The following is a 56,797-nucleotide window of genomic DNA, read 5'->3' on the forward strand; positions in this document are numbered from 1 at the left end:
CTCACCGCCCGGGCGATCGCCGCCGAGGCGGGTGTCGACGAGTACCTGGCCGAGGCCACGCCGGAGGACAAACTGGCTCTGATCCAGCGGGAGCAGGCCGGCGGGAAGCTGGTCGCGATGACCGGAGACGGCACCAACGACGCCCCGGCGCTGGCCCAGGCGGACGTCGGTGTGGCCATGAACACCGGTACCTCGGCCGCCAAGGAGGCCGGGAACATGGTGGACCTGGACTCCGACCCGACCAAGCTCATCGAGATCGTCGAGATCGGCAAGCAGCTCCTGATCACCCGCGGAGCGCTGACCACCTTCTCCATCACCAACGACGTCGCGAAGTACTTCGCGATCATCCCGGCCATGTTCACCGCCGCCTACCCCGGCCTGGAAGCGCTGAACGTCATGGGCCTGCACAGTCCCCAGTCGGCGATCACCTCGGCGATCATCTTCAACGCCCTGATCATCATCGCCCTGATCCCGCTCGCCCTGCGCGGCGTCCGCTACACGCCCGCCTCCGCACACGACCTGCTGCGCCGCAACCTCGCCGTCTACGGCCTGGGCGGGCTCGTCCTGCCGTTCGTCGGCATCAAACTCATCGACCTGGTCATATCCACCCTTCCCGGCCTCGGATGATTCTCATCAGGACCCTGTCAGGCAGCCGTATGAGCGCTTGAGGCGGCCCCTCGCGACCGGTTGGATGGACGACGTGGACCCCGGCCGGCGCCGCAGAGCCCGGCCGGACTTCCGCCGCGGCCGCCCCGGTGCCATCGCCCAAAGAGACGAGCGTGGAGAGCGAGGATCCCGTGCCGAGAGTCGTGGTCGGTGTCAGCGGCACCCTGGGCAGCCTCGCGGCCTTGCACCGGGCCGCGACCGAAGCGGAGGCGCGTGACGCGGAATTGTGGGCCGTGCTGGCATGGCAGGCGCCGGGCGGCACGATGGGCAGCCGTCACCCGTGCGGGATCTCGGGTCTGGCGCACTACCGCGCCGCGGCGGTGGAGCGGCTGCGCGGCGTCCTCGACACCGCGTTCCGCGCCGACAGGCCCGGCGTCACGCTCGCGGGACTCACGGTGCGGGCCACCGCGGGGGCGGCACTCGTGGACACCGCCCGTGACCCCGACGACCTCATCGTCGTGGGTTCGGGGTCGCGGTCCTGGCTGCGTCGCCTCGTCCGTCCGTCGGTGGCCCGGTACTGCCTCGCGCACGCGGCCTGCCCCGTCCTGACCGTTCCTCCGCTCGCCCTGCAGGCGGAGTTCGAGGCGGCACACCGCCGCAACGTCTGGCGCATGCCACTGGACCCGCGGGAACTCACCCGCTGAAGGCGTGGCAGGTTGCCGGCGGTCACCGGTTCCGGTCTCCGGGCGTGAACGGGCCGGTTGCGGGGGCCACGCACTTGTCGACGACGGTCTCCTTGCCGGCTGCCGAGCCCTCCAAGCAGAGCCGCCCGCCCTGCTCGCGCAGGTCGAGGAAGAACCGCGTGGTCGCACCGGACTGCCTCAGGTCGTGGATGCGCTCGTCGGCATAGCCGAGGTCGTTCAGGATCGTCCTGACCTTCGTGGGGGTGGGGTTCACCAGATCCCAGAGGGCCTCGGCGATGCGCTGCTCGTGGTGGTGGCTCGCGCACCAGTCACGGCCGTCCAGTTCTACCTCCGGTCCCGCCGTGGGCGAGATCGGCACGATCGCGTCGTCCGGCACCTTCACGCCGGGCGGCGTCGGCGGGCTGCTCGGCTGCGCCACGGGCGGGGTGCCCGGAGCGGGGCACGACTGCTCGATGTACTCCTGTACCTCCGCGAGGGTCGGATCGGGCTGCCGGCTTCCCGCAGCCTCCGCGCGCACGGTCTGCTCCCCACTGGTCGTCGTCTTCACGGTGCCGCACGCGCCCAGTGCCAGCACACCGAAGGCCGTGATGGCCAGGGTGAGCCGCGGCCGGCGTGAGAAGCGGGCGAACATGCCGGTCGAGGCAGGGATTCGTCTCATGTGCACAGCCTCTGATCAAGCCGCCCCCCTGTGCGTGAGTACGCGTACTCACGTGGGCAGGGGCAGGCACTCAACCCCGATGGGACGAGGCCGGGCTTCAGCAAGCCGCGCAAGGAACAACGTCTGTGGGTCTACGCGCTCGGCAGCACCCGTGATTCGGCGGGACCGATGACGTAGGTGCGGCTTCTTTCGGTCAAGGCTCCTGCAGATCATGGGATTTGACGTGTCGTCCTGTTAGCTTCGGCCGGAGCTGGAGGAGTCGGGGGGACTCATGGGACAGGAACGGGGCCCGGCTGCGTACGTGCACTCCCGTGCGGCGAGCGTGGCGAGCGTGGCGTGCGGAACGGGTGGCACGGACGGGACGCTCCGGTGAGCCCGCCCACCCCGAGTCCGAGCCCGACCGGCACGGCGTCGCCGAGCCCCACCCCGAGCCCGCAGCCCACCACGACACCGACACCCGGCACGACGCATCTGCCGTCTCCGGGGCAGCCGCCGGGCACGCCCGGCCCGCAGCCGACGCCGTCGCCGTCGCCGAGTCCGAACGCGCCGCCGGCCCCGCCGGACTCCGGTCCGCCGCCCCAGCTGCCTCCCGCGCCCGCACCTCAGGTGGCCGACCCGTGGACGGGCCCCGGCGGCTTCGACGTCCAGCCGCTCCACCTGTACCAGGTGTCGACGGCCCTCGCCGTCGAGCAGCAGTCGTTCCACAAAGCGCTCGTCCAGTTCCTCGACGTGCACGCCGGATACTCCAAGGTCGGCGGATCCGGCACCGTCACAGCCGAGTTCGCCACCCAGTACGCCGCGGTCGTCGCCCTGCTCATGGAGGTGCACGGCAAGGCCGTGGTCGCCATCGGCGGCGCGGCGGTCGGATTCACCACCACGGCCAACAACTTCCGGCAGGCGGACGCGGCCACCCACCCGCTCAATCCGTTCTTCACGCCACAGCAGCCACCGCAGGTCATCACCGCCCCTCCGGCGTACCCGGCCCCGCCGCCGTTCGGTGTGCGCGACGGCAACGCCGTCGACGACTTCGCCGACGTCTTCGACGACGGCGACATCCCGGGCTCCCTGATGCGCACCGTGATCGAGGATGCGCTGCGCACCGGTCGCGCGCTGGAGATCCTTCCGCTCCCGAACTACCTCAGGGTCAACGAACTCTCACAGGCCTGGTTGCCGTACCAGACGAGCATCGGCACCATCCAGGGACAGCTCACCACCACCATCGACGCCATTACGGACAATGCCAACAGTGACTGGCACGGCGCCATGCTGGAGTTCGTGTCGTCGGTCTGGGGCACGAAGGCCTGGGGCAAGAACACGGCCGGCTACGAGTGGGGGCACAAACCGCCGACCGGCGCGGGCTCCAGCCTTCCGGTCTTCGGTGTCCTCAGCACCACGTCCCAGACCCTGGCCCAGGCCGTCCGCTCTTACGCGGAGGCCGCTCAGAAGGTCCGCACCGAGCTGCGCGAGATCCTGTACCGGGCCATCAAGGACGCGTTGGCCCTGCTCGAACTGACCGACCTCAAGGATTTCATCGGGAACTTCTTCGAGCGCCTGAAGAAGCTGTGGAAGGGCCTGGGAGCCGCAGTGCTCCTCAGCATCGACACGGACGCCGTCAACAGGGCCGTCGACGCCTACGAGACCACGCTGCGGGCCCAGACGGACAAGGTGAAGGGCCTGCTCGAACCGCTGCGCGAGGCCTCGCGCGCGGTGCCCACCTTCCAGGCGCAGTCAGCGAGGGCGGAGGCGTTCGGGGCGCGCTCGCTGTTCGAGTTCGACCGGTCGATCGTGCCGCTCAACGAGCAGTCGCGGGACCCGAGCAACCGGTTCGGCATCGACCTCGCCTCGATGGAATGGGAGACCAACCCCTTCCAGCCGCCGCCCCCCGAGCCGCTGAAGCCGGGAAAGGACGCGCACACGATCGACCGGCACGTCGGCCTCACCCCCGACCAGCTGCGGATGCGCGTACGCGACCAGGGTGTCGACGCCTCGGCCTTCCCGGACCTGCCGGCCGCCCAGAAGCACGTCCAGGCCGCGCTCAACGACCCCGACAACATCGAGACGATCAAGCAATGGATGGACAAGCAGAAGCAGCGGGTGGCCAACGGGACCTTCAAACCCGGATCCTCGCCAACGCTCGATGACTTCACCGTCACGGACGCGAACGGCAACGACGTCGTGACGGGATCCTCCATCTCGCAGTCCGACTTCGCCGCTCAGGGTTTCCACGCCCAGCCGACCCAGGTCCACAGCGTGAGGCTGATCCTCGCCTACTCGCCGGAGTCCGGGACCTTCTATGTCCGCACCGCCTTCCCGTGCCCGCCGTAACATGCGCCTCATGAGCCCGCAACACCACGAATTCCTCACCCAAGGGGCGGTGGGACTCCTCCTGCGCATCGCCGTCGCGTCGCGCAGCCCGGGGGCCGCACCGCTGGAGGACGAACTCCATCGCCTGTCCCGGTACCTGCTGGATTCCAGGGCGACGTCCATGGCGATGCCGCCCGCGGTGCTGGCCTCCCTGCTCGACCTGCTGGCCGACGAGGTCGGCACCGAGGCGTTCGGTACCAGGCCCGCCGAGTACCGCCAGGCACTGGCGCGGGCGGCCGGCGACGATCCGCCGGCGGACTTCCTGCGCTCGCTGGCCGCGCTCATCCGTGATCGCCAGTTCCTCTCCTATCCCGACCTGACGGAGCTGCCGCTGTCCGACTGGGAGGCCGGCCACCGCTTCTCGCTGCCATCAGCCGTCATCGGGCGGATGGTCTCTGGGGAGTACGACAGTGTGGACGAGGCCTTGGAGGAGATCCTGGCCAGCGAGCATCCAGACTGTCAGGAATTCGCCGATCTTGCAGGAGAGTTGCAGCGCCTCCTGTACATGTTCAGTACGCCTGCCGAGCTGGATGCCGCCTTCGCCACCGTCAAACCCCACATGACCCATGCACGCGTCCGCCTCCTCCTCGACGCCGTCCACGCCCACTTCGCCGAACAGCACTGACCCGCCACCCCATCGCCCCGGAAGGAGCCGCCGCCATGCCCATCGAGCCGAACCTCGCCGTGACGGACGAGGACCTGAGACGTCTCGCGGACGACCTGGACGCCATGCGGACGCACATCGACGGGCAGGTGCGCCGGATGGACGCGATCGTCGACCGGGCCGAGGCGCGATGGCGCAGCGAGGCGGCGACGGCGTACCGGAAGCTGCACCGCGAGGCCGGGGCCGACGCCGTACGGATCCGGGAGATCCTGGGGGTGCTGGCGACAGCGGTCAGGATGAGCCGGGACGGGTTCACGCGCCAGGAGCTGGACGTCCTGCGGCAGTTCCGGGCCGAGATCAAGAGGATCGACGTCGATGCCGAGGTGCGCGGACTGTCCGGCGAGGGACCGGCCGGCGCGGGCCCCGCCGGCGGAGCGTCGCCGACCAGCAGGATCAACGACATATGAAACGACATTTGAAACGACAGATGAAACGTGCATCCGAACGCGCGTCCGAACGTCCTTAAGGCAGGGGGAAACGTGAACGACGACGGCTCGATCACCGTCGACCTGGTCGCGCTGCGCGAGATCGCCGGCGACCTCGAGGACATCGTGAAGAAGCTCAACGAGCGCCTGAACGCACTGTACGACCGTACGGTGCCGGTCGTCCTCGCCTGGCAGGGCGAGGCCCGTGAGGCCTTCGTGGACGAACTCGACCGCTGGGACCGGCAGATGGAGGACCTGCAGGCCGCGCAGAAGTGGCTGCACGCCGTCGTCACCACCGGGCACGCCAACTACTCCGCCGCTCAGCGGGCCACCCTGCGCGGCTGGGGCGGTGCCTGACGTGACGACACCTCCCGCACCCTCCGCATCACCCGTCCCCGCCCGCGCCGACCGCGCCGCGACCTTCCCGGACCGGGTGACCGCCCAGTGGGCCACCCAGCAGGTGATCGCGCTGAACGAGCAGGTCATCCACCGCTGGCTCGCCCAGTCCACCCGGCAGCGGCTCGTGATCGAGGCCGCCTGGCCCTCACGGCCCGATCCGGTGGGCACGCTGCTCACCACCGGGATGGCGCTGGCCGGCCAGGAGCCGATCCCGGTGCGCGCCGCCCGGGTCGTGCTCCGCCGGACCGGATCCGGCGAGCCTGAGGCCCACCCCTTCACCGTGCACTCCTCCCTGCCCGTCGACCTGTAGAGGCCTCCGTGTCCCTGAACCCCGCCGAGCACGACCGCAAGTACGGCGAGCTCGACCAGGTCGTCCGCGCCCACCTGGGCCTCGGTCCGCACGCCCCCGAGGCGGTGGCCGGCTATCTGCGGCAGACCTGGCGCACCCGGCCCTGGGCGATCGCCGTTGCGGCCGAGCAGCTGCGCGTCTACGCCGACAACCCGCCGGGGCGGCTGCGGTTGCGGCTCGGCGAGTACTACCGGCTGCCCGACGTGGGGCTGCCGCCCGAAGAGATCCGGGACTGGCTCACGGGCCTCGCCGACCGGCTCGACGAGAGCCTGGCGAAGGGGCGGGCGCCGGCGCCTGCCGCGCCCACGACGCCATGGGAGTGGCGGGCCCGTTTCCCCGAGCTGGCGCAACTGCTCGGTGGCTGGTTCTCGCAGGACATGCCGGACGAGTTCGGCGATCACGAGGCCGCGCTCGCCGACTACCTGGAGGGCACCGACACGGGGCTGGTCGCCCAGCTGACGGGGGAGCTGCACGACCTCCTCGCCCTCGGCCTCGACGAGGACGTCCTGGCCCTGGCGCTGCTGACGCTCGGCGCGGAGGTCGAGCCCCCCGTACCGTTCACCCCCGGCGCCTGGCTCGCCACGCTCGCCGTACGACTGCGCCGCTGACCCGCCGCCCACGCTCCGGTCCCGGCGGGCAGTTCGGTTCAGCGCAGCAGCGCGGCGACGGCGGCCGTCGGTTTGGTCGCGTCGGGTTCGTCGCCGGTGATCAGATCCGCAGCTGGTCGCCGAGATCCGGCGCGGCTACGCGGGCGAGGACCCCGAGGTCAGGGGCTCCTGGCGGATCTCGCCCCTCTTCGCCGGAAACCTCGAAGGGCTCGCCCCGGCGATCATCGGCACCGCCCAGTACGACCCGCTGCGCGACGAGGGCCGGGCCTACGCCGAAGCGCTGGAGAAGGCCGGCGTGGACGTCTTCCACCGGAACTACACCCCGGCTACTCACCGCTCTGGGAGTCACGGATCACGGCGGGACCTGATCAGCTCAGCCGGCGAGGGTTGAGAAGCGGGCCTTCAAGTTGCAGCTCGGCTTTGCCCCTGCTCCGGGCAGGTCGCCGGCCACGACTGCGGTGGCCCCGCCGGCGCCGTGTGGCCGCACAGCGTGGTCCTGACATCGAGCGCCACGAGGCTGTTCACTCCCGTCAGTGGGCGAGGTACGTCAAGGGGGAATTGTTCATCGCCAGCTATTCTGCTCAATCGTTGAAATCGGGGCTCCTGACATGGGGAGATCCGGCAAAGAAAAACCGATTTGAGAGGGAGGCCAACCTTTGGTGGGGTGGCTATGAATAGCATGGAGGCTGCGACATGTGTGGGACGAGGCGGTCCGCGGGTGTGGTCCGTCGTACTGGCTACGGCTTTGGTCCTCATGGGGGTTTCGGCCTGCACACCGGCTCCCGAGCCGCTGCTCGGCGTGGAGCGTACGGCGACGGGTGCTGTTCGCCTCCTCATCGCACCCTGCCCGGCGTACGACGTCCACGAGGTTTCCGTTCTTCGCGATGAAGAGGGAGGGGACCTGGAAAGGTGGGCGGCGAGCAGCAACCTGAGCCCGGGATCGCCAGGGGAGGTGGAGCTTTTCCAGGCTCCTGCGGGCTGGGAAGTCTACCGATCAACGTTGAAGGACCTCAGCCGCCCCGGCAGATACGTCGCCGATGTCGACGGGGCCGTCAAGGAGACCAGCCTGGACGGTCGGGTCGCCCTCACCGTCAAGCAACTGCAGGACCTCAAAGCGGGCGAGGTGATCACGGGAATTCATGGCGACAGGGTGCTGGACCGGGACGAGTTCATGAAGCCGGACCGGAAGCGTTGTGCACCGTAGGGACGTTCCCTGGCTGATGCCTCTCCTGTGGCAGTCGTAGATCCGTGGAAGAGGAGGGCGGTGGCTCGTTCGCCTGGGCGGGTGGCTTGGGTGGGGGGGAATAGCGTGACGGCAGCAACCGGCAGGAGGCCAGGCGGTTCGGAGATGTGGTCGGTCGTAGCGGTTACCGCTTTGGTGCTTGCGGGAGCCTTGGCTTGCACGCCGGCTCCCGGTCCGCTGCTCGGCGTGGAACGCACAGAGACGGGTGTAGTTCGTTTGCTCATAGCACCCTGCCCGGACTACGACGTCCACGAGGTCTCTGTGCTCCGCGACGAAGAGGAGGGGGAACTGGAACGATGGGCGGCGAGTAGCAACCTGAGTCCGGGATCCCCGGGGGAGGTGGAGCTGTTCCGTGCTCCTGCAGGTTGGGAGGTCTACCGATCGACGCTGAAGGATCTCAACCGCCCAGGTACATACGTTGCCGACATTGACGGGGCCGTCAAGGGATCCAGCCTTGATAGCGAAGTCACCTTCACGATCAAGCAACTGCAGGATCTCAAGGCCGGCAAGGTGATCACGGGCATCGACGGCGGTAAGGTCATGGAGCGGGATGAGTTTCTGAAGCCGGACTCGAAGAGGTGCAGCTGAGAGGGCGTATGCCGCAGTCCCTCGGACCGGCGGTTACGGGACGAGCTTGCCGTAGGACTTGTAGTGGTCGGAGTCGCCCCGCGAATGGACGATCCCGACGTTGGCCCCGGCGGTACGGCAGCTTCCAGGAGCCCAGGCGGATCTTTGATGGGGCGGATATGAATGACATGGCAGCGCCGCTCTGCATCGGGCGACGGCGCCGGCGAATACTGTCCTTCGCGTCGGGGGCCGTCCTGATACCTGCCGGGGTTTCAGCGTGCACACGCGCCCCCGAGCCGCTGCTCGCGGTGGAGGGCACCCCCACGGGCACGGTGCGCCTGCTCATGGCGCCGTGCCCGAACCTCGACGTCTACCAGGTTTCCGTTTTCCGCGATGAAGAGGGAGGTGAACTGGAAATGTGGGCGGCGACCAGCAAGCTGAGTCCGGGTTCGCCTGGGCAGGTGGAACTGCTTAGCGCTCCTGCAGGCTGGCAGATCTATGAGTCCACGCTGAAAGATCTCAGTCGTCCCGGCAAATATATCGCCGACATGAGTGGAGCCGTTGAGGGATCCAGTCTCGACGGCCGAGTCACCTTCACTGCTGAGGAACTGCAAGAGCTCAAGTCGGGCCAGGTGATCACCGGAATCCACGGTGGCAAGAAGGTGGACCGGGACAAGTTCATGAAGGTGGATCAGAAACGCTGCGACTCGTGAGACTTGGTGTCCGGCAGTTCGGACTCACCGGGCCTCCAGCAGCGCACGACTGGCGTGGCGGTCGGTTGCTCGCCGGATCCCAAGGGCTGCTTGCCGTGGAGAGGGCAGAACGGGGGACGGCGCGCGTGTGACGGAGGGCACACTTGGGGGCCGGTCGCTATGTTGCTCCGTCGCTCGGATCCGGTGATTGCCGTGGCGGTCCGAGGATGGCGTCAAATCCGGATGCGCGAGCCAGGGCCCCAGGGCTGACGCACCGCTGCGTGGGCAGCTGCCGTCGGTGTGTGCCGGCCGACGACCTGCCTCCGTGGATCCGGTCACAGTGACGGTGGTCCTGGACGGCGGCCGAAGGTCGTTGCGTAGGCTGGCGTCGTCGTCGTGGCGGGGGAGCGGGTGAGGTTGCTCAGCCCCTCCGAAGTCGGCTGACATGCGTCAGAAAAGTCAGCAATCGGTCGGCATCAGTCCTCGAAAATCTGGGGAAAGCTGACCGGGATTACGACTCGTTGTAGGGTAGGGAAACCGCACTTGACCTGCAAAAACGCAGGCAGGGAGCATAGATCCAGGAGTACCTCGATGATGCGCACCATGTTCAAGTCGAAGATCCACCGGGCCACCGTCACCCAGGCCGACCTGCACTACGTCGGTTCCGTGACCGTCGACGCCGAGCTGATGGAGGCGGCGGACCTGCTGCCCGGGGAGCTCGTGCACATCGTCGACATCACCAACGGTGCCCGGCTGGAGACGTACGTCATCGAGGGCGAGCGCGGTTCCGGGGTGATCGGGATCAACGGGGCCGCCGCCCACCTCGTGCACCCCGGTGACCTGGTCATCCTCATCTCCTACGCGCAGGTCGACGACGCTGAGGCGCGGGCCCTGAAGCCGTGTGTGGTGCACGTCGACGCGGACAACCGGATCATCGAGCTGGGCGCGGACATGGCCGCTCCCGTGCCGGGTACGGACCAGCTCCGCAGCCCGCACGCGGTGGGGGCCTGACCCGCGGCACCGCGCGGTACGACACGGAGCAGCACGGATCGACACGGATCGGATGGACTGACGCCGGCGTGTGGCCGGCGGTGACGACGGAGGGGTACGGGTGGCGATCGACATCAGGGACCGGCGGGAGGCCGGGCGGCTCGAGGCGTGGGACGGCGAGCAGCTCGCCGGGGTGATCGCCTACTTCGTCCTGGAGAAGGAGGCCCCCGGAGCGCTCGTCGCCGTGCACACCGTGGTCGAGCCCGGCCACGAGGGACGCGGCATCGCCGGGGACCTCGTGCGGACGTTCTACGGGATCGCCGCGGCCGAGGGCGTTCCGGTGGTGCCGCTCTGCCCGTACGCCGCCGCCTGGGCGGCCAAGCACCCCGAGGTCGCCCCGGCTCCGGCGCCGGAGCTGGTCGTGGCGGCCGAGGAGCAGCTGGCGGGCGGAACAGGGTGAACCGGAGCCTGACGCTGCTCCACACCTCGCTCCTGCACATCCCGGTCTTCGACGCCCTCCGCGACCGGGAGCACCCGGGGGCCGTGCTGCACCACGTGGTCCGGCCCGCCCTGCTCGCGCGAGCCCGGGCGGCGGGTCCGGAGGCCGTGGTGGACGAGCTGCGCGGGCTGCTCTGGGAGGCCGGCGCGTCCGGCGGGACCGTGCTGTGCACCTGCTCGACCGTCGGCGGGGCCGCGGAGGCCCTCGCGGGCGAGCTCGGGGTGGCCGTGCTGCGGGTGGACCGGCCGATGGCGGCCGAGGCCGTCCGGCTGGGGCCGCGGATCGTCGTCCTCGCGACGCTGGAGAGCACCGTCGGCCCCACCGTGGAGCTGATCCGGGAGGAGGCGCGCGCCGGCGGCCGGGAAGTGGCCGTCCGGACCGCCGTCGTGCCCGGCGCCTTCGACCGTTTCGAGGCCGGTGACCTGGACGGATCCCTCGCCCTGGTGACGGCGGCGGCCGATGCGTACACCCGGGCCGACACCGATGTGATCGTGCTGGCTCAGGTGTCCATGGCGGGCGCCGCCGCGCCGGCCGGCAGGTCCGTGCCGGTACTGGCCGGCCCCGCCCTGGGGCTGGCGGCCGCCCTCCGCATGGAGTGACCCGGCGGGCATACCGGGACGGGTCGGGGGAAGGTGGGGTGTATGGCACCGAAGCTGGACCAGACCGAACCTCCCCCCGAACCGGCACCGCCCTTCCCGGACCCCGAGCCGGTACCGCGGCCCGTGCCGCCGTCGCCACCGCCCTTCCCGGAGCCCGATCCGGTGCCCCCGCCCCCCGGGCCCGCGCCGATTCCGCAGCCCGGCCCCTGGAGCTGAGGGCGTCCGCACGGCCACCCGGGGCGGTCGCGCGTGCTGCGGCGCACCCCGGTGCGCCGGTCCTGCCGCCGGCCCCGCACCGGCACCCCGCACGTTGATCCACAACCAGCCGATCGGCAGTCAACTTCCGGTCGTGTGCGCCCGGTTGCGACCCTTGTCACGTCCGTGGCCCGACACTAGGTTGGGCCGTTACGGATGTCATCAAGGGGGGCTCCCATGGGTGAACGGGGCCGGCACCGCCGGTATCAGCCGAGCAACATCAACCGGGCCTCGCTGGCCGTCACCGCGGGTGGCGCCGGGCTCGCGCTGCCCTTCGTCGGAGCCGGCACCGCGCACGCCGCGTCCATGGACACCTGGAACAAGGTCGCGTCCTGCGAGTCCACGGGCAACTGGCACATCAACACCGGCAACGGCTACTACGGCGGGCTCCAGTTCAGCCAGAGCACCTGGCGCGCCTTCGGCGGCACCGCGTACGCGGCGCGCGCCGATCTGGCCACCAAGGACCAGCAGATAGCCGTCGCCGAGAAGGTGCTCCGGGGGCAGGGTCCGCAGGCCTGGCCGGTCTGCTCGAAGAAGGCCGGGCTCACCCGCGCCGGGCAGGCGCCCCGCACGGGCCCCGACACGAAGACCCAGGCGAAGACCGGGACGAAGTCCGGGCCCGGTACGGGGGCGAAGCCGGCCGACCGGCCCGTCCTGAGGTCGCAGCCGATCCCGAAGCAGCAGACCGCCTCGCCCCGGCCGACACAGACCTCGGTGCTCCCCAACCCCTACGTGGTCGCGCCCGGCGACTCCCTCTCCGCCATCGCGCAGCAGCAGCACGTGGAGGGCGGCTGGCAGGCGCTCTACGAGACCAACCGGGCCACCGTGGGCGGCGACCCGGACATGATCTTCCCGGGGCAGCGCCTCACCCTGCGGGTCACCACCGCGCCGCCCGCTCAGCGCCCCGCCCCTCCGAAGGCCGCCCCTCCGAAGGCCGCGCCTCCGAAGGCAGCACCCCCGAAGGCGGCACCCCCGAAGAGCGCGCCGGCCAAGCCGGCGCCGCCGAAGTCCGAGGACACCGCCAGGCCGGTGCCGGTCAAGAAGGACAAGAAGCCGGACACCCCCCAGCGGGCCACCGGCTACACCGCTCCCGTCGACGCGTCCGTCGGCACCTCCTACGGGGTGCCCGGCTCCTCCTGGTCCAGCGGGTACCACACCGGGATCGACTTCCCGGTGCCCACCGGCACGTCAGTCAAGTCCGTCGGGCCGGGCGAGGTCGTGTCCGCGGGCTGGGCCGGCGCCTACGGGTACCAGGTCGTGATCCGCCACGCCGACGGGAAGTTTTCCCAGTACGCGCATCTGTCGGCGCTTTCCGTCCAGAGCGGCCAGCAGGTCGGAGGCGGACAGCGCATCGGGCGCTCCGGGTCCACCGGCAACAGCACCGGGCCCCATCTGCACTTCGAGGTACGGACGGGCCCCGGGTACGGCTCGGACGTCAATCCGCTCCGGTACCTCCGCGGCCACGGCGTCAGCATCTGAGTCCAGGGCGGCCGAGAGCCCCAGCGCGTCCGAGAGCACCAGCGCGTCCGGGAGCTCCGGGCCGCCCTGGATCACCAGGCCACCCCCGGCCTCCAGGCCGTCGCGGACCACCGGTACGGATGACACCCGCGCGTGCGGCGGCACGGCCATCAGCATCAGCAGGCCGGCCGCCGCCAGCGCACCGCTCAGCAGTGCGGCCGTCGTACCCAGCGCCCCGTACCGGAATCCCTCGTCGAAGAGCGTGATGCCCACCGCGGCCGCCACCACCGGGTTCACCACGGTCAGCGTGGCCAGCGGAGCGGTCAGCCCGGCACCCCGGTAGGCCGCCTGCGACAGCATCAGCCCCGCCGCGGCCAGCACCGCGATCGACGCCATGTCCCGCCACTGCGCCAGCAGCGCGGTCGGATCGAAGCCCTCCGCCACCGACTTGGTGAACACCGAGGCCATGCCGAACGAGGCTCCGGCCGCCACGGCCAGCAGCACGCTCCGGGTCACCCTGCGCCGTACCGCCCGCGCCGCCAGGAACAGCACCGCCGCCCCCGCGCCCGTCACGGCCAGCAGCACCAGCTGCTCCGGCCCGCTCAGCGTCTGCGACCGCTGTTCCCCGCCGGTCAGGGCGAGGAGCCCGGCCAGACCCACCGTGGCGATCAGGGCGCCCCGCCAGGCGGCCGAACCGGCACGGCGCCCCACGAACACCGCCGCCAGCGGCAGTGCGAACACGATCGTCAGTGCCCCGAGCGGCTGCACCAGACTCAACGGCCCGAACGCCAGGGCCACCACGTGGAGCACCGCACCCACGCCGTTCAGCGCGACCGCCACCCACCACCCGGGCTGGCGCAGCGGCGCGTACGCGCGGTCGGGGTGGGCCAGGGCAACCTGCTCCTGGACGATCGCGCCGGCCGCGTAAGCCAGCGCCGACACCAGGCTGAGCAGTAACGACAGCGCGAGGGCACTCATGTATTTCAGAATGCCGCGTGATGATCCCCTATTCCTCCACCTGTGGTAGAAGATCGCTCATACTCCGGTCGTAGTACAGGACTAGTCCGCTCGCTCTCCGTCGCCGTCCGCCCGTGATGCGTCACTCACCGTCATCGGGTTTGGTTCCCGGGCTGCCCGATCCGTACAGTTCCCCTTTTGGGGACGTCCACAGGACACGAGTGATCGAGGAACGGCAGCGGCCATGACGGTGACCGAGACCGAAGACAACCAGGCGTACGGCCCGGGCATCGACCCCGAGCGACTGGCGGTCTGCCTCAGCGTGCTCGACGAGCTCGACAAGATCGAGGTCGACCACCCCGACGCGATCACCGTACGCCGCGCCACCGCCGGCATCTACCGGACGGTCAAGCAGCGCCGCCGCCAGGAGCGCCGCGCCTCCAAGACCGCCAACGACAAGGCGGTCACCGAAGCCACCGCGACCGGCTCCGCGCAGCGCATCGACGACGAGACCGAGGGCATCCTGCCCTCCTCGGTCACCGAGGAAGGGCGGATCGCCGGAATACTCCAGCGCCCGCGCTCCTGCTACGTCTGCAAGACGCGGTACGTCGAGGTCGACTACTTCTACCACCAGCTCTGCCAGCCCTGCGCCACCGAGAACCGGGCCAGGCGCGAGGCCCGCGCCGACCTCACCGGCAAGCGCGCGCTGCTCACCGGCGGCCGGGCCAAGATCGGCATGTACATCGCGCTGCGGCTGCTGCGCGACGGCGCCCACACCACGATCACCACCCGCTTCCCCAAGGACGCCATCCGCCGCTTCAAGGCGATGGAGGACTCGGCGGACTGGATGCACCGCCTGGAGGTCGTCGGCATAGACCTGCGCGACCCGGCCCAGGCCGTGGCGCTCGCCGACCAGGTGGCCGAGGCCGGCCCGCTGGACATCCTCATCAACAACGCGACGCAGACCGTGCGCCGCCTGCCCACCGCCTACGCCGCGCTGGTCGAGGGGGAGAGCGCCCCGCTGCCGGCCGGTGAGCTCCCCGCCCACCACGTCATCGGCGCCTTCAACTCGGGCTCGGTCGACGGTCTGGCCGCGCTGCCGGTCGGCGTGAGCGGGCTGGAGGCGCAGAAGGTCGCCGACCTCGCCCTGGTCGCGGGCAACGCGAGCCTCGAACGGCACATCGCGGGCACCGCCATCGACGCGGGCGGCCTGCTGCCGGACGTCGTCGACACCAACACCTGGGTGCAGACCATCGACCAGATCTCCCCGGTGGAGCTGCTCGAGACCCAGCTCTGCAACTACACCTCGCCGTTCATCCTGATCAGCGCACTCCGCCCGGCGATGGCCGAGGCCGCGCGGCGCGCGTCCAGCGGGCGCGCGTACATCGTCAACGTCTCCGCGATGGAAGGCGTGTTCAGCCGTGGCTACAAGGGTGCGGGGCACCCGAACACCAACGCCGCCAAGGCCGCGATGAACATGGTGACGCGGACCAGCGGCCAGGAGATGTTCCAGACCGACGGCATCCTGATGACCTCGGTCGACACCGGCTGGATCACCGACGAGCGACCGCACTTCGACAAGCTGCGCCTGGCCGAGGAGGGCTTCCACGCCCCGCTCGACCTGGTCGACGGCGCGGCCCGGGTCTACGACCCCGTGGTACGCGGCGAGCAGGGCGAGGACCTGTACGGCGTCTTCCTCAAGGACTACTCGCCGGCCAACTGGTAGGTCCCGTGACGGCGGGCGCGGGCGCGGGCCGCGACCAGGTGGAGGACCTCGCGCCAGTCCTCCATCACGCCCGCGTCCAGGCCGACGACCTTCCCCGCGTCGTCGGCCTGCCGGAGGATCACGGCGGCCTCCGCCTCAGGGTCCGAGACGAACGCCCGTAGCTCGGCCGCGCTCATCGGCCCGCCCTGCGTCCGCATCGTCAGGGCGCTCTGCGGGGACAGCGCCCGCCCCGGCTCCACCGTCGCCAGGTACCGCTTCGCCGGAACGTGCAGTTCCACCAGTCGCGCCACGCGGGCCCCGAGCAGCGGCCGCACCGCCGCCGCCCCGGCCTCCGCATGACCGGCGTCATCACCCGGACGGAGCAGATGGCCGAGGTCGTGTACCAGGCCCGCCACCTGGAGCTCCTTGTCCGCCGGATGGGACCGCCGCAGCAGGGCGGCCGTCTGCAGCCCGTGGTCGTGCAGATCCACCGGATCGCCGCTCCGGTCGGGCGTGTCCCAGGCTCCCCGGCACGCGTGGAGCAGCTCCATCAGCTCCTCGACACCACGGATCCCGCAGGTCTCCGTCACCACGTATTCCCTCCGTCGTCCCGGCACGACCGATCACAACTGCTCCCCGAGCAGACCAGCTTCGGTCGACACGCCGACGTACGAGGTGCTGAACTCCTGGAGAAGACAAGCAGTCCAGAGCGGATTTTACTTTCCCGTTGAGCGGAACCCCGCTCAAATGTGTACGCTGAGGCACACGGACGGCCCCACCAGGGCCACGCTCCGTATCCAGAACGACGGCGCCACCGCGACCGGATTGCCCTCTTCTCCCTGCCCGGTGCGGTACGCCCGCCGGGTTTCGCGACACGAAGGAGTGCGCGGTGACACGAGATCTGAAGAAGAAGCACGAGCAGGGCCTGGCCGAGGGTCCGGAGCGGCGGCCCACCCGCTCCGATGAGCTGGGCAGCCTGGAGGTGTGGGCCCGGTCCGCACCGATCCGGCTGGCGGGGTACGAGGACGACCTGGCAGAGCCGCACATCCTGCCGGGCATCGACTGACCCGCCCGGCAGCACCACGACCGTCGCCCCCGGGCCGCCAGGCCCGGGGGCGACGCACGCCTCCGCACCCGCCCGCGCGCCGGTTTTCCCGGCCCGTACGATCACATCGGCCGGCTGCCCCGGTGGCTCACCCGGATGGCCGAGGCAGGTCCGGTCCCCGCCTCCCGGTCGTACGACTTGCCGATCCGGACGACTCCGCCACCGGAACCGCGAGACGGGTGGGCGGCAGGTACTCGCGCACCAGCCGGCGGTGCCACCACGCACCCGTCCCGCGCAGCTCCTGCCAGGTGGTGAACCGGTACCGGTACAGCCGGGCCCGGACGAACACCGGCGGAGCGTCCGGGAACGGGTTGTGCCGGAGGAGCCGCAGGGTGTCCCGGTCGCCCACCAGCAGCCGTTCCACGAACGGCCCGAACCAGTCACGCGCATAGCCCGGGGACAGCGCGGCGAACCACATCAGCCAGTCCAGCCGCAGGTGGTACGGCGCGAACTGGCGCGGCATCCTGCGCACGTCCCCCGGCTTCCCCTTGAAGCCGTACTCCCGCCAGTCCCCGTCCGCCCGCGGCACGTGCTCCGAGGTCCCCTCCACCACCACCTCGTCCCGGATCCGGCCCACCGTGCCGAACGCCCCGTACGTGTTCACCAGGTGCAGCGCGTCGAAGGACCGGTTCATCACCTGGCGCCGGGACAGCATGTTCCGCACCGGATGCCGGCTCAGGACGAGCACCAGCACGGTCGCCGCGCACACGAGCACCGCGAACCAGACCGGTGCAGAGCGGTACGCCGCGGCCGGCGGCGCACCGGTGAGCCCGGTGAAGTCCACCGCGGACACGGCGATCGTGATCGTGATCCAGTTCAGCCAGGCGAAATTGCCCGACACCACCAGCCACAGCTGGGTGGCGATGATCACCCCGGCCGCCACCGAGGCCACCGGCTGCGGTGTGAACAGAAGGACCGGGACCCCGAGTTGGGTCACGTGGTTCGCCGCGCACTCCACCTTGTGCAGCGGCCTCGGCAGGTGGTGGAAGAACCAGCTCAGCGGCCCCGGCATCGGCTGCGTCTCGTGGTGGTGGTAGAGGCAGGTCAGCTGCCGCCAGCAGGGATCCCCGCGCATCTTGATCAGGCCCGCGCCGAACTCCACCCGGAACACCAGCCAGCGCAGCAGGAACAGCACCAGCACCGGCGGGCCGACCTCCGCGTTCCCCAGGAACACCGCCAGGAAACCCGTCTCCAGCAGCAGCGACTCCCAGCCGAACGCGTACCAGGTCTGCCCGACGTTCACGATGGACAGGTAGAGCAGCCACAGCACCAGCCACATCGCCATCGCACAGCCCAGCGGCACCACATCGCCCGCCCCGGCCACGAGCGCGGCCGCCAGCAGCGCGCCGCCCCACGCACCGGCCGCGAAGAACCGGTCGGAATAGCGCCACTGGAACAGGCTGGGGGCCCGGCGGAACGGCACGTACCGCACGTAGTCCGGCACCGGCAGCATCCCGCGCGAGCCGATCAGCGCCCGGAACTGCAGCGCCGCCGCGACGAAGGCGACGAGGTAGAGCCCTGCCAGGGCCCGCTGGAAGACCAGCCGGCCCAGCCAGTACCCGGGCGCCGTGAACCAGTCCATCACCTCCAGTATCGGCCCGGCCCCGGCCGCCCGGCACCACCCGGCGGAACCCCAGGGGGGTGTCCGGCCGCTCCCGGGGGCCCGGCCGGGGGCCGCCGGGCACCCCCGGGTTTCGGCCGGTCGGGGGGAGTAGCGCGGGGTGGGAGCAACGGGCGGCGGATCCCGCTTGCGACACCCCCGGGCATACGTCAGACAGGAGGGAGTATCCGGGGAAAGGAAGATCCACGTGAGGCCGAACCACGTGCCGCACCAGCACCACGTGCCGCACCCCGTGCACGGACCGACACCTCGTCAGGCGCCGCGCCGCCACGCGGCGGCCGGCGCCGCCCTCCTCGCGCTGCTCGGCCTGCTCGCCGCGGGCTGCAGCGGCTCGGAGGAGAGCCCGGCCCCGCAGGCGGAGAGCCAGGAACTCTTCCTGCAGCCGGTCGGCGCGGCCGAACCCGACCCGTTCACCCAGTCCACCGCCACCGGCGAGTCCGCCCCGCTGCAGCCGCCGGTCCCCAACCCGACCGGCCAGGGCATCCGCACGATCGGCGGCGCCACACCCGGCCTCTACGGCGGCACCTCGCGGCTGGGCAGCTGCGACATCGAACAGCAGGTCAGGGCCATCACCGACGAGAAGTCCAAGGGCAAGGCCAAGGCCTTCGCCGAGGCCACCGGCATCGAAACGGACCGGATCCCGGAGTACCTGCGCGCCCTCACCCCCGTGGTGCTGCGCGCCGACACCCGGGTGACCAGCCACGGCTTCCGCGACGGCAAGGCGCATGCCTTCCAGTCGGTGCTGCAGGCCGGGACCGCCGTCCTGGTGGACGCGCACGGCATGCCGCGGGTCCGGTGCTCCTGCGGCAACCCGCTCGCCTCGCCGCGCGCCGCCAAGGGGGCACCGGCACCGCAGGGCCGGCCCTGGTCCGGTTACCACCCGAACCAGGTCATCGTCATCGAGCCGACCGCACACGCCCTCGACAAGCTGGTGATCGCCAACCTCGCCGACAACACCTGGATCGAGCGGCGCACCGGCGACGACGGCGCCCAGGACCGGGCCCCGCAGGTGATGCCCCCGTACAACCCGGCGGACGGCATTCCGGCCGGCGCCCCGGCACCCGCCCCGGCCGGCACCGCGGAAGCCGCCTGTACGCCGGGCGAGCCGGACTGCACCGCGTCCGTACCGATCCCGCCGGGCGGGCAGACCCGGCCGATCGACCCCGGGCCGCTCCCGCCGCCGAACGCCCGGCCCGCCCGCCCCCAGGAGCAGCAGCAGGGCGGTGACCCGTGGCAGCAGGGCTCGACCGGTGCCGGCAGCGCCGGAGCGGACCTCTACTACGACCCGAACGCGCCGGAGAGCCAGCAGGGCCAGGTACTGCCCGAGGACCAGCTGCTCCAGCCCGACCAGCAGCTCCTTCCGGAGGAGCAGCTCCTTCCGGAGGAGCAGCTCCAGCCGGACCAGCAGTTCGCGCCGGACGGACAGCTCCCGCAGGAACAGCCGGAGCAACCGGGCCGGCCGGATCAGCTGGATCAACTCGATCAACTGGATCAACTGGAGCAGCCGGGCCAGCTGCAGGAGCAGGGGCAGCAGGGGCAGCAGGATCCGTACGCGGTCCCGGACGAGGGCCTCACCGCGGATCAGCCGGGTCAGCAGGATCAGCCGGATCAGGCAGTCCAGGCAGACCAGGGACTGCAGCTGGAGAGCGCCTGAACCGCCCGTGTGTCATGGTGGACCGGTGCCGACCACCGTATCCGTGCCGGATGACTGGCCCGCACACCCGGACCGGTCCCTCGCGCTGAACCGGATGGGCAGCTTCGACTGGGACCTGGCCACCGGGTACATGCACATGGACGTGCCGGCACTCGACGTCTTCGACACGGCCGCCGCCGACTACGACGGCCGGCCGGAGTCGCTCGCCCCGCGCGTCCCGCCGGCCGAGTCGGTCCGGCTCGACGCGCTGGTGTCCAGCGCGCTCAAGAGCGGGGCCGAGAGCTACGGCGCGTACTTCCGGATCCGCTGCCGTGACGGAGAGCTGCGCTGGACCCACACCCAGGGCAGGGTGCTGCGCGACGGGGAGGGCCGCCCGTACCGGATCATCGGCATCGTCCGGGACGCCACCGAGGAGCTGAACCACTCCGCCGAACGCCTCGGCCTGGACGAGGAGCGCCGCCGCCAGACCTCCGTCGTCGAGGCCACCACGGCCGCCCTGGCCCACGCCCGCACCGTGCAGGACGTCATCGATGCGCTCAGCGACGCGCACGGCCTGGAGCGGCTCGGTTCCATGGGCATGGTCATGGGGCTGGTCGAGGCGGGACGGATCCACCTGGTCGCCGAGGGCCCGCAGGGCAGCTTTGTCCCCGGGACCCGGTTCACCCGCATCGACGAGGAATATCCGATGAGCGAGGTGGTCCGCTCCCTCCAGCCGAAGTTCATCCAGTCCCCGGCGGAGTTCGCCGACGGCTACCCCTACCTCTGGTCGAAGATCACCCACATGGACATCTCGGCGGCCGCCTACCTGCCGCTGATCGCCCAGGCCCGGCCCATCGGCGCCATCGGCCTGCTCTACCAGGACAAGGACGGCTTCACCCAGGAGGAGCGGAACCTGCTGGTCGCCCTGGGCAGCAGCATCGCGCAGAGCCTGCAGCGCGCCATGCTGCTGGAGCAGGAGCACGACATCGCGGAGGGGCTGCAGCAGGCCATGCTGCCGCGCCGGATCCCCGACGTGCCCGGCGCGCAGATCGAGGTCCGCTACCGCTCCGCCCGGATGGGCCGGGACATCGGCGGGGACTGGTACGACGTGATCCCGCTGCCCGGCGGGCGCGTCGGCGCCGTCATCGGCGACGTCCAGGGCCACGACACGCACGCCTCCGCCGTCATGGGCCAGCTGCGCATCGTGCTCCGCGCCTACGCCACCGAGGGGCACTCCCCGGCGACGGTGATGGCCCGCGCCTCGGCGTTCCTGCACGAGCTCGACACGGACCGCTTCGCGACCTGCACCTACGCCGAGGCCGACCTGGACACCGGCGTGCTGCAGCTGGTCCGGGCCGGGCACATCGACCCGCTGGTCCGCACCCGGGACGGGGACTGCCGGCGGCTCCCGGTGGAGGGCGGCATGCCGCTGGGCCTCTCCTCCGAGTTCGGCCGCCTGGAGTACCCGGTGACCACGGTCGAGCTGGATCCCGGGGAGACGCTCCTGCTGTGCACGGACGGCCTGGTCGAACAGCCCGGTGCCGACCTCGACGACGGCATCCGGCTGCTGACCGGCATGGTCCGGTCCCTGCCGGGGGACCTGAGGCGGCTGGCGGACCGGCTGTGCGAGCTCGTCGACGAGCGGGGCGGGGACGACGACATGGCGCTGTTGCTGCTGCGCCGCGAGGTCCCGGAGTCCGAGCAGGGCGGCGGCCGCCTGCAGCAGCACGTCGCGCAGAACGACCCGGAGGCCCTGGTCTCGGCCCGTCACATGATCGGCGCGGCGGTACGGGCCTGGGGTGCGCGGGAGCGCTCCGACGAGATCGAGCTGGTGGCCGACGAGCTGATCGTCAACGCGCTGATGCACACGGACGGTCCGGCCATCGTCACGCTCCGCGTGCTGGCCGGGCCGGAGCGGCGGCTCCGGGTGGAGGTCGAGGACCGTTCCAGCGCCCTGCCCCGGCGCCGGGAGGCGGGCGAGTCGGGTGTCTCGGGACGGGGGCTGATGCTGGTGGACCGGCTGGCGGACGTATGGGGCGTGGAGCCGCGCGGCGGCGGCAAGTGCGTCTGGTGCGAGTTCGCCATGACCTGAGCCCCGCCCCGCCCCCGGCGCGCGGCCGGCTCCGGATGGCGGTCCGTGCGGGGCGGCGGCAGGCTGGTGGCATGCCCGAGCTGCCCGAGGTGGAGGCCCTCAGGGACTTCCTCGGCGAGCACCTCACCGGCCGGGTGGTCGTCAGGGTGCTCCCGCTGGCCGTCAGCGTGCTCAAGACCTACGACCCGCCGCCCGGCGCCCTCGAGGGCGGCACGGCCGGGCCCGTCACCCGGCACGGCAAGTTCCTCGCCCTCCGCATCGGAGAGCTGTACCTGGTCACCCACCTGGCCCGGGCCGGCTGGCTGCACTGGCGGGACGCGATGCCGGACCGTCCGCCGAAACCGGGCGGCAAGAGCCCGCTCGCGCTGCGCGTCGTCCTCGACGACGGCTCGGGCTTCGACCTCACCGAGGCCGGAACCCAGAAGCGGCTCGCCGTGTACGTCGTCCACGACCCGGAGGAGGTGCCCGGCATCGCCCGCCTCGGGCCCGACCCGCTCGCCGCCGGCTTCGACCGGGACGCCTTCGCCGCACTGCTCCGTGGCGAGCGCCGTCAGATCAAGGGCGTGCTCCGCGACCAGAGCGTCATCGCCGGCATCGGCAACGCCTACAGCGACGAGGTCCTGCACGTGGCCCGCCTCTCCCCGTTCAAGCTCGCCTCCGCCCTCGAAGAGGAGGCCGTCACCCGCCTTCACGAGGCCGTGCAGGACACCCTCCGGGACGCCGTCGAACGCTCCCGCGGCCTGGCCGCGGGCCGGCTGAAGGCCGAGAAGAAGACCGGGATGCGGGTCCACGGCCGGGCCGGCGAGCCCTGCCCGGTCTGCGGGGACACGATCCGCGAGGTGTCCTTCGCGGACTCGGCACTCCAGTACTGCCCCACCTGCCAGACGGGCGGCAAGCCCCTCGCCGACCGCCGCCTCTCCCGCCTCCTCAAGTAGCCGGCCGGCCTGAGGGCCTGTCCGGCGGATCATGGCCGTGTCCGACCCTGATCCGCCGGACAGGCCCTAGACTTCCCCGCCATGGCGGAGGAACAGCAGTCCTGTGCGGCACCGCGCCGGGAAGTGGTCACCGGGGTCTCCAGGGCGGCCCGCCGGAGGGCGGCGGCGCACGCGCCGGCCCGGTCGGAGATCTCCGAGCAGACCACCGTGGGCGCCACCTACGTACGGGCGCTGATGCGGAGCCAGCTGCGGGCCGGGCTCGGCGCCCTGGGGGCGCTGGCCCTGCTGGTCGGCACCCTGCCACTGCTGCTCGCACTGCCCGGGGGCGGGTCCGGCGCGCTGGTCTGGGTGGCGCTGGGGGTGGCCGTGTACCCCTTGATGTGGCTGATCGCCCGCTGGTACGTGCGCCGTGCCGAGCGCAACGAGGCCGACTTCACCGGCCTGGTCACCGACCCCAAGGACACCTCGGAGGCCGGCTGGTGAACCGGCCGGGGCGGTCCGCCCCGGCCGGCCGGGATCCGGTCAGGAGGGGTCCTTGACCGTTCCGGTGAGCAGCGGCCCCCGCACGGGCTTCCACGTGTCGTCGTACGTGACCAGACGGGCCTGCAGCCTCTCCGCCGGCTCCCGCAGGCGGTCGGCGGCCGTGGGCACGGAGATGTCCGCGGTCAGCTTCCCCGCGGGGATGTTCACCACGAGCACCGGTTCCTCACGCACCCGGGACAGCGGGACGGCCGGGTCCGGCTTCGCGGCGAACCAGTCGTCCAGCCACTTGGGGTCCACGTCCGCGGTGGACAGCTCCGGACCGCGGTCCACGGGGACCAGCGTGAAGTCGCCCGAGAGGTCGGTGTCCGAGGGCGCCGAGAGGGTGACCCGCCAGGTGAGCGGGCGGCCCTCGGTCACGGAGGTGGCGACCGGGACGGCCTTCATCGTCGGCATCGGGTCGTCGTTGCGGGCCGTCACCCCGCCCAGGTGCGAGCCGATCACGGCGCCCCGTACGGACTTGACGACCACGTCGTACCCGGTGTCCCAGCCGTACCGGGTGTTGCCCTGCACGGTGAACGGCACGTCGACGGTCCGGTTGTCCGCGCCCACGTCGACCACCTTGGAGGTGGTCTTCCCCTCACCGCCCGGCGTGCGGACGAAGATCCGGACCTGCCCGGTGCCCTCGCCGGACACCTTCACCGGCACCTTGTACGTGCGGGAGCCGGAGTTGCCCTCGGCCACCACCAGGCGGCCGATGTCCACCCGCGGCAGAGCGGAGGCCTGCACGGCCGGGGTGCCGGGGCGCCAGCCCCAGGCGTCCATCAGCCAGGCCTGACCGGACTTGCTGCGCGGGGTCAGCTCCAGGCTCTGCACCGCCTTCAGGTCGAGCCCGGCACGGGTGGCGGCGGCCAGCGGAAGGCGCACCTCACGGGCCCAGTGGGAGGAGGTCCGGTCGGTCCCGGGCAGACCGTCGACCGTGGCCCGGCCGAGTACGGCGCGCCGCCCGGAGGTGTCGGTGAGGGCCAGGTCCAGCTGGGTGCCGGTGGTGTTGGGCGGCACGATCAGACGCAGCGTGAGGTCCCGGGAGCCGGCCAGGGACACCGGCTTCGCGGGGCGCACGGTCACCGGCGAGCCGGGGGTGGTCCAGCGCAGGGCGACCGCGTCGCGGCCCGGCTCCGGGTTCGCCTCCCATTCCGCGAAGTGCGGGGACCGGCCGACGGTGCCGCGCGGCAGGCAGCCGCGCTTGGGGTCGGGGTCGACCTGGGCGCAGATCCGGCCGCCGGTGACGGACACGGCCGGGCCGGGCAGGACCAGCGGAGTGCGGTGGCCGCCGACGGCGTGGGTGAGCACCCGGGCCGGGCCGGCGGAGGGCGCCTTGTGGCCCGATCCGTCGAGCAGCGGACGGACCGCGTCGTCGCCCGCGACGAACAGCCGGGCGGAGGCGGCGATGTACGTGGCGCCCGCGGCCTGCTGCTGTGCGGCGGTCAGCCGGATGCCCTTGCCGGGCGTGCAGACGGGGTCGGGGTGCTCCGCGTCGTTCCAGAAGTCGTCCTCCGCGGGGGCCTTGGCCTGGCCGGGGGTCCACTCGCTGTTGAAGAAGTTGTGGTTGGCGCCGACCATGTACACGGAACTGTGCAGGGCGCTGCCGCGGCTCACCCCGCGCGTGCCGTCCGCGACGATCTGGCCCTGCAGGTCGGAGACGTCCCCGTCGCAGCCGGGCAGGAGGGTGGTGGAGGGGACGTCCGGGACGGGGTTCTGCCCGAAGATGGTCGGGCCGATGAGCACGTTGCCCCGGATCTTCCAGGTCACCGGCCCCCGGTGGCCGTCCTGGTCGGCCGGCGGACGGTAGAGGCTGTCCAGGGCCGCCCGGTTGACGCCCTCGCCGCCGCGCGAGTGGCCCACGAGCATGACCTTCGACAGGTCGGCGCGGGCGGTGGCCTTGACGGCCGGGGGAGCCGAGGCCGGCTTCGCCGCCCAGTCCGCCCACTGCGCCAGGTGCCGCCGTACGAGGGAGGAACGGGCCTGGGCGCCGCCGTCGTCGGCCTGGCCGTCCTGTCCGTTGATGCCGTTCGCGGCGATGGACACGGTCACGTAGCCCTGCGAGGCCAGCAGTTTCTGGGCCTGCAGGTAGCCGTTCTGGCTGGGGATCGGCTGCCAGCCGCTCTTGCAGGGCCAGTCCCCGCTGATCTGGCCGTCCTTGGTGTAGCAGGTGCTGTGCCGGCCGTGCAGGAACAGCACCAGCGGGCGGCCGGCGGGGGCGTCGGCCGGTCCGACGACGGTGCCGCGCATCTCCACGGGAGCGGGGAAGCCGGGCAGGGCCACCGAGGGCAGGGTGTACTCGCCGGTCACGGTGCGGTGGCCGCCGGGCACGCCGGGGTCGACGGCGGCGGCGGGCATCGGGGTCTCGGAGGGCGCGGCCTGCCGGAACGGTTCGGGGCGGGGGGCGGGGGGTGCGGCGGCGTCGATCCGGCGGCCGCCCGAGAGGACCCGGAGGTCGTCGCCCGGGCCGATCCGCAGGGCGGCCGCGTCCAGGCTGAAGGTGCGTCCGTCCGGTCCGGCGGTGGGGCGGCCGAGGAGCCGGTCGCCGGAGCGGAACTCGATCCGGGCGTCCCCCATGGGGAGCGGCCGGTCCGCGGTCCACAGCAGCTGCCGTCCGGCGCCGGTGCCGGTGATCCGCCAGCCGGGCGGGAGTTCGACGGCGGCCGTCGGCCCGGTCCCGTCCGGCCGGGGGGCGGGCGTCGGCTGTGCGAAGGCCGGACCCGGTGCTGCCGAGGCCAGGGCGAGTACCGCCGCGGCCGCGGTCACCACGCGTGTGACACGTATCAAGGTGGTCTTCCTCAAGTTCGGTCTCTTCGGGCGGCTCCGGCGGTCGCCCGGGGCCTGCCCTCGTTCCCGGAGGACGGCAACATTCGGGCGTGGGTTGCCTGTTGGGGCGAAATCCGAAGAGGAACTCGGGGGTGTCCGCGCGAGCGGGGATCCGGGAAGGACCCTCCGTCCCGGCCGAGGTGCGGCCGGGACAGGTGCGCGCTAGAAGAGGTGCATCGCCAAGTGGCCGAGCGGCAGGCCGAGTTGCCAGGCGGGAGTCCAGACGCGGGCGTCCTCGTCCAGCACGGGCGGGTCGAACGGGTCCGCGAACCCGTCCGGCCGGGCCGGGTCGAGGTTGGTGGCGTACAGCTCCGTTCGGTCCAGCCAGTGCCACGCCGCGCGGGCCAGCTCCAGGTCGGGGTCCTCGCCGCGGCCCTGCTCCCGGGCTTCCTCGCCCAGCTGGAGGAACCGGGTGTGCACCCAGTCGCGCCAGGGGTGCCCGTACGCGGTGAGCGAGAGCCACTCGTCGAGCTGGGACACCACGCGGATGCCGGAGAGCTCGCCGGCCGCGTCGGAGAGGTAGATGGTCAGGGCCAGGGTGTCCCGCCCGGCCCGGAACTCCAGGGTGCCGACCGGGATCAGCCGGCCCGTGCGCAGCAGCTCGTCCGCGATGTATTCCGCGTAGAGCCAGGCCATGGGCACCGCGAGCCCGCCGTCACTGGTGCCGTTCATCCCCTCGGGCTGCACCGTTTCCACCTTCTCCCGGATCTCGAGCTGTGCGTCGTACGTGTCGAGCCTTGCCGGAGCGGCTCCAGGACCGGGGGATGTTTACTGAATTTGAACGTTCTGATGCCGGATCCGATGCGTTCCGGACACCTTCCGGACAGGTGACGGCCGGTCCTCGCCGCTCGCCGGGTACGGTCAGGCGCCGAGCCCGTACCCCTGGAGGTCCTTCCGCAGGGCGCGCAGCGCGTAGTACGTGCGGGACTTGACGGTCCCGGCGGGAATGCCCAGCTCACGGGCGGCTTCGGCGACCGACCGGTCGCGGAAGTAGACCTGCATCAGCACCTCGCGGTGCTCCCGCCCCAGACTTCCCACGGCCCGCCGGACGTCGATCGCGGTGACCGCCCCGGCCACCCCGTCCACCGGCGCCGGTGCCTGCTCCAGGTCGTCCTGTTCGACCTCCTGGGGGCGGGACAGCCGGGCCCGGCGGGCGTCGATGGCGAGCCGCCTGGCAACCGTGAACAGCCAGGGCCGCATCGACGCGTGGTCGCTCTCCAGGGCCTCCGGGTGCTGCCAGGCCCGGACGAGGGTCTCCTGGACCAGGTCCTCCGCGCGCTGGGCGTCCCCGTGGGTGAGCCCGAGCAGGAAACCGAACAGCGCCCGGCCGTGTTCGCGCTGGAGTTCGGCCATGGCCTCGGCGTCCGTGTGCTGGAGGGTGGGAGAGGGCGGCACCGGGTGGCTCCTTCCGGGTTCCGGGCGGGCTCGACGTGCCCACCCTGACCTGCGCGGAGCCACCCGGGAACCGCCGGGCGGGGGCGGTGCGCCCAAGCACCCGGGCGGCCCGGTGGACGGCAGCGTTCCGCGACGAACGGTCGAACGGCGCGGCGAACGGGTGAGGCGGCGCGACCCGACGGGTGAGGGGGTCCGGGCCATCGGCCCCGCCCCTTGACTTCGTGCACCAACTTCTATGGATTGCAGATCATCGGATCGTCATACCTATGGGTTCCCGTGAAGGGGCCGGGTTCCCGTGAAGGAGCTGGGCAGATGACCATGCGCACCCGGCGGGCCGCCGCCCTCCTCTCCGCCCTCCTGCTGTCGGCGGCAGCCGCCGGCTGCTCCGCGGACGGTGACCCGGCCGCGGGGCACCCGGGAGCCGACACAGTCCGGCGCACCCCCGGGCACACGCAGCCCTCCGGTGCGCCGGGCACCCCCACGCCGCCGGGCTTCACGCTGGTGGCCAGCGGAGACGTCCTCCCGCACACCTCGGTCATCAACCACGCCCGGGCCGACGCCAGCGGCGAGGGCTACGACTTCCGCCCGATGTTCTCCCTGGTGAAGCCGGTCGTCTCCGCGGCCGATCTCGCCCTCTGCCACATGGAGACCGTGTACGGGGACGAGGACGGCCCGTTCAGCGGCTACCCCGCCTTCGTCTCCCCGCCTCAGGTGGCCGAAGGACTCAAGGACGCCGGCTACGACGGCTGCTCCACCGCGTCGAACCACACGCTCGACGACGGCGCGGACGGCCTCCGCCGCACCCTGGAACGGTTCGACAGGGCGGGGCTGAAGCACGCCGGTTCGGCCCGCACCGCGGCCGAGGCCGCGGCCCCGGCGCTCTACCGGGCGGGCGGAGCCCGGGTCGCGCACCTCGCGTACACCTACGGCACCAACGGCGCCGCGATGCCGGAGGGCATGCCCTGGGCGGTCGCCCTGATGGCACAGGACAAGATCGTCGCGGACGCCCGGGCAGCCCGCCGGGCCGGCGCCGACGTGGTCCTGGTCAGCCTGCACTGGGGCACGGAGTGGCAGACCGCCCCCAACGAGCAGCAGCTCACCCTGGGCCGCGCCCTGACCGCCTCCGCGAGCGGCGGACGCCCGGACATCGACCTCATCCTCGGCACCCACGCGCACATCCCGCAGGCGTACGAGAAGGTCAACGGGACCTGGATCGTCTACGGCATGGGAGACCAGGTCGCCGGCACCATGTTCAACCACTCGGGGGACTTCGACCCGCGCGGGAACTACGGTTCCCTCGCCCGCTTCCGCTTCGAGCCGCCCGCCGGTGCGGGACAGCGCTGGCGGGTCACCCGCGCCGAGTTCATCCCGCAGTGGATGGACCTCGACGCGGGCCGCGTGGTCAACCTCCCGGCCGGCCTGGCCGCCGATCCGGACCGCGGGGACTACGAGACCGCCCAGGACGCGATCACCGAGGCCGTCCTCAGCCGGGGCGCCGGGAAACAGGGACTGACCATGGGCCGCTAGCGGTTCCGGCATCCCGGCTTCGGCATCCCGGCTTCGGCACCCCGGCTTCGGCACCCCGCGCGCGCTTCGCCGGGGAGCGGAGCCGGGCGCCGAAAATTACCCTGCGGAACATGAGCGTCAGCGCAGCTCCCCGCCAGGAGACCCGTGGGACCCGGAACAGCTTCCTCAACCGGGTCCCCGACGGATTCGCCGCGTTCTTCGGGGCACTCGGCCTGCTGTGCGCCCTGCTGGCCCTGTCCCCGACGCTGCGCCGCCTGCTCAGGCCGCTCGTCCGGTTCATCGACCTCACCCTGGTGCCGGTCAGCGAGAACCTCGCCTACGCCGCCTTCCTGTTCCTGCTCGCAGCGGCCCTCGGCACCCGCAAGAAGGTCGCCTGGTGGATCGTCGTCACCTATTTGGCCCTGCTGATCCTCACCGACCTCCTGATCCTGCTGGACGGCGCCTACCCGCTGGTGGAATCGATCCCCTCCGGCGTCGTCGGCATCGCCGCCATGGTCGTCCTCGTCCTGGCCCGCAGGGAGTTCTACGCCGCCTCCCGCCCCGGGGCCCTCTGGCGCGCGCTGCTCGTCCTGGGCCTCGGCCTGCTCGCCGCGGTCCTCGCCGGCTGGGGCCTGGTCGCGCTGTTCCCCGGCACCCTGCCGAGCGACCAGTGGCTGGACTGGGCGGCCAAGCAGGTCTTCGGCGGACTCTTCTCCGCCCGCCAGTTCGACGGCCGGCCGCCCCGCTGGCTCTACTTCCTGCTCGGCCTGTTCGGCGCCCTCGCCCTGCTGAACGCGGCCGCCACCCTCTTCCGCTCCCAGCGGCTGACCGCCGCCCTGCACGGCGACGAGGAACCCCGGATCCGGGCCCTGCTCGGCGCGTACGGGCGCAACGACTCGCTGGGCTACTTCGCCACCCGCCGCGACAAGGCCGTGGTCTTCGCCCCGAACGGCAAGGCGGCGGTCACCTACCGCGTCGAGGCCGGCGTCTGCCTGGCCAGCGGCGACCCGGTGGGGGACCCGCTCTCCTGGACCCCCGCGATCGACGCCTGGCTGGCCGTCGCCCGCCGCTACGGCTGGCAGCCGGCCGTGATGGGGGCCTCCGAGGAGGGCGCCACGGCGTACGCGAGGTCGGGACTGGGCGCGCTCCAGCTCGGCGACGAGGCCATCCTGCAGGTCGCGCACTTCGACCTCGACGGCCGCGACATGCGGGTCACCCGGCAGGCCGTCAACCGGGTCCGGCGCACCGGCGCGGCCGTCCGCGTCCGCCGCCACTCCACCCTCACCGACGAGGAGATGGAGCGGATCGTCGACCGCGCCGACCGCTGGCGCGACACCGAGACCGAACGCGGCTTCTCCATGGCCCTGGACCGGCTCGGTGACCCCTCCGACGGCGACTGCCTGCTCGTGGAGGCCGTGGACGCGGACGGCGAGCTGATCGCCCTGCTCTCCTTCGTCCCCTGGGGCCGGGACGGGATCTCCCTGGACCTGATGCGCCGCGACCGGACCGCCCCCAACGGGGTGATGGAGTTCATGGTCTCCGAGCTCTGCGCCACCGCGCCCCGGCTGGGCGTCCGCCGGATCTCGCTCAACTTCGCCGTGTTCCGGTCGGTCTTCGAGGAGGGCGGCCGGATCGGCGCCGGCCCGGTCCTGCGGCTGTGGCGCAGGCTGCTGCTGTTCTTCTCCCGCTGGTGGCAGCTGGAGGCGCTGTACCGCTCGAACGTGAAGTACGGGCCCGAGTGGTACCCGCGCTTCCTCTGCTACCAGGACGCCGGCTCGCTGGCCCGGGTCTCGCTGGCCTCCGGCATCGCCGAGGGCTTCGTCTCCGTACCGCGCCTGCGCACCATGTGGGGCAAGGGCCACCCCAAGGGCCTCACCGCCCCCGCAACCACCGCGGGCCTGCCGCCCATCGCCGCCCTCGGCCTGGAATCCTCCGGGGCCGAGCCCGGCGCGCCCGGCGAACGGCTCCCCGAGCAGGTCCGGGTGCGGCACGCCAAGCTCGACCGGCTCGTCGCCGCCGGCACCGACCCCTACCCGGTCGGCATCCCGCAGCGCACCCACACGGCGGCCGCCCTGCGCGCGGCCCACCCCGGCCACCCGGGCGGCACCCGGACCGGCGAGGGGGTCACCGTGGCCGGGCGGATCATGGTGGTGCGCGACCTCGGTGGTGTGGTCTTCGCCGTGCTCCGGGACTGGTCCGGGGACGTCCAGCTGATGTTCACCCGTGACGAGTCCGGCCCGGCGGCGGTGGACTCCTTCACCTCCCAGGTCGACTTCGGCGACCACGTGCTGGCCACCGGGACGGTCGGGACCAGCAGGAACGGCGAGGTGTCCGTCGTCGTCTCGTCGTGGCGGCTCACCGGCAAGTGCCTGCGCCCGCTACCGGACAAACGGAAGGGCCTGGCGGACCCGGAGGCCCGGGTGCGCCGCCGCTACCTCGACCTGGTCGCCAGCCCCGAAGCCCGCGAGGTCGTCCGCGCCCGTTCCACGGCGGTGCAGGCGCTCCGCCAGGGACTGCTGGACCGCGGCTACCTGGAGGTCGAGACCCCGATGCTCCAGCAGATCCACGGCGGCGCCAACGCCCGCCCGTTCCGCACCCACATCAACGCCTACGACCTGGACCTGTACCTGCGCATCGCCCCGGAGCTGTACCTCAAGCGGCTGTGCGTCGGGGGCATGGAGAAGGTCTTCGAGATGGGCCGCACCTTCCGCAACGAAGGCGTCTCCTACAAGCACAACCCCGAGTTCACGATGCTGGAGGCGTACCAGGCGTTCGCCGACTACGACGTGATGCTCGACCTGACCCGCGAACTCATCCAGGGCGCCGCCACCGCCGCCTTCGGCTCCCCGGTCGCCCGCAAGGCCGGCCCGGACGGGAAGCTCGTCGAACACGACATCTCCGGGACCTGGCCGGTGAAGACCCTCTACGGCGCGGTCAGCGAGGCCCTGGGCGAGGAGGTCGACGCGGACACCGAAGAGCACGTGCTGCGCCGCCTGTGCGACCGGGCCGGGGTCCCGCACGTCCCCGACGACACCCGGGGCGACGTGGTGCTGGAGATGTACGAGCGACTGGTCGAGGAGAAGACGAAACTCCCCACCTTCTACAAGGACTTCCCCACCGACGTCTCCCCGCTGACCCGCCAGCACCGTGCGGATCCCAGGCTCGCCGAACGCTGGGACCTGGTCGCCTTCGGCACCGAACTGGGCACCGCCTACTCGGAACTGACCGACCCGGTGGAGCAGCGCCGGCGCCTCACCGCCCAGTCCCTGCTCGCCGCCGGCGGCGACCCGGAGGCGATGGAGCTCGACAACGACTTCCTGGACGCCCTGGAGTACGCCATGCCCCCGACCGGCGGCCTGGGCATCGGCGTGGACCGCCTGGTCATGTTCCTCACCGGCCTCACCATCCGCGAGACCCTGCCCTTCCCCCTGGTCCGCCGCGGCTAGGGTCGGTCCGGCGGATCATGGCCGGGGGCCGCCGGACCGCGGGGTCTCAGTCCGCGGGTCCGGGATGTGTTCCGAGGGCCGGGAAGGCGATCTCGACCACGAGACCGCCCTCCGGATGTGAGTACGCGTTCAGCTCCGCGGAGTGCGCGGTCACGATGGCGCGGACGATCGACAGGCCGAGCCCGTGGTGGGCGTCGTCGGAGACCCGGTGCAGCCGCTGGAACGGCTCGAAGAGGCGCTGCACCTCGTCGGGCGGGACGACGGCCCCGGTGTTGGCGATGACCAGCAGCGCCTGACCGGTGTCGAGCCGTGTACTGATGTCGATCACGCCGCCTGGGACGTTGTAGTGGATCGCGTTGTCGCAGAGGTTCGAGACCAGCCGCGCGATCAGCGTCGGATCACCGAGGAGCCGGGCGGGCCGGACGGCGGCCTTGACCCGGAGCCGGTGACGGTCGAGGTCCGAGGTCCGATCCTGGACGGCCTGCCGGACGATCCCGGCGAGGTCCACGTCCTCGACCCGCCGTCGACCGTGCTCGCTCCCGGCGAGCGTGAGCAGCGACTCCAGCAGCAGGCCGCGCTTCCGGTTGGCGGCGAGCAGACGCTCGAAGTTCGCCCGAAAGGCGTCGACGGTCGCGTCGGGGTCGATCAGCGGTTCCTCGATCAGCGCGTGTTCGACGGTCAATGGTGTACGCAGCTCGTGGGCGGCGTTGGCGACGAAGCGTTTGTGGCCGTCGAGCGCGTACTCCAGCCGGGCGAGCACACCGTCGATGGTGTCCGCGAGGTCCTTGAACTCGTCCCGGGGACCCGCAACGGCCAGGCGCTCGTGGACGTTGGATCCGGAGATCTGCCGCAGGCCGACGGTCATCACCTGCACCGGGCGCAGCATGCGTCCGGCGAACATCCAGCCCAGCGTCAGCGAGACCGGTGCCATGGTCGCGAGGGCGATCCCCGACACCAGCAGCATGTCGGCCTTGAAGTCGAGGTACGGAGCGGGGGTTCCGATGACGCCCCCACCTGGCTGGGCAGCCCCGGCGCCCGCCGGCATGGGGGCGTCGGTCGGCAACAGGTCCCGCGCCAGCACGAAGACGACGGCGAGCAGGGTCACGCCGGAGAGGACCGACATCACGCCGTAGAGCAAGGTAAAACGCAGCCGGAGCCGGTGGACCCGGGGCATCTCAGATCCGGTAACCGGCGCGGGCCACGGTTTCGATGAGCGGCGGATCGCCGAGTTTCGCCCGCAGCCGGTTGATCGTCGCCTTCACCGTGGTGGTGAACGGGTCGGCCGCCTCGTCCCAGACGCGGTCGAGGAGCTCCTCGGCGGAGATCACCCTGCCCTGGCCGGTGAGCAGGTACTCCAGGACGGCGAACTCCTTCGGGCTGAGCGACAGGCGGGCGCCGGCGCGGGTGGCGACGCGCTGCGCCGGGTCGAGCCGGAGATCGCCGTGGAGCAGGACCGGCGGCGTCGCCGGGTGGTTGCGCCGCCCGACCGCACGGATCCTGGCCACGAGCTCGGCGTACGCGAAAGGCTTTGGCAGGTAGTCGTCCGCGCCGAGACCGAGCCCCTCGACGCGCTCCGCGATCGTGCCCGAAGCGGTCAGCATCAGCACACGGCTGGAGGCCTCCCGGGCGACCAGGGTGCGGCAGACGTCGTCCCCGTGCACCCCGGGCAGATCGCGATCCAGGACGACGACGTCGTAGTCCACGACATCGGTGCGCTTCAGCGCGGCCGCGCCGTCGTAGGCGACGTCGACAGCCATCCCCTCCCGGCGCAGCACTCGCGCCACCGAGTCGGCGAGCTCCGTCTGATCCTCGACCACCAGCACCCTCATGGTGCGAGGTTATCGGGGCCTCCGTCACAGCACGGTCACAACGACGCTGACCGTGCTGTGACCGCCCACTTCCTACAAACGGTTTGTACATCCGTGAGTACGTGAGACGGGAGATCCAGCCATGGACCACTCACACAGCGTCGGGCGCGAAGCGATGAGGCCGATCATCGAGACCGAAGGGCTGGGCAAGCGCTACGGCCGGACGACAGCGCTGACGGACTGCAACCTGCGCGTACCGGCCGGGCGGATCGTCGGCCTGGTCGGCCCGAACGGCGCGGGAAAGTCCACGCTGCTCGGGCTGACCTGTGGCGTGATCGCGCCGACCACCGGAAGCGTCACGGTGCTGGGCCATCGCCCGGCTGCCGGAGCGGCCCAGCTGGCCAGGGTCGGTTTCGTCGCGCAGGAGTCCCCGGTCTATTCCGGGCTGTCCGTCGCCGACCATCTCCGGCTGGGCGCAAGGCTCAACCCCCGTTGGGACACGTCCCTGGCGCAGCGGCGCATCCGGCAGCTCGGCCTCGACTCCGCGCAGAAGGCCGGCCGGCTCTCCGGCGGTCAGCGGGCCCAGCTCGCGCTCACCGTCGCGGCCGCCAAACGAGTCGAGCTGCTGGTCCTCGACGAACCGGTCGCGTCCCTGGACCCGTTGGCACGCAGCGCGTTCCTGCGCGACGTGCTGGACTTCGTGGCCGAGCTCGGCGTCAGCGTCGTCCTCTCCTCACACCTGCTCGGCGACCTGGAGCGGGTCTGCGACCACCTCATCGTGCTGGCCGCGTCGCGGGTCCAGCTCGCCGGCGATGTCACCGACCTCCTCGCCGTCCACTATCGGATCGCCGGTACGCCAGCCGGTCTTGGCGACCTGCCCGCCGGGGCCGAAGTCATCCACGTCGACCGCACCGCCCGGGAGAGCACCGTGATCGTGCGCAGCAGCGACCCGATCCCGGGTGCGGACCACGCCGACCTGGAAGACATCGGCCTGGCGTACATGACCCGTGGCGCGGAGGCGTCGGTCCGCGGCTCGTCTCACACCCCTGTGGAGGCACAGCGATGATCTGGCTGACCTGGCGGCAGTTCCGTACGCAGGCGGTGGTCGCGTTCGTGGCTCTGGCTGCGCTGGCGATCTACCTCGTCATCCTCGGCCACCGGATGCGGCACGCCTACACCGTCGACATCGCCGGCTGCCGGCCCGCCGACTGCACCAGTGCCCGGCGCGACTTCGAGGAGGCGTACGGTGCGCAGGTCGCGTCGGTCGGCGCCCTGCTGTTGGGCTTGCCGGCGCTGATAGGGGTCTTCTGGGGCGCGCCGCTGGTCACCCGCGAGCTCGAGGAGAAGACCGACCGCATGGTCTGGAACCAGAGCATCACCCGCACACGATGGCTCGCGGTCAAACTGACGCTCCTCACCCTTGTCAGCATGGCGGTCACGGGCCTTCACAGCCTGCTTCTGACGTGGAGCGCCAGCCGCTACGACCAGCTGATCGGCGAACGGTTCGGCGCACTGACGTTCGCTTCGCGCAACATCGCCCCCGTCGGGTACGCCGCCTTCGCGTTCCTCCTCGGCACGGTCACCGGGCTGCTCGTGCGCCGCACGTTGCCGGCCATGGCACTGACCCTCACCCTGTTCGCCGTGATCCAGGTCCTCGTGCCCGCCACGCTGCGGCAGCACCTCATGACGCCGGTCACCAGCACCGTGAAGCTCGACGTCGAGGCGATGTCACGGGCGGACCTCATGGGCATGAACGAAAGCGGGGCACGGATCGACGGCTACACGATGCCCGGCGCGTGGTCGCTGACGTCCAGCAGCAAGGTGTTCAACTCGGACGGTACGCCGTACACCGCCGAACAGGCGGAGCAATGCCGGCAGAGCGATCCGCTCGCGGCACTGCAGTGCACCGCCCGGCAGGACCTGCACTTCAGTTACACGTACCAGCCCGCCGACCGCTATTGGCGGTTCCAGTGGATCGAGCTGTCGGCGTTCCTCGGGCTCACGCTGGTGCTGGCCGGGTTCGGGTTCTGGCGGATCCGCACGTACTCCCACTGAACCACGCCGGGGCCCGCCTCGCCCATCGCGGCGGGCTCCCCGGCCCCTTGTGGTCGGTGGTACGTCCGGAAATCCCGCCTGCAGTCCCGGAGTACCGCCGCTACCCGAGGAAGGACAGGCGGACCTGGCGGTGCGGGTTGTCCCGGTTGGTGTCCACCAGGCAGACCGACTGCCAGGTGCCGAGGGCGAGTTCGCCACCGGTCACGGGCAGGGTGGCGTGCGGGGCGACCAGGGCGGGCAGGACGTGGTCCCGGCCGTGGCCGCGGCTGCCGTGGCGGTGCTGCCAGCGGTCGTCGGCGGGCAGCAGGTCGGTGAGGGCGGCGAGGAGGTCGTCGTCGCTGCCCGCGCCCGTCTCGATCACCGCGATGCCCGCCGTGGCGTGCGGGACGAAGATGTTGAGCAGACCGTCACGGCCCCGGGCGGCGCCGCCGAGGAACGCCGTGCAGGCGGTGGTCAGATCGTGCACGCGCTCGCCGGTTCCGGTGGTGATGTCGAGCACCTGGGTGTGGAAGTTCCCGTTCATGCCTCACATGGTGCCGTCCGGCCCGGGCGTGGCGGGGGACGGACCTTGAGCCGCCCGGGTGAGGGGGCGGCGGCGCGTACGCGACTCTCGACTTCTCCGCCGATCTCGTTGATACGTAGAAGTAATGAAAAACGATGAGCTGTCTACGGGGAGGCGGTTCGTACTGCGTGCCGCCGTGTTCATCGGGGTCGCCGCTGCCGCCGGGCTGATCGGCGAGCAGCATGCCGTCCCGCCCGGCGTGCCGGAGGGCGCGGGACCCCCCGGACCCGGTGGCGCCGCAGGCCCCGGCGCGGGACCGGGCGCGGGCACCGGGGGAGCGGCGGCCGGGGCCGGCGGTGCGCCCGGCCTGCGCGCCCAGGGGCCGCCCCCGTCGACGTACCGGCTCAAGCCCAGCCTCAACGAGGCCCCGCCGCGCTACCGGCGCCCGCAGCTCGCCGTGCGCAGCAGACCCATCCTGGAGCTGCCCGTCACCCCGAGCACGGGCAGCTCCATGGTGCTCACCTTCGACGACGGGCCCGACCCCCGGTACACCCCCGGCATCCTGGACACGCTCGCCCACCACGGCCAGCGGGCCATGTTCTTCGTCTGCGGGGAGATGGCAGACGTCCACCGGGACCTCGTACGCCGCATGGCCGCCGAGGGACACGTCATCGGCAACCACACCTGGACCCACCCGCTCATCCCCAAGCTCTCCCGCCCCGCCCTCGCCTCCGAGATCAGCCGCACCAGCGACGTGGTGGAGCAGATCACCGGGGAACCGCCGCTGTGGTTCCGCGCGCCGTTCGGCGCGTGGAACCGGGCGGCGTTCGAGATCGGCGCCGAGCTCGGCATGGAGCCGCTGGCCTGGACCGTGGACACCCTGGACTGGAAGGAGCCGGGCACCGGCACCATCGTCTCGCGGGTCCTGCGCGGCGCGGCCCCCGGCGTGATCGTGCTCAACCACGACGCCGGCGGTGACCGCTCCCAGAGCGTCACCGCCCTGCAGAGCTACCTTCCCCAACTCCTCGACCGCGGCTACCGGATGACCCTGCCGGTGGCCCCGCGCTGAGCACCCGGCGACCCCGACGACCCCGGCGACCCCGGCGACCCCGGCGCCCCGCGGGCGGGACGGACCCGCCCGCGGGGCGCCGGCGTCGCGCCGCTCTAGCGGGCCTCCACCATCCGTGCGAAGACCACCACGTTGCCGTCGTAGCCCTTCGCCTTGGAGTAGCCGCCCCCGCAGGTGATCACCCGGAGCTCGGCGTGCCCGGTGTCCCCGTAGACCCGGGATCCGGGGAAGGCGTCCTTGGCGAACACCTCCACGCCGTACACCTCGAACACCGCGGTGCGCCCGTCGTACCGCTGCACCTCGATGCGGCTGCCCTTGCGGACCGAGCCCAGTCCGTAGAACACCGCCGGCCCGCGGGCGTTGTCGACATGGCCGACGATCACCGCGGATCCCTGCTGGCCCGGCGAGATGCCGTTCAGGTACCAGCCGGCCAGGTTGTTGTCCTCGGCCGGCGGCGCGTCGATCCAGCCCTGCGCGTCCAGCCCGACCGTCATCACCGGCGCGTCCACGTTGATGGACGGGATACGGACGCGCTGCACCGACGAGTGGTCCAGATGCTGCATGCCGAGCGGCACCTGCGGTGCGTCCGCGGGGAGCTGGTCCGGCGTCACCTTGACCGCGGAGGCCGCGGTGGGCTGCGGTGGGCCTTCGTCGATGTTCGACCCGTTCCGCATCATGGCCAGGCCGGTGAGCAAGACCAGGGCGATGACACCCCAGGGGGAGCGCCGCCTCGGCGGCGGCTCGTCCTCCATGAACATGGTTCCCTTCCCGACGCGGGGGTCCCGGCCCGCGTTCGAAGTCCCGCCCCGGCGCCGTCGTGTGCTGGTTCTCCCCGACGCCCATGTTCACGCACGCTAAGCGCACACGGGCAGTACGGCGAGGGGGGAAGGGCGAACGGGTGGTGAGCCCGGAAGGGGTGCGCCCGTCCGGGTAATCGTCATATAACCGTCTGACGGGGTGTGACCTGCGGATCCTTCGCCGGAGCGGTGCGACGCTCGGCGTGTCGGTCAACCGGGCGGACCAAAGCAGGACATGCGCTGGTTGCGGAGCAGCCCCAGGGTTGCGTTCAGGGAGGCGTTCTCGTCGATCATCCCGGGCCACCGCTCCGGGGCGCATCCCGCTGGAGGTTCCACCATGCGTGCCTTTCGCGCTCTCACCGTGACGGCGGCCGCTTTCGCCGCCGTCGGACTCAGCGCCCCGTTCGCCGCCGCGGACCCCCCGGGCACGGGCATCGGCGGCCAGGGCCCGAGCAACGTCTCGGTCAACCCGTTCTCCGTGCACCAGGGCTCGACGATGCAGGTGAGCGCGACCGGCTGCGGCCACGGCGGGACGGTCTCCTCGCCGGGAAACTTCTCGCCGGCCAACCTCTCGGCCGGCACGGTCGGTTTCGCCAACGTACGGATCTTCAACCACGCCTCGCCCGGGACCCACACGCTCCAGGTCAAGTGCAACGACAGCAACCTCATCGCCACGCACCGCTTCCAGGTGCTCCTCGGACGGGGAGCGCAGGGCGGCCTCGGCGGGTCCTTCGGGCCGTCCACCGCCGAGACCGCCATCGGTGCGGGGCTCGTCGGCACTGCCGCACTCGGCGCGGGCATCCACCTGATGCGCCGTCGCCGGCCGCTGCGCGGGCGGGCCTGACCGGACTGGACCTCCCCGGTCTGCGCTCGAACCGCCGGTCGCCCCGGGTCCCGGCCAGGACCCGGGGCAACGCCTTTGCTCCGGCAATGCTCTGCGGGCCGGCGGTGCCCGTTTCGCCGGCGCCCGCCGCGTCAGTGCCCGCGGGCGGCGGCGCGGCGGCGGAGGAGGACGTACGCCGTCCCGCCGGCGGCGGTCACGAGCAGCGCGGCGCCGGCGGCGATCTCGGCGGTGTTCGAGCGGGTGATGCTGCCGCCGACGCCGCCGCGCACGCCGAGGGAGGCTCCGGCGCCCGGACCCGTTCCGGTGCCTGCAGTGGTGCCCGTTCCCGTGCCGGTGCCGGTTCCGGTTCCGGTGCCCGTGCCCGTGCCCGAAGTGGCTCGGGGCGGCGCGGGGGTGACGGCCGGAGGGACGGCCGGGGACGCGGACGGAGGCGGGACGGGCGGCGGGGCCGGCGGCAGCGCGGGGGGAACGGGGGACGGGGTGGCCCGGACGGTGGCCGTGGAGCGGGCCGTCGGGGAGCTCGTGCCGCCCGCGATGGTCAGGTCGGTGGAGCCGGTCTCGTTGTTGCAGGTGAAGGCCACCGAGTACTGGGCTCCGCGGCGGGCGTCGCGGTCCACGGTCACCCGGACGCTCCGGCCGCGCGGGATGCTCACGGAGTCGAAGACGCCCGAGGAGGCGACGGCGTAGGCGGCGTTGCAGTTGGTGACCGCCAGCAGCACGGTGCCGCCCGGCGCGACCGTCGAGGGGGAGAGGGAGAAGCCGAACGAGGTGGTCTGGGCGGGCGCGACCTCGTCGGGAACGGCCGTCGCGCCGGCCGCGGACATGCCCCAGAGGAGGGTGGCGCCGGCGCCGGCGGCGAGCAGGGCTGTGGCAGAGGTACGTATCGCACCCATGGCTGGTCTCCGGATCCCGGGGCGCAGCCGCGGAACGATTCCGCCGTGGGGGGCGTGCCGCGCCTCGTTGTCCGTCACGCTAGGCGGGTCCGTGGGCACCCGCGATCAGGGCCGGGCGAACGGGTCATCGTCGTCCGCCGAACCGGGGAACGCGGACCCCGATCCGGTTTCGGGATCCGGTTTCGGGATCCGGTTTCGGGATCCGGCCGGCGGGGTCAGCCGCCCAGCTCCAGATGCGGGAACTGCTCGAGGAAGGGCTCGGCGGTGGCGGCGATGCCCCGGCCGTAGGGAGCGTCGAAGTCCCAGATCAGGAACAGCAGGAAGGCGATCAGAGCGCTGAACAGCCCGGCCAGCAGCATCTCCCGGAACGAGCGCCGGATCTGCAGCGCGAAGATCATGCCCACGGTCACCAGGGCGCCGATGACCAGGCCGAACCACACCACTCCCGGCATGGTGGCCCCGGCGCTCCCGGCCCGGCTGGACCGTGCGTCGTCGGCGAGGGCGACCTGGTCGACGAGGGGCTGGTACGCCTGGCCCTCGTGGTCGGTCTGGGGCTGGTAGTCGGTCACGTCCCGGCGGATGCGGTCCAGCAGAGCGGTGCCCTTGTCGGTGGTCTCGCCGGAGTCGGCCATGCTCTTCCACTCGGTGGTGACCACATGGGTGACGTAGGCGTCCACGTCGGACCGGATCCGGGCCCGGACCTCGGGCGGGTAGACCTCGGCCCGGACGCTGACCTCGTGGAGGGCCTGGGCCTCCTGGCGTACGTATTCCTGGGCGGCCCCGCGGGCCTCCCAGACCCCGGCTATCGCCAGGCCGAGCACGATCGCGTAGATCACGCCGATCATCATCGTCATGTACTCGATGACGTCCGGGGTCTCGGACGGGTCGTCGTCGTCCCCGATCCGCCGGTGGTTGAAGAAGGCGATGGACAGCACCACGGCACAGGCCGCGGCCATGGCGAGCGACAGCACGAGCCATTCCGACAAGCGAACTCCAATCAGCGCGGCCGCAGCGCGGCGAGTGCGAGTACCGCGGGGGCCGTGGCGAGCAGGGTGAAGGTCACCGGGGAGATCCGGTTCGCGTCCGGCTTCTTCCGGGCCGGGGCGCGGTAGGCGGGGCGGGCCACCGCGACGGGCGCGGGGGGCGGGACCACCACGGGCGGCGGCTTGGGCACCGCACGCGGCCGGGGCGGTGGCGGGGGCGGAGGAGGCTGGGGAGCCCGGTACACCGGGGCCGGTTCCGGGGCCGGCTTGGGCGGGGGTTTGGGCTTCGGCGTCGGCTTGGGCGCCGGCCTGGGCGGCGGTTCGGGTGCGGGCGTGGGCGTCGGCTTCGGCTTGGGCGTGGGCTTCGGGGTGGGCTTGGGCGGCGGCGGGGGAGTGGGCTTCGGAGGCGTGGGGCACGGCGGCGGCGGGGGTGGCGGGCAGTGGTGTCCGCCGTGTGGCCGTCCGTGGTGTGAGCCGTGCTTTCCGTCGTGTTTTCCGGGGGGCTTGCAGCGGGGGCCGCCGTGATGTCCGCCACCATGACCGTGCCCCTGGCCGCCGCCGTGACCACCCGATCCGGCGACCGCGACCAGCGTCGTCCCGCCGCCCGCCCCCGCCGTGCCGACGTGCGCGTAGGCGCAGCTATCGGCCACCGCCGGAGCGGCGGACAGGGCCGTCCACAGCAGGACCGGGACCGCGAGGAGGTGCCTGGCTGAAGCTCTCTTCACCCGGGGAGCATGGGCCCGGGGGTATCCGGGCACGCGCGGCGCGGCCGGGGTTCGCCTGAACGGGCGATGTTGGGACCGTAGAGGTTTGAGCCAACTATCCTGCAGATCCTGATCGTTCACCCACCATTAGCCAAAAGGGATTTGTCGGTTTCGGTCAATCCTTGCGTCACTGGATCGGAAGGGGCCTCCGGGGCCTTTGATGTGTGACGAAGAACGGATCACCAATTTCCGCTTTTGCTCGCCCTGTTGGGAAATGATCAGTACATTCGGCTCGGACAGCTGTCCGACCCCCACGTGGAACCAGACCATGGTCCAGACCATGGCCGACGCCTTGGAGACCCGATGGAGCGCCCCGCCTGGGCCCCGCCAGGTATCGACATATCGGTGCCGAGCGTGTCCCGCATCTACGATTACTACCTGGGCGGCTCGCACAATTTCGAGGTGGACCGGCAGGCGGCCCGCCGCGCGATGGAATTCATCCCGGGGCTGCCGAAGATCATGCAGGCGAACCGGGCGTTCATGCGCCGGGCCGTCCGGTACGCCGTCGCCGAGGGTGTCACCCAGTTCCTGGACATCGGCTCCGGCATCCCCACCTTCGGCAACGTCCACGAGGTGGCACAGGCGGCCACCCCCGAGGCCCGCGTCGTCTACGTCGACCACGACCCTGTCGCGGTCGCCCACAGCCGGGCCGTCCTGGACGGCGACGACCGCACCGCCGTGGTCGCCGCCGACCTGCGCAAGCCCAAGGACATCCTGAACAGCCCGGAGGTCTCCGGACTGCTCGACCTGAGCCGGCCGGTGGCCCTGCTGCTGGTCGCCGTCCTCCACTTCCTGGAGGACGCGGACGAGCCCTACGCCGCCGTCGCCGAGCTGCGCGACGCGCTCGCCCCGGGCAGCCTGCTGGTGCTCACCCACGCCTCCTTCGAGGGCATCCCGGTCCCCCAGGAGCAGGCCGCCGGCACCGTCGGCGTCTACCGGGACATCCGCAACCCGCTGATCATGCGCACGGGCGACCAGGTCCGCCGCTTCTTCGAGGGCTTCGAGCTGGTCGAGCCGGGCCTGGTGGCGATGCCCCGCTGGCGCCCCGACGGCTCCGGCGGGCCGGACGGCGGCGACCCGCAGGAGGACCCGTACGCGTTCTCCGGCTTCGGCGGCGTGGGGCACAAGGCGTGAGAACCCCGGCCCACACTCCGGGCACGGCAGAGCCGGGACGGCCCGGCAGACGGGGCGGCCCGGTGCCGGCCGCCGTCCTCCCGGGCAGTGCACAGGACGCGGCCGAAGACCGGGTCGCGCGGTTCGCCACCATCTGGAGCCGCGCCATCTTCCCCGTCACGGCCACCTCCCTCACCCGCCCCGAGCTCGAACAGCACCTCCTCCCGCTGGCCCGCACGCTCACCGAGGCCCTGCACGCCCGCCCCTTCGACCCGGCCGCGGGCCAGCAGGTCGGCGCCGATCTGGTCGGCCTGCACTGCACCGACCCGGAGGCACTGGCCGGCACCCTCGGCGTGGTCGAGGCGTACCTGGTCCTCTACTGCGGGCCGCAGGGCACCGGCGCCGAGGAGGCGGAGGAGTACCGGGCCCGCTGCGCCCGGCTCCAGCACGGCATCGCGGCGGGCTTCGCCCGCGCCCTGCGCGAGCGCACCCTCAGCGAGCAGGAGGCCATCGCCCGCTCCGCCATCACCGCGTCCTCGGACGCCCAGCAGGCCCTGCACGCCAGCGAGGCCAGGTTCCGCGCGGTCTTCGAGGGAGCCGCCATAGGCATCGGCATCGCCGACCTGGAAGGCAACGTCCTGGAGGTCAACGACGCCCTGCTGCGCATGTTCGGCGGCTTGGAGGGCCACGTCCGGGGCCGCAACGTCAGCGAGTGGGGGCATCCCGACGACACCCCCAACATCTGGAAGATGTACGGGGAACTGGTCCGCGGCGAACGGGAGCACTACCGGGCCGAGAAGCCGTACTACCGGCACGACGGCACCGTGCTCTGGACCAATCTGACGGTGTCCCTGCTGCGCGACGCGGAGGGCCGCCCGCAGTACCAGCTGGCACTGATGGAGGACACCACCGAGCGCCGGCTGCTCAACCTCCGCCTCCGCTACGAGGCCACGCACGACGCCCTCACCGGGCTGCCCAACCGGACGCTGTTCTTCGAACGGCTGGAGAAGGCGCTCAGCGCCCCGGAGGGCACCCGCTTCGGCCTGTGCTACCTGGACCTGGACGGGTTCAAGGCGGTCAACGACAGCCTCGGCCACTCGGCGGGGGACCGGCTGCTCGTGGAGGTCGCAGACCGGCTGCAGGGCTGCGCCACCGGACCCGGCGAGGTCGTCGCCCGGCTGGGCGGCGACGAGTTCGTGGCCCTCATCACCGGCTCGGACGCCGAGCGGGACGTCACCGACCTCGCCGTGCGGATCCTCTCCGCGCTCGCGGCGCCGATCCGGCTCGAAGGCCGGGAGCTGAGCGTGCGCGGCAGCATCGGCATCGTCGAGGGCGCGGCGGGCGAACGCACCCCCGCCGAGGTGCTGCGCAGCGCCGACATCACCATGTACCGGGCCAAGGCCGCGGGCGGAAACCGCTTCGAGTTCGCCGACGCGGAGGCCGACGCCCGTGCCATCACCCGGCACGGACTGACCAACGCGCTGCCCGCGGCCCTGGAGCGGGGCGAGTTCTTCATCGAGTACCAGCCGCTGGTGCACCTGCACGACGGCACCGTGCACGGCGCGGAGGCCCTGGTCCGCTGGTCGCACCCGCAGTACGGGGTGCTCGGCCCGGACCGGTTCATACCGCTGGCCGAGCGGACCGGCCTGATCGTGCCGCTCGGGCGCTGGGTGCTGGAGGAGGCCGTCCGGCAGGCCCGCACCTGGCAGCGCGAGCACGGCGGCCCGCTCCGGATCAACGTCAACCTGTCGCCGACCCAGCTCCACCACCCCGGCCTGGTGGCGGACACCGTGGCCGTGCTGGAGAACTCGGGGCTCGCGCCCGGCGCGCTCTGCCTTGAGGTCACCGAATCAGCCCTGATCGGCGCGGACGACGAGCTCCTCGAACCGCTGCACCGCCTCGCGGAGCTGGGGGTGGACATCGCCCTCGACGACTTCGGCACCGGCTACTCGAACCTGGCGAACCTGCGCCGGCTCCCGGTGAGCGTGCTGAAGCTGGACCGCTCCTTCACCCAGGGCATGCAGCAGCAGCCCGCCGACCCGGTGGACGTGAAGATCGTGGAGGGGATCGTCGCGCTGGCGCACAGCCTGGAACTGGCCGTGACCGTGGAGGGCGTGGAGACCCGGGCGCAGGCCACCCAGCTCCGCGACCTCGGCTGCGACACGGCCCAGGGCTGGTACTACGCCCGGCCCGGAGCCCCGGACCGCATCCACGCCCTTTCCCTCTCGGACGCCACGCCGTAGGCGGTGCCGGGCGGTCCGGACCCGGCCGGCCCGCAAGGGTCCGGGCGGCCCGGTCTGCCGGTCAGCCCAGGCTGTCCGGCCGGCCCGGACCGTCCGGACCACTTCGGGGGCGTCAGCCGGTGCAGCCGGGGACCGCGTCGGCCGGGCTGCAGATGTTCGGCCGGTTGTCCCGGATGTCGTCTCCGTTCAGGGTGAGGGCGCCGGACGCCTTGAAGATGCCGCCGCCGTCGCCCGCGCGGTTGCGGGTGATGGTGTTCTCCTCCAGCACGGTGCTGCCCAGTCCCGTGGATCCCCCGGCCAGGTAGAGGCCGCCGCCCTGTGCGGCGCCGCCCTTCGTGGTGACCGTGTTCCGGAGGATCTTGTTGCGCTTGGCCGTCAGGGTGCCGCCGTCGGGGTTGTCGAGACCGCCGCCCTGAGCCGTGCCGTTCGGCGCGTCGACGGCGCCGTCAGCCGGTAGGTGCAATCGCGCGCCAGCCGGATCGTGTCCGGCCCCGGCGAACCGTTCGCGGCGTTGATCGCCGCGACCAGGTCCGGGACCGAACAGCGGACCGTCACCGCGGCGGCCTGGGCGGCGGGTGCGGGAACCGCCACCAGCCCGCCCGCGACGAGACCGAGGACGGCCGGGACATGCCGACGAGACATCGGGGACTCCCTTTCGGTGTCCGGCGGGCCGTCAGGAAATTGCGAACCGAGCCCAGATGACCACGCGTCACCGCCCCCTGGCCTCCGGGCGTGATCCGTACGGGGTGGGCCGGCAGGCCGTACGGGGCAGTGACGACCCGGACGGAGCAGACGCGCGCTCCGGCGGCGCTCGCCGGACCGAGGACCTCCCTCAGCCCAGCCCCGCCTCCGTGCCGGTGCCCGGGGTGCGCGTCGCGGCCAGGACGCGGCGCATGCGCTCCGTGCTGTCGGAGAGGACGTGCGCCGCGGCCGCGAGGCGCTCGGACTCGTAGGTCTCCGGGGCCGTTTCCCCGCTCAGGGCGCGGGCCAGGGCGGCCGCGTCCTGCAGGCCGGTGTTCATGCCGAGGCCGCCGGCTATCGGATGGACGTGCGCCGCGTCACCGGCGAGGAAGGCCCGGCCTTCCCGCAGACGGCCCGCCATCCGGACGTTGACCCGCCAGGTCGACATCCACGACGCGTCGGCCGGCCGGATGCCCGGCATCCGGGCGTGCCGGTCGAAGAGCCGCCGGAAGCCCTCCGCCGACGGCGGGAGCGCCCGCCCTTCCGCGTCCCGTTCGGGTGAGGACTGGAGCTGGAAGACCTCCGTGCCCGGTATCGGACAGAGCATCATGGCCGCGCCGTCCGAGGTGTACCACTGGTGCCAGAACGTCCGGCTCAGCCCGGGCGCCCGGACATCGCCCACCACCATCGACTGCTCCTCGTCGGTGTACCCCTCGAACGGGATGCCGAGCAGCCGGCGCACCGTACTCCCGCCGCCGTCGCACCCGGCCAGCCATTCCGAGTGGACCCTCCGGCCGTCCGCCAGGGTCGCCGTGACCCCCTGTCCGTCCTGGGCGATCCCGGCGACCCGGGCGCCGTACTCGACCTGGCCGCCGAGATCCGCGAGGCGCCGGCGCAGCACCTCCTCGATCTGCCACTGACCGATGAACAGGATGCCCGGGACCGTGCTGTCTTCGATCTGCTCTCCGTCGAAATACTTGCGGAAGAGCAGCCCCGGATTGCCGATGCCCCTGATCCGGTCGGCGACCCCGGCCTGCTCCAGCACCGCCAGGCCACCCGCGTTGAGCGTCTTGCCGCGCGATTCCCGGTGCGGCTCGTCCCGCCCGTCGACGACCCGCACCGTGATCCCGCGCCGGGCCAGCTCGCATCCGAGCGCGAGGCCGGTCGGTCCGGCGCCCACGACCAGTACCTCCGTGGATGTGTCCGTCATCTTCTGCCCCCTCTGTCCGTGCATCGGCTGATCGTGGACCGGTCGTCCGCGAACGGCTCGATCCCCGATGACGCAAGGAAAGCGTGCCCGAGTCAAAAATGCAACCCGGTAAAAAAATTAACTCGGTCATCATTTGTGCTATGCTCGCCGCATGGAGTCGACTGCGCCCGGGCTGCGAGAGGCCAAGAAACTGCGCACACGCCGCCAGCTGGCGGCGACCGCACTGGAGTTGTTCCTCGAGAACGGATTCGAGGCCGTCTCGGTGGCGGACGTCGCCGCCGCGGCGGAGGTGTCCAAACCGACGCTGTTCCGGTACTTCCCGACCAAGGAGGACCTCGTCCTCGACCGGTTCGCCGATCACCAGGACGAGGCGGCCCGGATCGTGCGCGGCCGCCCCGCGGACGTCAGCCCGGTCGAGGCCCTGCACCGCCACTTCGTCGAGGCGCTGCGCGAGCGCGACCCGATCACCGGCCTGAACGACCACCCGGAAGTGGTGGCCTTCCAGCGGCTGCTGTACTCCTCACCGGGGCTCTCCGCCCGCCTCGCCCACTACACCGCCCGCGAAGTGGAACTCCTCGCCGACGTGCTCGAATCCGGGGCCGGGTACGAGACGCCCTTCGCCGCCCGCCTCGCGGCGCTGTGCATGGTGACGGCCCGCCGGGAACTCGGCCAGGAGAACTGGCGGCGGATAGCCGCGGGCCGCAGCGCCGACGAGTGCCACCCCGACGCGGTCGCCGACGCCGACCGGGCCTTCGGGATGCTCGCGCGCGGGCTCTGACCCGCCGCCGCCGGTACGGCTGCTCCTGTGCGGCCGTCCCCCGTACGGCCGCCACCCGATCCGCCGTGCGGGGGTGTGCGGCCCCGCCTAGCCTGATACGGGGGTCGTCGTCCTCGTCGTGCAGGAGGCTGCCGTGAGGTATTCACACAACCGCCGTCGCACGGTGTGCCGGAAGGCGTGCGTGGGGCTCGCCACGGCCGGTCTGCTGGCCGTACCGGTCGCCGGAGCCACCGCCCACGCGGCACAGCCCACCCCGACGCCCACGCCCGTGCCGACCGCCTCCGCACAGCCCTCGCCCGCCGGCGGTTTCCCGGTCCTGGACGACTCGGTGGACGCCAAGCTGGACAAGGCCGTCCAGGACGTCCTGAAGAAGACCGGCGTCCCCGGCGTCATCGTCGGGGTCTCCGCCCCCGGCAAGGGCGAGTACACCCGTGCCTTCGGCGTGGCGGACAAGGGGACCGGCCAGCCGATGAAGCCCGACCTGTACTCGCGCATCGGCAGCCAGACCAAGACCTTCACCGTCACGGCCCTCCTCCAGCTCGCCGGACAGGGCAAGGTCGGCTTGGACGATCCCATCGGCACGTACATCGCAGGCGTACCCAACGGCGAACGGATCACCCTCAGGGAACTCGCCGGCATGCGCAGCGGCCTGCTCAGCTACACCCAGACAGAGGCCTTCTACAAGGCGCTCACCACCGACCCGACGCGCCAGTACACCCCCAGGCAACTGCTCGACTACGCCTTCGACGCACCGGAGCCGGTGCTCTTCGAACCGAACGCGCAGTTCAACTACTCCAACACCAACCTGATCCTGCTCGGCCTGGTCATCGAGAAGGTCTCGGGGAAGCCGCTGGGCGACTACATCCGCGACCACATCCTGCGTCCCGCCGGCATGAACCGCACCAGTTTCCCCAAGGGTGCCGAGTTCCCCACTCCGCACGCCCAGGGCTACACCGAGCAGACCGCGTCCGGGAAGGTCGAGAACGCCACCGACTGGAACCCCTCCTGGGGCTGGGCGGCCGGAGCCATGGTTTCTGATCTTCCCGACATGAGGACCTGGGCGAAGACGGTGGCCACCGGCACCTTCCCGGACGGCAAGCGGATGGTCAGCCCCGAGATGCAGAAGCAGCGCCTCATCACCCCGCCGACCGTGATCCCCGGTGCCGGCTACGGCCTGGGCATCTTCGACGTGCAGGGCTGGATCGGCCACAACGGGTCCCTGCCGGGCTACCAGACGCTCGCCCTGTATCTGCCGGAGGCGCAGGCGACGCTGGTGGTGCTGCTCAACGCCGACTTCGCGTACGGTCCGGAGCAGGAGGAGCCGAGCACCCTCTTCGGGCAGGCGATCACCCAGATCGTCACCCCGGACCACATCTACAACCTGCCGCCGGTCACCCAGAAGAGCCCCGCGCCCTCGTCCCCGGCCCCCACGCCGCCTTCCAAGCCTGCCTCCAGCCCGGCCTCCTCACCCGCCTCCTGACCCGGCCAGCAGCATCCGCTTCAGCTCGCGCGCCGCGCGCGGCGGAGCCACGTCCGTGCGGTGCGCCAGTGCGATGGTGCGCCGCAGCGGCGACCCCTCCAGCGGGGTGACCCGCACCCCCGGCCCGGTGGTCCCCGCGACCATCGCCGGGACCACCGCCAGCCCCAGACCCGCACGGACGAAGCCGAGGACCGCGTCCATCTCGCCGCCTTCCACCGTGAAGGCGGGCTCGAAGCCCTCCGCCCGGCAGGCGGCCACGGTCAGTTCCCGCAGGTCATAGCCGTGCCGGAACATCACCATCGGCTCCTCGCGGAGTGCCGCGATGGTCAGCGGCCCGCCGCCGCCCGGAGCCGGAAGGGCATCCGAGGAGATCACCACCAGGTCCTCCGTCAGCAGCTCCATCGTGGTCAGCGCGGGCGCGGCGGGCGGCAGCGGCAGCGCGATCAGCGCCAGGTCCAGAGCGCCCCTGGCAAGCTCCCGCACCAGGTCGTGCGAACCGCTCTCCTCGATCAGCAGCTGGATCCCCGGATGCGCTGTGTGGAACTCCCTCAGCACCCCGGGGAGCAGGCCCGTGCACAGGCTGGGCGTGGCCCCCAGCCGCACCCGGCCCCGCTGCAGCCGGGCCAGCTCCTGCACCTCCAGCCGGGCGGTGTCCGCGTCCGCGAGGATCCTCCGGGCCAGTGGCAGCAGCGCCTCCCCGGCGTCGGTCAGCGCGATGTTGCCCCGCGCCCGGCTGAACAGCTCGGCGCCCAGCTCCCGCTCCAATGCCTTGATCTGCTGCGAGAGCGAAGGCTGCGCCACATGGACCCGCTCCGCGGCCCGGGTGAAGTGCCGGGTCTCCGCTACAGCCACGAAATAAACAAGCTGTTGAAACTGCATAGATCCTTCCTATCAAGATGAGCATCATCATGTCTTGGACCTTTCAGACCTCCGGTCCCTACCGTCGATGCATGGCTCTGGCAACGCGCACCCGGACGGGCTCCCCGGCCCCCTCGCTCTGGGGTTCCACCATCGGCAAGAAGACCGTCATGGCGGTCTCCGGGCTGGTCATGCTCAGCTACCTGGTCGTGCACATGCTCGGCAACCTCAAGATCTTCTTCGGGCCGGACGAGTTCAACGCATACGGCCGGTGGCTGCGGCACATGGGTGAACCGTTCCTGCACAGCCACTGGGGGCTCTGGACCGCCCGCATCGTGCTGCTCACCGCCGTGATCGCACACGCCGTCTCCGCCTACCAGCTCAGCCGCCGGGACATCAGGGCCCGCCCGGTGAAGTACGCCCACAAGCGACGCCGTGCGAGCTACGCCACCCGCACCATGCGCTGGGGCGGGGTCATCCTCGGCCTGTTCATCGTCTGGCACATCCTCGACCTCACCACGCTCACCGTGAACGAGCGCGCCCTGGAGGGCCACCCGTACGAGAACGTGGTCGCCTCCTTCTCCACCTGGTACGGCAACACCATCTACATCACCGCGATGCTCGCCATGGGCCTGCACGTCCGGCACGGCTTCTGGAGCGCCGCGCAGACCCTGGGTGCCGGCAACGCCCGCCGCGACAAGGTGCTGAAGACCCTGGCCAACCTGCTGGCCCTCCTCCTGACCGCGGGCTTCGTCTCCGTCCCGGTCGCCGTCATGACCGGATTGGTGAATTGACCGTGAGCGCCACCGAGCACACCGCGAACCCCGAACACCCCGAACACACCGAACGCCCCGAACACACCGGGAACCCGTACGCGCACTACACCGTCGGCGAGCCCCTCGCCGACACCAAGGCCCCGACGGGCCCGATCGCCGACCGCTGGGACCGCCGCCGCTTCGAGGCGAAGCTGGTCAACCCGGCCAACCGGCGCAAGCACACCGTGATCGTCGTCGGCACCGGCCTGGCGGGCGGTGCCGCCGGCGCGACCCTCGCCGAGCAGGGCTACCACGTGGTCCAGTTCTGCTTCAGCGATTCGCCGCGCCGTGCCCACTCCATCGCCGCCCAGGGCGGCATCAACGCCGCGAAGAACTACCGCAACGACGGTGACTCGATCCACCGCCTCTTCTACGACACCGTCAAGGGCGGCGACTTCCGGGCCCGCGAGTCCAATGTGCACCGCCTCGCCCAGATATCCATCGAGATCATCGACCAGTGCGTCGCCCAGGGCGTCCCCTTCGCCCGCGAGTACGGAGGCCTCCTCGACACCCGCTCCTTCGGCGGCGTCCAGGTCTCCCGCACCTTCTACGCCCGCGGCCAGACGGGCCAGCAGCTCCTGCTCGGCGCCTACCAGGCGCTGTCCCGGCAGATCGCCGCCGGGAACGTGGAGATGCACGCCCGCACCGAGATGCTCGACCTGATCGTCACGGACGGACGCGCCCGCGGCATCGTCGCCCGCGACCTGATCACCGGAGAGATCTCCACCCACTTCGCGGACGCCGTCGTCCTCGCCACCGGCGGCTACGGCAACGTCTTCTATCTCTCCACCAACGCCATGAACTCCAACGCGACCGCCGTCTGGCGGGCGCACCGGCGCGGCGCGTACTTCGGCAACCCCTGCTTCACCCAGATCCACCCCACCTGCATCCCGCGCACCGGCGACCACCAGTCCAAGCTGACGCTGATGAGCGAGTCCCTCCGCAACGACGGCCGGATCTGGGTCCCCAAGGCCGAGGGCGACACCCGCCCCGCCGCCGGGATCCCCGAGGACGAGCGCGACTACTACCTGGAGCGCATCTACCCCTCCTTCGGCAACCTCGTGCCCCGCGACATCGCCTCCCGCGCCGCCAAGAACGTCTGCGACGAGGGCCGCGGCGTCGGCCCCGGAGGTCAGGGCGTGTACCTGGACTTCGCCGACGCCATCCGCCGCATGGGCAAGGACAAGGTCGCCGAGAAGTACGGCAACCTCTTCGACATGTACGAGCGGATCACCGCGGAGAACCCCTACGAGGTCCCTATGCGGATCTACCCCGCCGTGCATTACACGATGGGCGGGCTGTGGGTCGACTACGACCTCCAGACCACCGTCCCCGGCCTCTTCGCCATCGGCGAGGCCAACTTCTCCGACCACGGGGCCAACCGCCTCGGTGCCTCCGCGCTGATGCAGGGCCTCGCCGACGGCTACTTCGTCCTGCCGTCCACCATCAACGACTACCTCGCCCGCAACCCGCACCACGACACCGTGGACGCCGGCCACCCCGAGGTGCGGGCCGCCGTCGACGAGACCCGGTCACGCGTCGAGAGGCTGCTCGCCGTCGACGGCGACCGCACCCCCGACTCCTTCCACCGCGAGATCGGCGAGCTCATGTGGGAGTACTGCGGCATGGCCCGAACCGACGCCGGGCTCCGCAAGGCACTCGCCCGCATCCCCGAGATCCGCGCGGAGTTCTGGCGGCGGATCAAGGTGCCGGGTACCGGCGAGGAGTTCAACCAGTCACTGGAGAAGGCCAACCGCGTCGTCGACTACCTGGAGCTCGCCGAGCTGATGTGCCTCGACGCCCTCCACCGCGAGGAGTCCTGCGGCGGCCACTTCCGCGAGGAGTCCCAGACTCCGGACGGCGAGGCCGCCCGCCGCGACGAGGAGTTCGGCTACGCCGCCGCCTGGGAGTTCACCGGCGACGGAAAGCCCCCCGTCCTGCACAAGGAAGACCTGGTCTTCGAGTACGTCCACCCCACCCAGCGGAGCTACGCATGAGGATCGACCTGCGCGTCTGGCGGCAGAAGAACGCCGACGCCCCCGGCACCATGGTCACGTACCAGGTCGACGGCATCTCGCCCGACATGTCCTTCCTGGAGATGCTCGACACGCTCAACGAGGACCTCATCCTGCGCGGCGAGGAGCCCGTCGCCTTCGACCACGACTGCCGTGAGGGCATCTGCGGCGCCTGCAGCCTCGTCATCAACGGCGACGCCCACGGCCCCGAGCGCACCACCACCTGCCAGCTGCACATGCGGTCCTTCGCCGACGGCGACACCATCGACGTCGAGCCCTGGCGGGCCGCCGCCTTCCCCGTGGTGAAGGACCTGGTCGTGGACCGCGGCTCCTTCGACCGCATCATCCAGGCCGGCGGCTACATCACCGCCCCGACCGGTTCAGCGCCCGAGGCGCACGCCACCCCCGTGCCCAAGGCCGACGCCGACCACGCCTTCGAGCACGCCGAGTGCATCGGCTGCGGCGCCTGCGTGGCGGCCTGTCCGAACGGCTCGGCGATGCTGTTCACCTCGGCCAAGATCAATCACCTCAACGTGCTGCCCCAGGGCTCCCCGGAACGCGAGACCCGCGTCCTGGACATGGTCGCGGCCATGGACGACGAGGGCTTCGGCGGCTGCACCCTCACCGGCGAGTGCGCGACCGCCTGTCCGAAGGGCATCCCGCTGCCGTCGATCGCCGCGATGAACCGCGAATGGCTGCGCGCGGTCCGCAAGGGGGGTCGCTGACCGGCCCTCCTGTCGCTGACCTGGGCACACCGGTCGGAAACCGTCCCGGACGGCTTGCCCGCGGGCTTCGCCGGGTGAAGATCAGCACAGGTGTACTCCGGCCACTTGCGTGAATCCTGAACGGCAGGAAAGGTTGGGGTGAACGACGGCATCCACCCCTGCCAGGTCCCGTCACCTCGGGTGCCCAGCAACAGGATTACCCATGAGGTGACTGTATTGTCCCGCTTTCCGCTGCCCAAGAAGCTGCGCCGAGTGGCCCGGGCGGCACTGCGCCGCACCCCGCTCCGTCCGGGAGTACCCCGCCAGCCCACGGTGGCGCAGCGCGAACGGCTCGACGCGCCGTCCGCGTCGGCCGCTCCCACCGCTCCGGCCCGGACCCGCGAGGACGAACTGCTGGAGACGCTGACCGGAGTCGTCCGCCACCGCGGCCGGCTGGCCGTGGTCCGCGACGACCTGCTGCCCGCCGGAGCCCGCGACGCCAACCTCCGCACGGCCGCCGAAGCACTGGAGGCAGCAGGCCTCCCGTACGGCCTGGTGCCCGACGGCGGCCTGCTGCACCGGGTCGCCGTCGCCCCCGGTGACCGGGAGCCGGCGCTCAAGGCGCTGGCGGAGGCGTGCACCGGCCTGCCGGTGTACGCCGTCCTGCTCGGCGATGGGGGAGAGCTGGCGGAAGTCCTGGCGGAACGGCTTCCCGAGGCGGTCACCGAGACCGAGCACCCCGACCGGCAGCCCGCCCCGCCCACCTCGGACTCCGGCCGGAACGACACCGGGGAGGACACCCCCGGCCGGGACGACGCCGGTGTGACCGGCCAGGCCCCGGCCGACCCCGCCAGGCAGGTCAAGGGCATCCGGCTCCACCAGCCCGTGGTCACCACCGGCCGCACCGTCCACTACGGCTCCGACCACGGATGCGACCTGGAGTTCTGGGACCCCGACAACGACGGCACCGGAGGCGTCGCCGCCCTCCGCGAGACGCCGTACGGCTGGTGGGTGCCCTCCCTCACCGCCACCACGGCCACCCGCGTCGGCGACCGCGACTACCCCGTCGTCGACGCCTTCGTCCGCAGCTTCGCGCCCGACGTCGACTTCCCCGTCGACGCCGTGATCACCTGGGTCGACGCCTCCGACCCCGACTGGCGCCGACGCCGCCGGCAGACCCGCGCCGCCCTGGACGGAACCGCCGCCCCCGTCGACGACGCCGAGCACCGCTACCGCGACCGCGGCGAACTGCGCCACTGCCTGCGTGCCATCGCCGCCTACGCGCCGTGGATCCGCCGGATCTTCCTGGTCACCGACAATCCGGTGCCCGACTGGCTGGTCACCGACCACCCGGGCCTGACCGTCGTCACCCACCAGGAGCTGTTCGCCGACCCCGGCGCCCTCCCCGTCTTCAACTCGCACGCCATCGAGAGCCAGCTGCACCGCATCCCCGGCCTCGCCGAGCACTTCCTCTACTTCAACGACGACATCTTCCTGGGCCGCCCGCAGCTGCCGGGTGCCTACTTCCTCCCCTCCGGACTGCCCAAGGTGTTCCACGACTGGAGGGCCATCCCGCCGGACGTCCCCGGCTCCGAGGACGACGTCTACACCGCCTCGCAGAAGGCCACCCGACGCGCCGTCGAGGCGGCCGCGGGCCGGACGTACGTCCGCATCCTGGCGCACACCCCCTACCCGCTGAGCCGCTCCCTGTGCACCGCCGCCGAGGAGCGCTTCCCTGAGGAACTGACCGCCACCAGCCGTTCCGCGTTCCGCAGCGCCACCGACCTCGCCCCGGTCACGCTGGCCGCGCACCTGGCCCTGGCCACCGGCCGGGCCGTCGAGGGCGACCTCGCCCACGAGTACTTCGGGACCGGCTGGAACGACACCGTCCACCGCCTCCCCGAACTGGTCCACCACCGCTGGGCCGACGCCTTCTGCCTCGCCGACGACGACGGGGACGAACTGTCCGCGGACGAACAGCACCGCGCCGTGGCCGCCTTCCTGGCGGCGTACTTCCCGGTGCCCTCGCCGTACGAGCACGGGCCGCAGCACCCCGGCGAGGGTGTGCCCGGTGACGGCACGTCCGGCGACTCCGGGAGCGGAGCCGTCGAAGCCGCTCCGGAGGCCTGAGCCGATCGGCTGACCCGCCCCGTCCGGCCCGTGCCGGACCGGACCCGCGCCCGGGCCATGGGCGACAGTGTCGCCCATGGCACCCATGGCACCGAAGGCGCTCCCACGCAGAACCGTGCTTGCGGCGGGTATCGCGGGTATCACGGGCATCCCGGCGGTGGCCGGCCTCACCGGCTGCGCCGCGGAGGAGCCCCGGCCCGGCCCGGCCCCCGGCCCGCAGGCGGGCGCCGAC

General features: G+C 72.0%; 54 protein-coding genes and 1 pseudogene (2 of these 55 running past the window's edge). 37 read left to right on the forward strand and 18 right to left on the reverse strand.

From position 1 onward, the window contains the following. Both kdpB and ACGFQ9_RS06085 read left to right on the forward strand, forming a co-directional pair. Positions 1–627, forward strand: partial view of a potassium-transporting ATPase subunit KdpB gene (gene kdpB, locus ACGFQ9_RS06080; protein ID WP_393571637.1) — the 3' portion only. Its footprint begins 1,524 nt before the window's first position; the window shows 627 of its 2,151 coding nt (coding positions 1,525–2,151); its start codon lies off the left edge, out of view; it ends in the stop codon at positions 625–627. A gap of 152 nt (positions 628–779) precedes the next feature. After that, positions 780–1,310, forward strand: coding sequence for a universal stress protein (locus ACGFQ9_RS06085; protein WP_393571639.1), 531 nt, complete (start codon positions 780–782; stop codon positions 1,308–1,310). A 22-nt stretch (positions 1,311–1,332) separates the two neighbouring features. Here the strand turns inward: ACGFQ9_RS06085 and ACGFQ9_RS06090 are convergent, their stop codons facing one another. Beyond that, positions 1,333–1,968 carry a hypothetical protein gene (locus ACGFQ9_RS06090; RefSeq protein WP_393571641.1) on the reverse strand — a complete coding sequence of 212 codons (636 nt, stop codon included), beginning with the start codon at positions 1,966–1,968 and terminating at the stop codon, positions 1,333–1,335. 606 nt (positions 1,969–2,574) lie between these two features. On the opposite strand from ACGFQ9_RS06090, the gene ACGFQ9_RS06095 reads away from it, so the two are divergent. The 14 genes from ACGFQ9_RS06095 (at position 2,575) to ACGFQ9_RS06160 (ending at position 13,101) form a co-directional block, all read left to right on the forward strand. Continuing rightward, positions 2,575–4,293: an RNase A-like domain-containing protein gene (locus tag ACGFQ9_RS06095; RefSeq protein WP_393571643.1), complete on the forward strand. Its 1,719-nt coding sequence runs from the start codon at positions 2,575–2,577 to the stop codon at positions 4,291–4,293. Positions 4,294–4,303: 10 nt separating this feature from the next. Then, entirely contained in the window at positions 4,304–4,957 is a 654-nt protein-coding gene (locus tag ACGFQ9_RS06100; protein WP_393571645.1) for a hypothetical protein, read from the forward strand. Positions 4,958–4,992: 35 nt separating this feature from the next. After that, on the forward strand, positions 4,993–5,403 hold the full coding sequence (locus tag ACGFQ9_RS06105) for a WXG100 family type VII secretion target (protein ID WP_393571647.1): 411 nt from the start codon (positions 4,993–4,995) through the stop codon (positions 5,401–5,403). 72 nt (positions 5,404–5,475) lie between these two features. Continuing rightward, a complete protein-coding gene (locus tag ACGFQ9_RS06110) occupies positions 5,476–5,778 on the forward strand; it encodes a WXG100 family type VII secretion target (protein ID WP_393571649.1) in 303 nt (100 codons plus the stop codon). A gap of 1 nt (position 5,779) precedes the next feature. After that, positions 5,780–6,130, forward strand: a complete 351-nt coding sequence (locus ACGFQ9_RS06115; protein ID WP_393571651.1) for an RNase A-like domain-containing protein — start codon at positions 5,780–5,782, stop codon at positions 6,128–6,130. Between the two features lie 8 nt (positions 6,131–6,138). After that, entirely contained in the window at positions 6,139–6,777 is a 639-nt protein-coding gene (locus ACGFQ9_RS06120; protein ID WP_393571653.1) for a contact-dependent growth inhibition system immunity protein, read from the forward strand. 175 nt (positions 6,778–6,952) lie between these two features. Next, positions 6,953–7,168 carry an alpha/beta hydrolase fold domain-containing protein gene (locus ACGFQ9_RS06125; protein ID WP_393571883.1) on the forward strand — a complete coding sequence of 72 codons (216 nt, stop codon included), beginning with the start codon at positions 6,953–6,955 and terminating at the stop codon, positions 7,166–7,168. Positions 7,169–7,729: 561 nt separating this feature from the next. Then, positions 7,730–7,981, forward strand: coding sequence for a hypothetical protein (locus ACGFQ9_RS06130; protein WP_393571655.1), 252 nt, complete (start codon positions 7,730–7,732; stop codon positions 7,979–7,981). 225 nt (positions 7,982–8,206) lie between these two features. Further along, positions 8,207–8,608, forward strand: a complete 402-nt coding sequence (locus tag ACGFQ9_RS06135; RefSeq protein WP_393571657.1) for a hypothetical protein — start codon at positions 8,207–8,209, stop codon at positions 8,606–8,608. Positions 8,609–8,766: 158 nt separating this feature from the next. Then, a complete protein-coding gene (locus ACGFQ9_RS06140) occupies positions 8,767–9,300 on the forward strand; it encodes a hypothetical protein (protein WP_393571659.1) in 534 nt (177 codons plus the stop codon). A gap of 570 nt (positions 9,301–9,870) precedes the next feature. Then, on the forward strand, positions 9,871–10,290 hold the full coding sequence (gene panD, locus ACGFQ9_RS06145; RefSeq protein WP_393571661.1) for an aspartate 1-decarboxylase: 420 nt from the start codon (positions 9,871–9,873) through the stop codon (positions 10,288–10,290). Positions 10,291–10,390: 100 nt separating this feature from the next. Next, positions 10,391–10,729 carry a GNAT family N-acetyltransferase gene (locus ACGFQ9_RS06150; protein WP_393571662.1) on the forward strand — a complete coding sequence of 113 codons (339 nt, stop codon included), beginning with the start codon at positions 10,391–10,393 and terminating at the stop codon, positions 10,727–10,729. Then, a complete protein-coding gene (locus tag ACGFQ9_RS06155) occupies positions 10,726–11,367 on the forward strand; it encodes an aspartate/glutamate racemase family protein (protein ID WP_393571664.1) in 642 nt (213 codons plus the stop codon). Before ACGFQ9_RS06150 ends, ACGFQ9_RS06155 begins: the two co-directional genes overlap by 4 nt. Positions 11,368–11,799: 432 nt before the next feature. Continuing rightward, positions 11,800–13,101, forward strand: a complete 1,302-nt coding sequence (locus tag ACGFQ9_RS06160) for a transglycosylase family protein (RefSeq protein ID WP_393571666.1) — start codon at positions 11,800–11,802, stop codon at positions 13,099–13,101. Positions 13,102–13,350: 249 nt separating this feature from the next. Here the strand turns inward: ACGFQ9_RS06160 and ACGFQ9_RS06165 are convergent. Beyond that, positions 13,351–14,058, reverse strand: a pseudogene (locus ACGFQ9_RS06165) (DMT family transporter); the annotation flags it as partial. A 223-nt stretch (positions 14,059–14,281) separates the two neighbouring features. Between ACGFQ9_RS06165 and ACGFQ9_RS06170 the strand changes: the two are divergent. Next, a complete protein-coding gene (locus ACGFQ9_RS06170) occupies positions 14,282–15,763 on the forward strand; it encodes an SDR family NAD(P)-dependent oxidoreductase (protein WP_393571668.1) in 1,482 nt (493 codons plus the stop codon). Here the strand turns inward: ACGFQ9_RS06170 and ACGFQ9_RS06175 are convergent. Then, entirely contained in the window at positions 15,742–16,293 is a 552-nt protein-coding gene (locus ACGFQ9_RS06175) for an HD domain-containing protein (protein ID WP_393571885.1), read from the reverse strand. The two genes, ACGFQ9_RS06170 and ACGFQ9_RS06175, sit on opposite strands and share 22 nt — an antisense overlap. A gap of 338 nt (positions 16,294–16,631) precedes the next feature. On the opposite strand from ACGFQ9_RS06175, the gene ACGFQ9_RS06180 reads away from it, so the two are divergent. After that, positions 16,632–16,808: a hypothetical protein gene (locus ACGFQ9_RS06180; protein ID WP_393571670.1), complete on the forward strand. Its 177-nt coding sequence runs from the start codon at positions 16,632–16,634 to the stop codon at positions 16,806–16,808. Positions 16,809–16,935: 127 nt separating this feature from the next. On the opposite strand, the gene ACGFQ9_RS06185 is transcribed toward ACGFQ9_RS06180, so the two are convergent. Next, on the reverse strand, positions 16,936–18,429 hold the full coding sequence (locus tag ACGFQ9_RS06185) for a lipase maturation factor family protein (RefSeq protein WP_393571672.1): 1,494 nt from the start codon (positions 18,427–18,429) through the stop codon (positions 16,936–16,938). Between the two features lie 226 nt (positions 18,430–18,655). Here ACGFQ9_RS06185 and ACGFQ9_RS06190 point away from each other — a divergent pair, with 226 nt between their 5' ends. From ACGFQ9_RS06190 to ACGFQ9_RS06205, 4 genes are all read left to right on the forward strand, one after another. After that, the gene (locus tag ACGFQ9_RS06190) at positions 18,656–20,122 is read left to right on the forward strand and encodes a DUF6777 domain-containing protein (protein ID WP_393571674.1); all 1,467 of its coding nucleotides are present in this window, start codon (positions 18,656–18,658) and stop codon (positions 20,120–20,122) included. A gap of 7 nt (positions 20,123–20,129) precedes the next feature. Then, positions 20,130–22,193 carry a SpoIIE family protein phosphatase gene (locus ACGFQ9_RS06195; protein ID WP_393571676.1) on the forward strand — a complete coding sequence of 688 codons (2,064 nt, stop codon included), beginning with the start codon at positions 20,130–20,132 and terminating at the stop codon, positions 22,191–22,193. Between the two features lie 71 nt (positions 22,194–22,264). After that, complete coding sequence (locus tag ACGFQ9_RS06200; protein WP_393571677.1) at positions 22,265–23,128, forward strand: Fpg/Nei family DNA glycosylase; 864 nt, start codon at positions 22,265–22,267, stop codon at positions 23,126–23,128. An 81-nt stretch (positions 23,129–23,209) separates the two neighbouring features. Further along, positions 23,210–23,611, forward strand: a complete 402-nt coding sequence (locus ACGFQ9_RS06205; protein ID WP_393571679.1) for a hypothetical protein — start codon at positions 23,210–23,212, stop codon at positions 23,609–23,611. A gap of 39 nt (positions 23,612–23,650) precedes the next feature. Here ACGFQ9_RS06205 and ACGFQ9_RS06210 read toward each other — a convergent pair whose 3' ends face one another. From ACGFQ9_RS06210 to ACGFQ9_RS06220, 3 genes are all read right to left on the reverse strand, one after another. Further along, entirely contained in the window at positions 23,651–26,437 is a 2,787-nt protein-coding gene (locus ACGFQ9_RS06210; protein WP_393571680.1) for a hypothetical protein, read from the reverse strand. Positions 26,438–26,638: 201 nt separating this feature from the next. Next, a complete protein-coding gene (locus tag ACGFQ9_RS06215; protein ID WP_393571887.1) occupies positions 26,639–27,148 on the reverse strand; it encodes a hypothetical protein in 510 nt (169 codons plus the stop codon). 189 nt (positions 27,149–27,337) lie between these two features. Beyond that, positions 27,338–27,829, reverse strand: a complete 492-nt coding sequence (locus ACGFQ9_RS06220; RefSeq protein WP_393571889.1) for a sigma-70 family RNA polymerase sigma factor — start codon at positions 27,827–27,829, stop codon at positions 27,338–27,340. 354 nt (positions 27,830–28,183) lie between these two features. Here ACGFQ9_RS06220 and ACGFQ9_RS06225 point away from each other — a divergent pair, with 354 nt between their 5' ends. After that, complete coding sequence (locus ACGFQ9_RS06225) at positions 28,184–29,398, forward strand: CapA family protein (protein ID WP_393571682.1); 1,215 nt, start codon at positions 28,184–28,186, stop codon at positions 29,396–29,398. A gap of 110 nt (positions 29,399–29,508) precedes the next feature. After that, entirely contained in the window at positions 29,509–32,823 is a 3,315-nt protein-coding gene (gene lysX / locus ACGFQ9_RS06230) for a bifunctional lysylphosphatidylglycerol synthetase/lysine--tRNA ligase LysX (protein ID WP_393571684.1), read from the forward strand. A gap of 46 nt (positions 32,824–32,869) precedes the next feature. Here the strand turns inward: lysX and ACGFQ9_RS06235 are convergent, their stop codons facing one another. Further along, positions 32,870–33,946 (reverse strand): sensor histidine kinase, encoded by a 1,077-nt coding sequence (locus tag ACGFQ9_RS06235; RefSeq protein ID WP_393571686.1) that lies wholly within the window; start codon positions 33,944–33,946, stop codon positions 32,870–32,872. A 52-nt stretch (positions 33,947–33,998) separates the two neighbouring features. Next, complete coding sequence (locus tag ACGFQ9_RS06240) at positions 33,999–34,652, reverse strand: response regulator transcription factor (RefSeq protein WP_393571688.1); 654 nt, start codon at positions 34,650–34,652, stop codon at positions 33,999–34,001. Between the two features lie 121 nt (positions 34,653–34,773). Between ACGFQ9_RS06240 and ACGFQ9_RS06245 the strand changes: the two genes are divergently transcribed. Next, positions 34,774–35,697, forward strand: coding sequence for an ABC transporter ATP-binding protein (locus tag ACGFQ9_RS06245; RefSeq protein WP_393571690.1), 924 nt, complete (start codon positions 34,774–34,776; stop codon positions 35,695–35,697). After that, a complete protein-coding gene (locus tag ACGFQ9_RS06250) occupies positions 35,694–36,686 on the forward strand; it encodes a transporter (RefSeq protein ID WP_393571692.1) in 993 nt (330 codons plus the stop codon). The genes ACGFQ9_RS06245 and ACGFQ9_RS06250 overlap by 4 nt, the downstream gene beginning before the upstream one ends. 100 nt (positions 36,687–36,786) lie before the next feature. On the opposite strand, the gene ACGFQ9_RS06255 is transcribed toward ACGFQ9_RS06250, so the two are convergent. Then, on the reverse strand, positions 36,787–37,209 hold the full coding sequence (locus tag ACGFQ9_RS06255) for a YjbQ family protein (protein WP_393571693.1): 423 nt from the start codon (positions 37,207–37,209) through the stop codon (positions 36,787–36,789). A gap of 124 nt (positions 37,210–37,333) precedes the next feature. Between ACGFQ9_RS06255 and ACGFQ9_RS06260 the strand changes: the two genes are divergently transcribed. Next, positions 37,334–38,257, forward strand: a complete 924-nt coding sequence (locus ACGFQ9_RS06260; protein ID WP_393571695.1) for a polysaccharide deacetylase family protein — start codon at positions 37,334–37,336, stop codon at positions 38,255–38,257. 95 nt (positions 38,258–38,352) lie between these two features. On the opposite strand, the gene ACGFQ9_RS06265 is transcribed toward ACGFQ9_RS06260, so the two are convergent. Further along, a complete protein-coding gene (locus tag ACGFQ9_RS06265) occupies positions 38,353–39,009 on the reverse strand; it encodes a class F sortase (protein ID WP_393571697.1) in 657 nt (218 codons plus the stop codon). Between the two features lie 382 nt (positions 39,010–39,391). Between ACGFQ9_RS06265 and ACGFQ9_RS06270 the strand changes: the two genes are divergently transcribed. Continuing rightward, a complete protein-coding gene (locus ACGFQ9_RS06270) occupies positions 39,392–39,898 on the forward strand; it encodes a hypothetical protein (protein WP_393571699.1) in 507 nt (168 codons plus the stop codon). Positions 39,899–40,029: 131 nt separating this feature from the next. Here ACGFQ9_RS06270 and ACGFQ9_RS06275 read toward each other — a convergent pair whose 3' ends face one another. The 3 genes from ACGFQ9_RS06275 to ACGFQ9_RS06285 all read right to left on the reverse strand — a co-directional run bounded on the left by ACGFQ9_RS06275 (position 40,030) and on the right by ACGFQ9_RS06285 (position 41,947). Then, on the reverse strand, positions 40,030–40,791 hold the full coding sequence (locus ACGFQ9_RS06275) for a hypothetical protein (protein ID WP_393571701.1): 762 nt from the start codon (positions 40,789–40,791) through the stop codon (positions 40,030–40,032). Positions 40,792–41,006: 215 nt separating this feature from the next. Further along, entirely contained in the window at positions 41,007–41,777 is a 771-nt protein-coding gene (locus ACGFQ9_RS06280) for a hypothetical protein (protein ID WP_393571702.1), read from the reverse strand. An 11-nt stretch (positions 41,778–41,788) separates the two neighbouring features. After that, the gene (locus ACGFQ9_RS06285) at positions 41,789–41,947 is read right to left on the reverse strand and encodes a hypothetical protein (protein WP_393571704.1); all 159 of its coding nucleotides are present in this window, start codon (positions 41,945–41,947) and stop codon (positions 41,789–41,791) included. A gap of 894 nt (positions 41,948–42,841) precedes the next feature. Here ACGFQ9_RS06285 and ACGFQ9_RS06290 point away from each other — a divergent pair. Further along, positions 42,842–43,672 carry an SAM-dependent methyltransferase gene (locus ACGFQ9_RS06290; protein WP_393571706.1) on the forward strand — a complete coding sequence of 277 codons (831 nt, stop codon included), beginning with the start codon at positions 42,842–42,844 and terminating at the stop codon, positions 43,670–43,672. A gap of 62 nt (positions 43,673–43,734) precedes the next feature. After that, the gene (locus tag ACGFQ9_RS06295; protein ID WP_393571708.1) at positions 43,735–45,894 is read left to right on the forward strand and encodes a putative bifunctional diguanylate cyclase/phosphodiesterase; all 2,160 of its coding nucleotides are present in this window, start codon (positions 43,735–43,737) and stop codon (positions 45,892–45,894) included. Positions 45,895–46,006: 112 nt separating this feature from the next. Here the strand turns inward: ACGFQ9_RS06295 and ACGFQ9_RS06300 are convergent, their stop codons facing one another. The 3 genes from ACGFQ9_RS06300 to ACGFQ9_RS06310 all read right to left on the reverse strand — a co-directional run bounded on the left by ACGFQ9_RS06300 (position 46,007) and on the right by ACGFQ9_RS06310 (position 47,785). Further along, entirely contained in the window at positions 46,007–46,357 is a 351-nt protein-coding gene (locus tag ACGFQ9_RS06300) for a hypothetical protein (RefSeq protein ID WP_393571710.1), read from the reverse strand. Continuing rightward, entirely contained in the window at positions 46,270–46,536 is a 267-nt protein-coding gene (locus tag ACGFQ9_RS06305) for a hypothetical protein (RefSeq protein ID WP_393571711.1), read from the reverse strand. Before ACGFQ9_RS06305 ends, ACGFQ9_RS06300 begins: the two co-directional genes overlap by 88 nt. A gap of 190 nt (positions 46,537–46,726) precedes the next feature. Further along, positions 46,727–47,785, reverse strand: a complete 1,059-nt coding sequence (locus ACGFQ9_RS06310; RefSeq protein WP_393571713.1) for an FAD-dependent monooxygenase — start codon at positions 47,783–47,785, stop codon at positions 46,727–46,729. Between the two features lie 151 nt (positions 47,786–47,936). Between ACGFQ9_RS06310 and ACGFQ9_RS06315 the strand changes: the two genes are divergently transcribed. Continuing rightward, on the forward strand, positions 47,937–48,563 hold the full coding sequence (locus tag ACGFQ9_RS06315) for a TetR/AcrR family transcriptional regulator (protein ID WP_393571715.1): 627 nt from the start codon (positions 47,937–47,939) through the stop codon (positions 48,561–48,563). 133 nt (positions 48,564–48,696) lie between these two features. After that, positions 48,697–50,043, forward strand: coding sequence for a serine hydrolase domain-containing protein (locus tag ACGFQ9_RS06320; protein WP_393571717.1), 1,347 nt, complete (start codon positions 48,697–48,699; stop codon positions 50,041–50,043). Here the strand turns inward: ACGFQ9_RS06320 and ACGFQ9_RS06325 are convergent. Then, entirely contained in the window at positions 50,029–50,922 is an 894-nt protein-coding gene (locus ACGFQ9_RS06325; protein ID WP_393571719.1) for a LysR family transcriptional regulator, read from the reverse strand. The two genes, ACGFQ9_RS06320 and ACGFQ9_RS06325, sit on opposite strands and share 15 nt — an antisense overlap. A 71-nt stretch (positions 50,923–50,993) precedes the next feature. Between ACGFQ9_RS06325 and ACGFQ9_RS06330 the strand changes: the two genes are divergently transcribed. The 5 genes from ACGFQ9_RS06330 to ACGFQ9_RS06350 all read left to right on the forward strand — a co-directional run. Further along, positions 50,994–51,695, forward strand: coding sequence for a succinate dehydrogenase (locus ACGFQ9_RS06330; protein WP_393571720.1), 702 nt, complete (start codon positions 50,994–50,996; stop codon positions 51,693–51,695). 2 nt (positions 51,696–51,697) lie between these two features. Then, positions 51,698–53,713, forward strand: coding sequence for a fumarate reductase/succinate dehydrogenase flavoprotein subunit (locus ACGFQ9_RS06335; protein WP_393571722.1), 2,016 nt, complete (start codon positions 51,698–51,700; stop codon positions 53,711–53,713). Beyond that, positions 53,710–54,456 (forward strand): succinate dehydrogenase/fumarate reductase iron-sulfur subunit, encoded by a 747-nt coding sequence (locus tag ACGFQ9_RS06340; protein WP_393571724.1) that lies wholly within the window; start codon positions 53,710–53,712, stop codon positions 54,454–54,456. Before ACGFQ9_RS06335 ends, ACGFQ9_RS06340 begins: the two co-directional genes overlap by 4 nt. Positions 54,457–54,663: 207 nt before the next feature. Then, positions 54,664–56,565, forward strand: coding sequence for a stealth family protein (locus tag ACGFQ9_RS06345; RefSeq protein ID WP_393571726.1), 1,902 nt, complete (start codon positions 54,664–54,666; stop codon positions 56,563–56,565). Between the two features lie 76 nt (positions 56,566–56,641). Next, positions 56,642–56,797 carry the 5' end (the start) of a hypothetical protein gene (locus ACGFQ9_RS06350; RefSeq protein WP_393571728.1) on the forward strand. The gene runs 501 nt beyond the window's last position, so only the first 156 of its 657 coding nucleotides appear in the window; it begins with the start codon at positions 56,642–56,644; its stop codon lies beyond the right edge, outside the window.

This window comes from Streptomyces sp. NPDC048603 (genome assembly GCF_043199475.1).
In the GTDB taxonomy this organism is placed as follows: domain Bacteria; phylum Actinomycetota; class Actinomycetes; order Streptomycetales; family Streptomycetaceae; genus Streptomyces.

Bases quoted from the DNA above. Each gene is read 5' to 3' on its own strand.
- ACGFQ9_RS06090 (WP_393571641.1), bottom strand. From the start codon at position 1,968: ATGAGACGAATCCCTGCCTCGACCGGCATGTTCGCCCGCTTCTCACGC.
- ACGFQ9_RS06100 (WP_393571645.1), top strand. From the start codon at position 4,304: ATGAGCCCGCAACACCACGAATTCCTCACCCAAGGGGCGGTGGGACTC.
- ACGFQ9_RS06105 (WP_393571647.1), top strand. From the start codon at position 4,993: ATGCCCATCGAGCCGAACCTCGCCGTGACGGACGAGGACCTGAGACGT.
- ACGFQ9_RS06140 (WP_393571659.1), top strand. From the start codon at position 8,767: ATGAATGACATGGCAGCGCCGCTCTGCATCGGGCGACGGCGCCGGCGA.
- panD (WP_393571661.1), top strand. From the start codon at position 9,871: ATGATGCGCACCATGTTCAAGTCGAAGATCCACCGGGCCACCGTCACC.
- ACGFQ9_RS06160 (WP_393571666.1), top strand. From the start codon at position 11,800: ATGGGTGAACGGGGCCGGCACCGCCGGTATCAGCCGAGCAACATCAAC.
- ACGFQ9_RS06170 (WP_393571668.1), top strand. From the start codon at position 14,282: ATGACGGTGACCGAGACCGAAGACAACCAGGCGTACGGCCCGGGCATC.
- ACGFQ9_RS06175 (WP_393571885.1), bottom strand. From the start codon at position 16,293: ATGGAGCTGCTCCACGCGTGCCGGGGAGCCTGGGACACGCCCGACCGG.
- ACGFQ9_RS06185 (WP_393571672.1), bottom strand. From the start codon at position 18,429: ATGGACTGGTTCACGGCGCCCGGGTACTGGCTGGGCCGGCTGGTCTTC.
- ACGFQ9_RS06200 (WP_393571677.1), top strand. From the start codon at position 22,265: ATGCCCGAGCTGCCCGAGGTGGAGGCCCTCAGGGACTTCCTCGGCGAG.
- ACGFQ9_RS06205 (WP_393571679.1), top strand. From the start codon at position 23,210: ATGGCGGAGGAACAGCAGTCCTGTGCGGCACCGCGCCGGGAAGTGGTC.
- ACGFQ9_RS06215 (WP_393571887.1), bottom strand. From the start codon at position 27,148: ATGAACGGCACCAGTGACGGCGGGCTCGCGGTGCCCATGGCCTGGCTC.
- ACGFQ9_RS06220 (WP_393571889.1), bottom strand. From the start codon at position 27,829: ATGGCCGAACTCCAGCGCGAACACGGCCGGGCGCTGTTCGGTTTCCTG.
- ACGFQ9_RS06225 (WP_393571682.1), top strand. From the start codon at position 28,184: ATGACCATGCGCACCCGGCGGGCCGCCGCCCTCCTCTCCGCCCTCCTG.
- lysX (WP_393571684.1), top strand. From the start codon at position 29,509: ATGAGCGTCAGCGCAGCTCCCCGCCAGGAGACCCGTGGGACCCGGAAC.
- ACGFQ9_RS06235 (WP_393571686.1), bottom strand. From the start codon at position 33,946: ATGTCGGTCCTCTCCGGCGTGACCCTGCTCGCCGTCGTCTTCGTGCTG.
- ACGFQ9_RS06240 (WP_393571688.1), bottom strand. From the start codon at position 34,652: ATGAGGGTGCTGGTGGTCGAGGATCAGACGGAGCTCGCCGACTCGGTG.
- ACGFQ9_RS06245 (WP_393571690.1), top strand. From the start codon at position 34,774: ATGGACCACTCACACAGCGTCGGGCGCGAAGCGATGAGGCCGATCATC.
- ACGFQ9_RS06250 (WP_393571692.1), top strand. From the start codon at position 35,694: ATGATCTGGCTGACCTGGCGGCAGTTCCGTACGCAGGCGGTGGTCGCG.
- ACGFQ9_RS06255 (WP_393571693.1), bottom strand. From the start codon at position 37,209: ATGAACGGGAACTTCCACACCCAGGTGCTCGACATCACCACCGGAACC.
- ACGFQ9_RS06260 (WP_393571695.1), top strand. From the start codon at position 37,334: ATGAAAAACGATGAGCTGTCTACGGGGAGGCGGTTCGTACTGCGTGCC.
- ACGFQ9_RS06265 (WP_393571697.1), bottom strand. From the start codon at position 39,009: ATGGAGGACGAGCCGCCGCCGAGGCGGCGCTCCCCCTGGGGTGTCATC.
- ACGFQ9_RS06270 (WP_393571699.1), top strand. From the start codon at position 39,392: ATGCGTGCCTTTCGCGCTCTCACCGTGACGGCGGCCGCTTTCGCCGCC.
- ACGFQ9_RS06275 (WP_393571701.1), bottom strand. From the start codon at position 40,791: ATGGGTGCGATACGTACCTCTGCCACAGCCCTGCTCGCCGCCGGCGCC.
- ACGFQ9_RS06290 (WP_393571706.1), top strand. From the start codon at position 42,842: ATGGAGCGCCCCGCCTGGGCCCCGCCAGGTATCGACATATCGGTGCCG.
- ACGFQ9_RS06305 (WP_393571711.1), bottom strand. From the start codon at position 46,536: ATGTCTCGTCGGCATGTCCCGGCCGTCCTCGGTCTCGTCGCGGGCGGG.
- ACGFQ9_RS06310 (WP_393571713.1), bottom strand. From the start codon at position 47,785: ATGACGGACACATCCACGGAGGTACTGGTCGTGGGCGCCGGACCGACC.
- ACGFQ9_RS06315 (WP_393571715.1), top strand. From the start codon at position 47,937: ATGGAGTCGACTGCGCCCGGGCTGCGAGAGGCCAAGAAACTGCGCACA.
- ACGFQ9_RS06325 (WP_393571719.1), bottom strand. From the start codon at position 50,922: ATGCAGTTTCAACAGCTTGTTTATTTCGTGGCTGTAGCGGAGACCCGG.
- ACGFQ9_RS06330 (WP_393571720.1), top strand. From the start codon at position 50,994: ATGGCTCTGGCAACGCGCACCCGGACGGGCTCCCCGGCCCCCTCGCTC.
- ACGFQ9_RS06340 (WP_393571724.1), top strand. From the start codon at position 53,710: ATGAGGATCGACCTGCGCGTCTGGCGGCAGAAGAACGCCGACGCCCCC.